Genomic DNA, 57,671 nt, shown 5'->3' on the forward strand with positions numbered 1-57,671 from the left:
GCCAGGAAGCCTGCGGGTTTCAGCCTTCTAACTTCCAACAGTTACAACTGTGAAAACCTTAAATGGCGAAGGAGGCGTCGACGCTCCTCAGTGTTACAACGTTATAACTGTCAGCCGTCCAGCTACTTAACCATCTAGACGTTCCAACCTCTAAAAGTTTAAACATCTGGCCGTTCGGCCGTTCTGAGATTCAAACCGGACACCGTTTCACCGCTTGTCCATTACGGTATTTCAGGGCTAGATTCAGGTTCGTGACGAACATTCTGGTATGCCATTCCCGCAAGGGCGGCGTGGGGAAGTCCACGATCGCGTACGAGCTGGCGTATGTGCTCGACGCTCCGCTGATTGACCTGGAGCATGACGGCGGATCCGTCACACGAAAGTGGGGGTACCGGCCCGAAGATCGCTCAAGGTCCCTGCTCCTCGACGCTATAGCCAACGGACGCACCCCACGACCACTGAAGGGCTTCAACAAGGCCAAACTCGTACCAGGTCATCCCGACCTGTACGACAGCCAGCCCAGCGAAGAGCAGATGGCACAGGCACTACTCCAGTGGGCTGACGACTGGAAGACCGACTGGATCGTCGTCGACACGCACCCCGGAGCCACCCCACACGGGCACGGCGCCTTGTCGGTCGCCAACGTGGTCATCGCCCCCACCCCGCTACGCACGTCGGACCTCGACGCCACAGAGCAGCTGGTCAACGAGATGTCGGACTACCCGGTCGTGATCGTTCCAACTTTCGTCCCGGTCTTTCCGCCGAAGGCGGAGATCGAAAGGCTGCGGAGCATCATCGACGGGACTCCCGTGCAGGTCGGGCCACTAGTCCCTCATGCGCTGGCCGTGGGAACTCGCAAGAAGCGCATGGCCATCACGTCCGAAGATCCGCCGGCCAAGGCCCTTCAGCCGGTAGCTGACGCGATGGTCGCGATCGCGGACTTCGTGAAGGAGTACACCAATGACTAGTGGTCTTGACGCCCTGGACGACAGACGCAACAAGGGATCCAAGCCTGGTGGAGGACGGAATATGCCCCCACCCAAGCACGGGCCGCGGAGCAAGCCGGTGTCGGTCACCGCACCCGCGACCGAGGTCGAGCGCACAGAGGAACCGCAGGTCACCATCGACGTAGCGACGGATCCAGCCCCGGTCGCCGCCGCGGCCGCACCCGCCGCTCCCCCGGCTCCGCAAGCGCCTGCACAGGCAGCGCCCTCCAAACCGAGCACTGCGACGTCCCGTCAGGATGACCTGACGGCGCGGACGATCTATCTCGACGATGACAACGACGACTTCCTCGAGGAGGCCAAGCGCTCCGGCCGCAGGGAGAAGCCGCGGGTGGACGCCACCCGATCCGCCGTGGTGCGACTTGCTTTGGCCAGGCTGCGTGACCAGATGACTCCTGAGCAGGTCGTCCGCGAACTCGCTGCTAGGGCAGCCCCGCATGTTGGGACAGGCCGCCGCCGGCTCTAAGTCGCCGGGGGCTCGAGTTCGGTCCCCAATCACCGAGTGCCCCGCAATCTCGTCAGGACTACCGGACGGGGAGCGGGGCACTTGTCATTTCGCCATCTTGACATCACACCTTCTTGCAGTTCTAACGTTATAATGGTTCACTGCCTAGCCATCTTGCGGTTATAACATCATAATGGTACAGCGTCTCGATGGGTTCTCAGTTACGATCGTCGAGACTGCGAGTTGAACACCTGCACCCATGGCACCTACGCCTACGGGCCTTTCGAGAGCACTGCAGGAACTCCCGGCGACGGGAACGGCACGTCACCAGCACATTCGCGCGAGATCGCACGAGAAACCCATCGGACGACGTCAGCAGCCCGGCGCCTACGCCTAACGCCACGCACGCGCACCACACCACAGCCACCGCCCCGCCCAGGTCGACCCGATTCCCATCCCGCTCTCAGACAAGAGTGGGGACGAGAAGGAAGGTCCCGGCGGGCCGAGAAATGAGAGAGGACCGCGAACGATGTTGCGACCCAAGCCCGACGGAAGATCCGACTACCCCCGACCGGCGCCCACCACAGACGACAGGGGAGCGGTCTTCTGGAGCGCGGTGGCCATCACCACTGTCATCTGCATTGCGTCGTTCGTCCTGAGTTTCGTCGCTCTGGCGGATCTCCTGATGCAAACAGGCCAGCCCAAGAACCTGAGCTACCTGTTCCCGGTCATGATCGACGGCACGATCCTCATGTCCACCATCGCCCTGGTCCACCTTTCCGGCGACGATGACCGAAAGAAGGACCGCACATTCTTCTGGTTCGTGCTCGTCATCGGAGCCAGCGTGAGCATCGCCGGAAACGCCTTGCACGCCTACATCAGTCACGCGCCCGGATTCGATCCTCGTCTCGCCGCTGTCATCTCGGCAATCCCGCCGATCGCTCTGCTCGCTGCGTCCCACGGCATGACCATTCTCGCCCGCCGGCCGAAGGCGATCGCCGCAGCGGTGGGTCAGCCTGCGGCTTCGCCGCGGCCCGCTGAGTCACCCCGGGCCGTGGCCATCGCTGCCACCGCGCCCGACATCAGCGAAGTGGAAGCGCCGGAGCCCGTGGGGGAGGGGAGTATCCAGCCCGAATCGGCGCATTCTGACGTCCCCGCCTCCTGGGTCGATGATGAGCTCACCGCAGCCATCGCTACCAGATCTGCAGAGTCTGGCGATACTCCACTGACCTTCATGAACGACGACGAGCGACGCGAGTACGCCGTGCGGCAGTACGCCAGTGGCATCAAGCCGCCCGTCATCGCGAAGGACCTCGGATACGCCCCATCGACCGTCTACCGATGGATCTCAGAAGCCCGAAAGACCCGACCGCTCGTACCCCAGGCAGTCAGCTAGGCCGCAGCGAATGTCCGACACGCCCACTCCACAACGAATGTCCGACACTGATTGGGTGCGGCGGTAGGGTCCGATCTTGATAACAGCTGGCCGGGTGGAAGGAGCTGAACAGTGACCGTGGTCAAGGAAGAACGCCCCTATAGGCGACTCGATCCCGAGAGCGCCCTCACCGTCTCACCGAAGCGCAGCGTGCGCCTGCCGGAGACCGTTGATCGGCAGCTCGCTGTACTGGCGGAACAGACAGGGAAGACGCCTTCTTTCCTGATCCGAGAAGCAGTAGCCGCGTACATCTCCGACGAAGAGAGGCGAGCCAGCTAGGCCCTGAAACCAAGTCCAGAAAAGACTTGAGCCCCCGGCGGTAACCGAGGGCTCAAGTTGAGGAAGACCAACCCGAATCACGCGAGACCCGAATCGACCGTCCCACCCAACAGGGGACAAAACATTGTCTGGTCGACATTCTAACAGGGCGCCGCGTGATCCGGTCTACACGTCACGCCCAAATCACCGGCGTGGCGAGTCCGGTCATCCTCCTTACCCAGAGGAGACACACCATGTCCGCCACGACCCACCCAATCACCCCTCTCCACGAGCAGTGGAGGCACGCTTTCTCCCGCTACGGCCTACGCCAGGACCGCACACGACTGACCCACACGGCCGCGCACATCGCCTGGACGATCTTCGGCTACTCCAACCCTGAGACCGGCATGACCAGGCCCCTGTCCTACGCCGAGCTGCGCGAGGCAGCGTGGGCCTCACGCACCTCACTCGTCGCCGCGCTGCGCGCACTCGAGGACGACGGCTGGATCAAGCGGTTCGGCGCCCACGAGCAGCTCAACTCCTACGTCCTCACCGTCCCCGCGCAGGTTGTGGATAACTTCGTGACCAGTGGCTCCGCCGACGACGCACCCGGTCTGGAATCTGCACCGACCCCGACAGCACAGAAGGCAGTCAGCAGCCAGTCGATCGCGGATTCTGCGCCCAGCCCGGTGCAGAATTTGGACCACGAGAAAAGCTTCTCTTCTCCTTCAAATATCTCTCTCGTTGAATCATCGACGGGGGAAGGTCCGACTGCCCGCGTCCCGCTGCCGCGGGACTGGCAGCCGAACCACACCCACGTCGTCACCGCCGCAAGCAAGGGCATCGACCTCGAGGACGCCCATGTCTCGTTTGCGGCCGAGTACTCCGGTAAGACCAGGACCAGCCCCGACGGCTGGGACAAGGCATTCGGATTCTGGCTCAAGAGCGGGTACGAGACGTATCTCGCCGCCGAGCTGGCCCGCACACAGCTCCCCAAGCCCGCCCCAGCAGCCGCGTCACGGCACCGGCGCGAGGATTCGCGGGTTAGGACCGTCATCGGCGTTCTTCGCTCCGTGGGAGTCGAAATCGGAGCAAGTGTTAGGGATCGAGCGGGGGAGCTGCTCACCGCTGGAGTGCCTGTCAACGAGATTTCCAGCATCATCGAGGACGAGCTGTCGAAATCCCTGCTCAGCGCATAGGAGGTATCCCGTGTCTGATCTGGCTGACAACGCTCGAGCATGGGTGACCGAGCAACTGCGGTTCCCTCAACGAGCACCACAGACCACCGCGGTGCTCGACTGGACCGAAGTCTCCACCGCAACCCAATCCGCGATAGCCGGCCTCTCCCGCAGTGATCAACCCATCGACCCGGACTCACTGACCGCGCACCCAACCCTGTGGCAGAAAATCACCGGCCACCACAACGGATTGACCCACGCCCAGCGCGACGAGATCCAACGCGCCCGCAGAGCCTTGAACTGGCCACTACACGAGGAAGGACCCGAGGCCCGCCTAAGCGCCATCGCTGAGGCCACAGCAGCCCGAATCACCCGGAACCCCGCGTGGTGGCACCCCATGCTCGACACCCACCGCTCGGTGCTCGGACTTCACATCGAGGTCCAGGCCCTCGCCGTAGGAGCCCACGAACTGATGACCCTGCGAGACCAGATCCCGGCCATGCCAGTCGCCAGCGATCCCACGCTGGCCCGCGCCCGCACGGAGTGGGAACACCGCCAGGTCATCTTCGCGCAGGCCGAGGCCGCGCTCATCGACCGGGTGGCCGCACTGCGCGCCTACGAAGATGCACTCGGCCACGTCGAGACCAGCCTCGACAACCTCGACACCGTCACCCGGTTGGCTGCAGATCGCCATGACGTCGAACGCCTCGAACGCCTAACACTCGGCGCGGAATACGCATCCGAGTACCTCAACCGCCAACCCATTGAAGTCGAGGACGTCCGCGCGGCGTTCGACGTGCGTGTCGCCTACCTCGACAGCCTCATCCCCGAGCCCCACCATCTCCGCGCCTAACACCCGCCGCGGGATCAAGCAGGAACGAACAGAACCCGGCGCAACAGGGGGGATGGCGCGCCGGGTTCTGTTCTGCTTCAAGGGCTGTGCCCCCAGCAGCGGCGCACACAGGGGGGATGGCGCGCCGCGCAACCAACACGCTAGTTGAATTCTGATCTATCTCGGGGCGCTCAGTGGCGCATGTCACGAGCTCGACAGAGGTCGCTCTCGAGGGGCTGGTCGTGAAGAACAGGTGCTGCCGCGCCGCCGCTGCGCGACGCCTTGCCCCCGAATGTGATGGGTGACCCGAGGCGGGGGCGACGAACAATCGGGAATGGCTGAGGCCTGGCGACCAGGCGAAGATCTACCGGGGTGGTGGGGGAGAGGGAAACGAGTGAACTCCTACGATTCCGCAGAGCAGGGATCGGACGACCTAACCGCGAACGGATAGCGACCGTCCAGGGCCCGGGTGCGCAGCACCTGGCCCGCACCGAGGGGGAGGGACTGATATGACGGACCATCACGCACAGGAGCCGGAAGCAGATCCGGAAATCGACTATGTCGAAATGGATTTGGACCCGGAAGCGCATCTACTGTGCGCGGCCCTATGGTCTCGCGACGAGGAGACTCTGCGATTCCTGTTCACACACATGCGGGAAGACGACTTCGAGAACCCCTTCTACAAGCCGATCTTCGCAGTGATCGGCGACGCACTCACAGCCGGTCAGCCGCACGACCCCACGATCGTCGCGGCCAGCTTCACCCAGGCGGGGCGGGAAAAGGTCCCTTCCGCAGTTCACAATGCCCTGCGCACTGTCCTGACGCTGGGGAGCTCGACCGGCTCGGTGGGGCACTATGCGGCCAGCGTCGTAGCCGCCAGCTACCGCCGCAGCTACTTCCGCCTCGCGGCCGCCGTGCAGCTCGCGGCCGAAGAGGCATCCGAGGGCGAGCTGTTCCCGATCCTGGTCGCGCACGGAACGCGGCAGCGCGAAGAACTCCACCGGCTCAACACCATCCGCAACGGCCCGGCCAAGGACCGCCGCGAGGATTAGTCGCGGGAAATGGGGGGGCCTCAGTGACGCCACCACCGACGGGACGAGCAGCAATGATCCATCAGACCGAGGCCGCCCGCCGCATCTACTTCGCTACGCGGGCGGCCTTTTCCCTGTCCACGTAGTTGTAGATTCCCTTCACGCTGAGGTCGTACATGCTCTGCAGCTCGGCAATCTTGTACTTGCCAGACTGGTGCCGATCGAACAGCTCGCTCTGCTTCTCGGGGGAGAGTTTGAGCACGCGACCCCGGTACTTTCCCTCAGCCTTTGCCTTGGCGACGCCGCCCGAGGTCCGCAAGCGGATCAGCCCGGAATCGAACTCGGCGAACGTTCTGCCGAGCATGTCGAACACCTTCCGCCCGACCGGGTCCCCGATGTCGTACGTATGTCCGTCGAACGACAGCTGCACGCCCCGGTCCTCGAGTTCGGTGACCGTGTGGCTCAGATCGGCCACCGACCAGGCGAGACGCTCCAGCTTCGTGACGACCAGGATGTCGCCGGCCGACAACCCAGCGAGCGCGGCAGGCAACCCCACGCGTTCACGATCCGTGCCGGTCAACCCGTGATCGACGAAGATCCGGTCCGCCGGCACCCCGAGCTCGACGAGTGCCGCACGCTGTTCGCGTTCGTCATCGCCCTCGGCGGCGCATCGCGCGTATCCAGCGAACATGCCTACAGGATATCCAAATAGCCAGGTTTTCAAATACAACACTCGAAGGGAGGGTGTCCGGCTCGACGAGAAGGGGGCCGCCACCGCCTCGGCTGAGGTGATGGCGGCCCCTGCGAGGCGCGCCTTTTACCGGACGATGACCCAGCTACTGACGCCCTTGTTGAGATTCGGGGTCTTCGCGCTGACCAGCGAGACACCGGATCCGGTGAACAGTTCGATGCTGGTCGGCCGGCCGTCGACCTGCACCCAGCGAGTCTGCGAATTCAGGCCGGTCAGCGCCTCGACCTCCACCGAAGTGACGCAGCCCGGGTTAGCGAGCTGGCCCTGCGGCAGGAAGTGGAACGTGAGGAACCCGGGCCGGGCCGGGCTGGTCTCGAGGTGCATGGGAATCGTGCCCGAGCACGCACCGCTGTTCGAGAACGTCCAGATATCCGGCCCCATGCTGACCCACTGCAAGGGCACGTCGGCCGATGCCGCCGGGGCCGCGCCCACAGCAAGGCCAGTCGCGATACCGACCGCTGCGGCCGCGGTACCGATCGTGCGGGCGGTGTTCATGGTGAATGGCATTGGCCGATTCCTCCCCTGTGAGAACGTCCCCCCTGGACGTTTCAGCGACCTACCATACAGAGAGCTCTCGTCGGGCCGCCAAATGGCGAGATTTCCCCGGACGCGTGAAGTAGCCACGGCCACAACGAGATCACGGCGCCGCAGCGTGCACAGGGCTCCGGCATCTCGCACTCGTCGCGACGGAACCTCAGTTGAACTCGAGCGAAGCGGTCTGATTCCATCCGCCATGAACTGCTAAGCGATCCTGATCCTTATTGGGATCGGGTGACCGGGCGCCATGTTTCCGTCGCCTGCCCGGTGGTCGGAGTCGAGGTAGCCAGTAGTCAGGTGTCACACCCGACCCAACATGAGATCGGTCGGTCATCATGGTGAGGTGACATCTGAATCGGACGACTTCGTGGCCGCTGAGCTGCCGGACGGACCGCCGTGGCCGGTGGATTTCCTGGCGGACCTGCATGCCGGGCTGTATCCGGATGATCCCGACCTTCTGGCCCGCGTCTATGCGGATCCCGACGCGGTTCAGGTTCTCGAGGCGTTAGAGCGCGTCGCTGACGAGTTGCGCCGATACGGCAGGGTGTCCCGCGGCGAAGAGTAAACACCTTGGTCAGTAGTGGGTGGACGGCATGGAGAATGCGAGCGCGAAGACAACGCCGTAGAACACCACGATCAGCACGAAAAACACCACCCACAGGAGCAGGGAGATCTTGCCGAGCGACTTGGCCCGGTCGGAGGCGTACTTCGCACCGGCGAAGTCTCCAGACGCCCACAACGGGTAGACGCGGGAAGAGTGGTTGAACGCGGCGAAGGCCAGCGGCCAGAAGAAGATCAGGGCGGCCGCGGCCCAGCCCGCGTTGGTGGCGGGCAGCGTCGGCGTGGCGACGTAGTCAGGGGCGGTGACGCCAGTGGCGGAGTAGGTGGTCGCCTGGTTCGGGTACATCGAGTCTCCTTGGGGTGGTGCCGATTCCGCGGTTTCGCGGTCTTAAAGGTTGGATGCACCCGGGGTCGTGAAAGGTTCCCGCCCAGGCGAGAATTCGCGATCACGGCGACGGAAACGACTGTGGCCCCCGCAGGTGCGGGGGCCACAGTCGGCGACAACGCGGTGCCTGGGGTCAGGCGGCGTCCTGGTCGGCCTTCTCGAAGATCAGATACTGCGCGGAAATCTGCTGGTCGACGTCCTTCTTATTGTCGAGCCCGGATGCCTCACCGACGTAGCGGCCGTTGACGACCATGCAGTAGTCCGCCGTTCCCTGGACGGTGTCCTTGGTGACGCACGTGGCGTCAGACAGGCCCTGCGGGGAGGGAGCGGTGGTGAAGCCCTGGGAGGTGAGGTCGTTGGTGAACTCCTCGGCGATCTTCTGGGCGCCGGCGTCGTCCTTGGCGCGGTAGACGGTCGTCTTGGCGACCGCGTTGTGCTCGGATCCGGTCTCGCTCAGAACCTTGTAGGTCAGCGGCGGGTTTGTCGAGCGGTGCGACATGCCGCGCGGGCCGTAGGCGGCCAAGTCGTCGCCGAGCTGGGTCTGGGCGTCTTCCTCGGGGATCGCGTAGATGAGGACCTTGTCCTGGTCGACCATCGGGAATTCAGCGGACTTCCCGCCGTTCTGTTCCTTGGTCGGCTGAGCGGGGAACTTGTCGATCAGCGCCCCCTGCAGGCCCACCGCCTTCGCGACGGCCTTGGCGGTCCAGTCCTTCTGGTCGGCCGGGGCCTTCGCCCAGGTGTAGAGCAGGTAGTCGCCGTGCGGGGTGAGCGCGTTGACCGACACCTCCGGTCCGGCCTTGAAGCTGTTCCCTCGGGTCGAGACCAGGGTGTTGGGCAGCACGTCGATGGTCTCCGCGGTTGCGATCCCGGCGCCGTCATCGACGGTGGTGAGCTCGGTCTGTATCTCGCGGGCGGCCTTGGCGGCGGCCTCGGGGTTGTTGAACCGCATCACCGCGTTGACCACGGACCGGGATTCGTCGGTGACGTTGGGGGTGTTGGTGGCGGCAGTGGTGACGTAGCCGTAGAGCATCTGGTTGTTGTGGGCGATATCGCCGGCGTTGCCGCTGATAACGACGCCGAGGTTCTTGCCGCTACGCATCACCATCGTCGGCATCTTTGTCGATGTCAGTTCCGGGTCGATCTCAAACGGGACGACGGTGAACTCCGCCAGGCGCTGGCCCTCGACCTCGATGATGTTGTCCTTGGTGGCCCGCTCGAATTCGGGGGCCGGGCTGGTCGGATAGCTGCCGGTGTCGAGGGCGGCCGCGTCGACCGCCGGCGCGGCGTCGCCACCGGACTTGGCTGTCGGCTCACCGTCACCGGTGCTGCTGCATCCGGCGAGCAGCACGCCCGCACACAGCACGGCCGCGGCCCGCGGCACCCACTTCGTCGTTCGCACCATCATGGTCCTTTCGTCGTCTCCCCCCGCTCGCATGCCGGGCAATGCCCGGGTTGCGGCGGTGATGTCACATGGTGTGATGCGCCGACACCCGGTGAAGGTTCCCACCGCCCACGCAAACGTGTTCCACCTCACATCGAGGCGGGTGGGTGGTTGACCTGCACGACACGGCATCAGCGGGGCCGCGTTAGGGTCTGACCGCAGCGGCGATAGGTCCGGAGCTACGGGGGAGGGGGATCGTGGACGACGCAACACCGCAGGCCAACGCCTCAGGCGACTCGAGCCCACGGCAACGCGCCGAGGTCCTTCTGTCCTCGATCACCGGGAAGATCCTGCGCCCGTTCGGGTATGACGCGCTCAGCGATCTCGCCGTGCAGCGGGCTTCCGCCGACGACCAGACCCGGTCGGTCGTGGTCGTCGGGGAGGTCAAGCGCGGCAAGAGCTCACTGGTCAACGCGTTGGTGGGGTGGCGGGACGCGTCCCCGGTCGGGGTGGACGTGACGACCTCGACAACGATCGCGCTCGGTGAGGCCACGGACGAGGCGCCCGGCGGCACCGCGCAGCTGCTGTTCCCGGACCGCACCGAACAGATCCGCCACGACGAGCTCGCCGACTGGGTGTCCTGCGAAGGCGTTCACGTGATCGACCCGCGTATCGAGGAGCTGCCGACCCGGGCGATCGTCCCCGTGGCCGGCAGCCGCCTCGGCGGTGTCGCGGTGATCGACACCCCCGGTGTCGGCGGCCTCGACCCCGCCTACGCGGCGCTGGCGACGGCGTCCGCCTCGCAGGCGTGCGTGCTGGTGATCGTGTGCGACGCGAGCACCCCGATCACCGCCCCGGAGATGGCGTTCATCCGCGAAACCGGATCCGCCATGGAGGCGCTCATCGTCGTGGTCACCAAGACCGACAAGAACGTGCGCCGCTGGAAACCGATCGTCGAGGAGAACCGGGCCCTGCTGCGCACACACCTCGGCCGCGAGGTGCCGGTGCTCGGGGTCTCGAGCCTGCGGGCGGTCGTCGCCGCCGAGATGCCCGCCGGCCCGGAACGTGACCGCACCGAGGACCGCTCCGGGATCACCGCGCTTCGGGCGATGATCCACGCGAAACTAGATGTTGCCGAGGACCTTCCGGCCGCGAACGGGTTGCGCACCGCGGCCCAGGGACTGCGGACCCTCGAAGCGGACCTGGCCACGCAGATCGACGCGATCACCAACAGCGCCCAGGTCATCCCGGATCTGACCGCGCAGCTCGAGGAACTGCAGAACCTCAAGGATCACTCCCAGCAGTGGGAGCAGTACCTGGCGCGGGATCTGACGCTGATCCGGCAGAACGCCACCGACGAGCTCGACCGCCGCCTCGATGCGATCCGAGAAACGTGGACCTCCCGAATCAACAAGAACGGGATGGCCGTGCTGCGGAAGAATCCGCAGCACTTCACCGCGGAAATGGAAAAGGAATTCCAGGCCGCGATGGCAGGGTCGCTGACGGTGTTCCTCGAACAGCTCTACACCCAGATCGTCAAGCCCCGCTTCGACTCCGAAGTCGTGTGGGACGAGATCTACCAGCAGGTCGTCGCGACCCTGTCGAACCGCAAACTCGAAACCCACCAGGTCGCCGGCAAACGCCAAGGGCTGCTCGACCCGTCGATGCTGACGATGGGTGTGATGGGCTCGTCCATGCTCGGCGGCCTGATCGGTGTCACCACCGTGATCGGTGTCGGCGCGGTCGTCGGTGTCGCCTGGGTGGGATTCAACTTGGGGTTCAAGGCGATGCGTGCGGGGAAGACGAACCTGCTTGCCTGGCAGCGCGAGACCATCGCCACCACCAAGACCACCACCGGGCGCATGCTCGAATCGACTCTCGCGCTGGCCCGCCCGGAGATCGTCATCCGCTACCGCGACCACCTCAAGACCTCGATCGAGCACCTGCAGAAGCAGATCAAGGACGCCGAGGACATCGCCCGCACCGACAAGGCGACCCGGGAGAAGAAGCTCGGGCGGCTCGAAGGCAACCGGAAGGTAGTCAGCGGCAACATCGCCCGCGCCGAAGAGCTGATCACCGAACTGACCGCGACGCCGGCCGCATCCGGTGGTGGCGCCCGGTGACCACGTTCACGCCGCCACCGGATCCGGTCCGCGCAGCCCTCGACCGTGCCCTGCACGCCCTCGCCGCGCTCGGTCCCGAGCTGGCAGGGCACGCCAACCGCATCGGGGCGATCCTGTGGTCGCCGCCGCGGATCGTGATCGTCGGCCGCCTCAAGGCCGGCAAGTCCACACTGGTCAACGCGCTGATCGGGGCGCCGGTCGCAGAGACCGCCGCGCTCGAGGCCACCAACGTCGTGGCCGTCTACCAAGACGGGGCACCGGCCCGGGCCGAGGTCGTCCTGCTCGACGGCACCCGGCGCCCGGTCGAGACCGTCCGAGGACAGATCACCGCACTGAGCACCCCGCCCGAGGAGATCGGGTACCTGCACCGGTGGCTGCCCTCGGCCGCGATCCGCGACTACACCCTCGTCGACACCCCCGGACTGGCGACGCTGACCGCGGAGAACGAGGCCCGCACCCGCCGAGTGCTGATCGACGGGTTCGCTCAGACCCGCACTGCGTCCGTCGACGCCGACGCCGCTGTGTTTCTTTTCGACTCGACGCCGCGGGCCGACGAGATGGCGTTCTTGGCCCAGCTCGGGTTCACCCCGCTCACCACGCTCGGGGTGCTCTCGCGGGCAGATGGATTCGGTGAAGGTGCCCTCGGGTTGCGCAATCCGCTCGAGCACGCCGCCGAGCACGCGGCCACCCTGGCTGCCCAGTTGCGTGGCACCGTGATGACGGTGCTGCCGATCGCCGGTCTGCTCGCCGAAACCTCCCACACCGGCGCGCTGACCGAGAACGATGCCCGCGCGCTGGCCGCATTGGACGGGATCGAGGCGTTCGATCTGATCGACCTGCTCGACTCCGACGGCCCGGCCGCGGTGCCGCCGCAAGTCCGTGGTCGCCTCGTCGATCTCCTCGGCGAGTACGGGATGATCCACGGCCGCACCATCGCCGCCCGTGGCGCCGCCGCCCTGAACGAGTGGCTCGTCGCGAACTCCGGTGTGCCGCAGTTACGTGGTGTCCTCGCACACCACCTGGGCGCCTTCGCCGGGATTCACCGCGCGAGCCGCATCATCGGCGAACTCGACCAGCTCGCCTACACCCACCCCGCGCGCGACCAGATCCGAGGGATCGCGGACCAGCTGCGATCAGATCCCGCCCTGCACACCGTGGTCCTGTTCGAGCACCTCAAGGCGATGCTCGACGCAGACCCTGCCTCCCCGGTCACCGCCGAGCTGCGGCGTCTGGTCGAACACCCCGCCGCGGCCGGCAAACTCGGCCTACCACCGGATGCCGCCGTCGACGCCCTCCGCGCCCAGGCACAGCAGAAACTCTCCTGGGCGCACATGCAGGCGCTTTCGACGATGACCGCAGCCGAAGACGCCGCACTGGTCGTCCTCATCCGCACCTACAACCTGCTCGCCCGCTGACGATGCGTGAGTCGATCAGATTGCGCTCGAGGCTCTTCCTCGACTAAAGAGATGAAGGGATGTCGATGACCAAGAAGGTGGTTGCGCTGGTCGCGCTCGCTACTGCAGCAACGCTTACTGCTGGCTGCTCGTCGGACACGACACCGAGCAGCGCGCTACCCGAGGGGGTTTCACGGGTCGTGAACGGATTCGAGTGCTACGCCCCTGACTTGCAGGCAGTTACGACCCTGGTCGTTCTGAGCGGGGAAGATCACGATAATCCACTATTGACCGGTGTGGTGGTTGTCTCGGCTGCATCGGTGAAGACTCCAGGCCCGCTTCCCGACGGCGCCAAGGGGTCCGACTATGTGACCGCCGTTCGCTTTTACGAGGAAGGCCCAGAAGACCCTCCAATGCAGGTGGCGACCTTCGCAGTCGCCAGCCCCACCTACGGAGACAGCTGGTACGCCTACACGATCAACGACGTCGCCCGGAAGTACTTCGCGAAAGCTGCTGGGAAAGGCCGCGAGGATACCCAGGCGGCGGCGATCGCATGCCTCGACAGGTAGCGGTGACGATCAACGATCGGATCCGGATCCGGCAGCAGACCGTTGTTGACGGCCTCCAGTGCGCCCAGTCCCGTCGAGCGCAGGTTGTCCTGTTCGCTCAAGGTCGTCAGAACGGCCGACCGCGGACGCGCCAGTGCCCCCCCGAAAATCCTCCCGGCGCAGCCGGGAACCTTTTGCTGTCGGCGTGCATCTAACTGTTCGACCCGCCGTTTTTGTGTCACTTGGAAGGACCGATCAACTATGCGCCTGTGCCGTGTGTGCCAGTGCCCATCCCTGACCTCAACTCGGGGTGACGTGAAGGGCGGCTGCTGATGTCGTCGCGTGAGTGGGTGCTCGGCATCGACTTCGGCACCTCGAACACCGCGGCCGCGCACACCGGGCCGGTGTCCGGGTCGGTCGAGGCGCTGCAGCTCAGCCACAACCGGACCACGATGTCGTCGGCGGTATTCGTCGAGTCACCGGATCGGATCGAGGTCGGTGACGTGGCCACCGACCGGGCCGAAACGAACCCGGCCGCGTTCATGCCGTCCCCGAAGCGAGTCGTCGCCCAAGGCATCGTCAACGTCAACGGCTACGACCTCCCGGCGTCGGTCCCGGTCGCGGCGGTGCTCGAATCGGTGATGGACCGCGCCACAAGCGCGCACGGCGGGATGGCGCCGTCGGAGCTGGTGCTCACCCACCCGGAAGCCTGGTCGCCACGCGAAATCCAGGTGCTGCTCGACGCCGCCGCCAAACTCGGTCTCGATGCCTCGAAGATCAAGACCGTCTCCGAGCCGCGGGCCGCGGCGCACTACTACTCGCGGGTCAAGACCCTCGCTCCCGGCACGAGGATCGCGGTGTTCGACTTCGGTGGCGGCACACTCGACATCGCCGTCCTCGAGGCCAACGAACACGGCACCTTCGACGTTGTCGCCGCGCGCGGCGACAATGGCCTCGGCGGCAAGAACTTCGACGCGTTCATCCGCCGATGGGTCGACCAGCAGCTCGAGGACCGCGACCCCGACCTGCTCAACTACCTGCGGACGCAGGCGCCGATGGATGTCCGCTACGCCCTCGACGATTCGATCCGCCGCGCCAAGGAACTGCTGTCCGAGGCTCCGTCGGCGACGATCACCGTCGCCGCAAACGGGCGGGCCGAGAAGTTCCAGATCACCCGCGAGGAGTTCGAGGAACTGATCGCCCCCGCACTCGACAAGGCGGTCAACCTGACCCGGGCAACGCTCACCGACGCCCACGTCAGCGACCCCAGCCAACTCGAGGCGCTGTATCTGACCGGTGGCAGCAGCAGGATCCCGGTAGTGCACGAGCGGCTCAAAGAACTCGGCCCGATCGCCACCCTCGACGACCCGAAGACCGTCGTCGCCCAAGGCGCCCTTGCTGCCGCGGCACCGATCGTCCGCGGCCTGGGCGCCGCCCCCACCCCGGCGCCTGCCGCTGCGCAGTATCCGATGTCGCCGCCCCCCGCCGCACCGTCGCGGCCCGCTGGGCAGCCGTGGGCGCCGCAGCACAGCGCGCCGGACCTGGCGCACGCCGGGTGGCAGCCCGCGGCGGCTGCGGACGGCAGTGCAGGGAGCAAGAAGAAGTGGGGGCTGATCGCGGCCGCGTCCGTCGTCGTTCTCGCCGTCGCCGCCACCGCCGGTGTCCTCGCGCTCAAGGGCGGCGGCGACACCCCACCAGAGACGACCGCCGCGGGCGGCGCCCAAAATGCCGCCGCCGCGCAGGAAGCCGACGCCGCGGCTTCGTCGGGTGGCAGCGGGGCGAGTGCGCCGCCGTCGACGAAGGATGCCGTGGTCGCGGCGCTCCCACCGGCGCTGCGCAGCGAACTCGATACCTGCAAGAGCGTCGGGGAAACCGAGAACGGTGGCATGAAACTGCAGTGCCCGATCAAGAAGGGCAGCACGCTCGCTGCCGGCACCTTCACGGGCGACTACGCGTCGGTCATCGTCTCGGTCGACACCCGCGAGGCGAAGAAGTCGGTCATCGGTCTCCGACAGGGATTCCAGAACAACACCGCCGTCGCCGACAACGAGCTCGTCGAGAACACCTCCCGCACCGCCGCCGCCCACATCGACGGCCCGTTCTCGGAGAACAACTACTCCCTCACCTACGCCAACGGTTCCACCGGCGTGATGGCATCCGCGACCACTCTGCAAGGCCTCGACGGCGCCAAGACGTTCCTGGCGCGGGCCGGCCTGATCAACTAGCGGACTCCGTCGCACTCGGGGGCTGAGCAGTCCACGAGTGCCCGCCCGAGAGAGGGACGGCCAAACCTGCACAGGTTCGGCCGTCCCTCTCTTTCTCGGTTCACTCCCGGCGCGTGCGGTATATCCGGTGGCGCCCATATGTCGTGTGAGCTGGTCTTTCATCGGTTGTGGGCCTGCGCGGGAAAGTTTTTGGAACTCGGTGGGAACCTTTCCGGCTGCTCGCCGCATCCAACTATCAACAAGCGAAACAGACACCGACAACAAACCTGGAGGACGAGACGATGAGCAAGGACGACCAGTACACCGAGGCTGATCTCGCCGAGTACGAGGCCGAGCTCACCGACATCGTCGCCGACCCCACCTTGGCAGCCGAGGAGAGGCTGGACGCGCTCTCCGACGCCGTCACCGAGGAAATCAACGAGATCGTCAACTCCACCACCACATCCACCACCGCCACCGCACCCGAGGAGACCACCGTGACCGACCTGAACCAGAAGCTCGACGACATCGACGCCACCCTCGACGACCTCAGCAGCATCGGCGGAGACACCACCGCTCCCGCAGGATCCGATGTGGTCGGTGACCCCGAGACCGCGTCCTACAGCACCACCACGACGACCTCCGAGACCACCGAGGTCGAGGGCGTGCCGGCCCAGCCGGCGCCGGCCACTGAGCCCACGCCCGAGGTAAACGCGACGATCGGCGTCAACGGCAACGTCGACTACTACTCGCCCCGCGACGTCGACCGGGACGGCAACGTCGACGTCATCCACTCCCGCGTCGACGGCGTCGACACCATCACCCACGTCGACGAGGACGGCGCCATCACCCTCGTCGAGCAGGACACCGACTTCAACGGCACCTACGAGAGCGCCACCGCCGCCCGCTCGGACGGCACCCTCCGGACCGCCGAGGACACCGACGACGACGGCGACGTCGACCTGGCCACCTACCACGACCAGGCCACCGGTGCGCCGGTCCGGCAGGACGTTGTCGACGGCGCCCGGATCACCGACAGCAAGTTCGACACCGATGGCGACGGCCAGCCGGACGTGCACCTGGTCGACAGCGACGGCAACGGACGCTTCGACGCCGTGGCCGTCGACACCGACGCCGACGGCGTCGTCAACGCCACCCTCGTCGACACCAACGGCGACGGCGCGTTCGACCTGGTCAGCTCCGACGACGACAACGACGGCACCCAGGAGTCGTACATGACCTCGAACGAAAACGGGGTCGGGTCGCTCGGCGACATCAGCACCTACGAGTCGCTGATCCCCGCCGACGACAGCTACCACACCCAGGCCGGCGCCGACAGCTACGAGCCGCCCGCCGCCGAGGTCCCCAGCGACATCGTCTAACCCACCCAAACCCCGTGTCAGCGAATCATCCACACTCCCGGGAGGATCCGACGATGGACGACCTCGAGCACGATCTGGCCTCCGCCGCCTGGTCCGGCGGCGAGCCCACCGCGGTGATCGACGAACCTACCGATCTCGACGAGCCCATCGCGGCCGGACCCGACCTGGTATCCGAGAGCGACGAGTACCCCGACCCGGCAACCCCCGACGACGGTGGAGTGGCGGGCACGGTGCTCGACGATCTCCCGGACCTCACCGAGCCCGACCCGCAACCCCAGACCGCAGGCGAACCGGTGGCCGCGGATCCCGCACTCGGGGATGACGACGGCATCCACGGAAACCCGGTCGCATGGACGCTCAACTGGTTCTACCAGCAGATCGACGGATACTGCGGGCCGTCCGCGGTCGCCCAGGTCGTCGCCCAGTACACGGGCGCGACCATCACCGACCCGCAGCAACTGGTCGACCGCGCCGTCGAACTCGGGTTGATGGGCGACCCCGCCGAGGGCATGTCCCTGCCGAACATCGAAGCCCTGCTCGAAGATCAGGGTGTCCCCGCCACGCTGACCGAGAGTTCCCTCGACGACCTCCGCCGGCGTCTCGACGGCGGATACGGGGTCATTGCGATGGTCGATGCAGGGGAAATTTGGCGCCCCGACCAGGAGATCGGCGAGGACAACACCCCCGATCACGTCCTCGTCGTCGCAGGGATCGACGACACCCGGGGCGTGGTCATCCTTTCCGACCCCGGCGTACCGTCCGGCAACCAACTCGAAATCCCGATCGACCAATTCGAGGAAGCGTGGGCCGACTCCGGCCACCAGATGCTGGTCACCGACGCCCCCGACGACGGACTGCTCGACGAGCAGAAGCCCGCCGCGGCGCCACCGATCGATCGGTCCGCCATCATCAAACTGTGATCGCCGCAGCGGCGAGAACAGGCAAAATGGTCACTACAGCCGCCATGGCACTCCAGCGGCTGACACACGAGAAACAACGAGGTGCGTGATGGACCACGACGAGCCCCTCTTCGCGGAATTGGGGGTGATGGGCACGATGCCCGCACTGCCTGACGACGTGTGGGAGCGTGCCCTGTCGACCGCGCTCGACCCGACCACCGCGGCAGTCGACCCCGATCTCGTGCCAGAAATGGACGATGACCCGGTCGTTCCCGAGGACGACGAGATCATCCTCTACGACGATGCCGACGACGTGCTCCTCGACAGCCCGGACGACCTGTCGGGCCCTCTCGACACCGACGACGACTTCGCGGTCGGCAGCGCTGGCGATGCGGCCCCCGACCTCGGAGCCGACGACCTCGAGACCGGCGCGTTCGAGCCCACCGTCGACGACGGCGACTTCGACAGCGACGGCGGGCTGGACCTGGGCGGCGACCTGTACTGAACCGGCCGGCGCTCAGACCATTCCACCGGGGCAGAAACCGACTTGGCGGAATGGTCACTGAAGGATGCCGCAGTGATGCCAGGTAGCATTCCCCGCGGCGGACAGGGGGATCCGCAAGAAATGCCGGGGGGAAGTAGATGGACGATGTGGAACTGGTGGCGGCCTGCCGTAACGGTGACCAGCACGCCTTCGCCGAACTCGTCGGCCGCTACCGCACCAACGCATGGCACGTGTGCCTGCAGATCACCGGCAACACCCACGACGCCGAAGACGCACTCCAAGACACCCTGACCGCGGCCTGGCAAAACCTGCCGAAGTTTCGCGGCGACGCCCGCTTCAGCACCTGGCTACACCGCATTGCAGCCAACGCCGCCCTCACACTCGTGCGCCGCCGCAAACCAACCGATACCCTCGACGACCCAGACGAGGACGGCAACACAATCGACCTCGTCGACGACACCGCCGCCTTCGACGATCGCCTCGCCGTCGTCGACGCCGTCCAATACGCGCTCAGCCAGCTCCCGGAAGACTTCCGCGTCGCGATCGTCCTCTCCGAGTTCGGCGATCTCCCGTACGCGGACATCGCCGAACACCAGCAGGTCAGCGTCGCCACCGTGAAAACCCGAATCCACCGGGCCCGCAAACAACTCGCGCACACCCTCGCACCTCTCGCACACGACTGATCGACCGAGATTTACCGCGATGTCGCAGGGCCGTCATCACGGCGGCGACGGCGCCGCCTTCGCGAACATCACCGTGCTTGGCTCCCATAGGCATGAGCAGCGCTGTCTCGCCTACGTATTCCCGTGGCCGCCGTCGTGCGTGCGAGCGCACCGCTGCACAACTCTGGACTCGTCCTAACGCGGCGTCGGCGTTGGCTGATCTCTCCGGCCTCGTCGACGCCGCGTCCAGCCACATCGCCCTACACCTGCGTGGGAAGCAGTTTCAATCTTTCTCCCTCGATGCGGGAACCTTTGTGCCCCAGCGTGAATCAAACTCTATGACACCAACGAACAGTTCTCTTCCGTCTGTTCCGCGGGGGACGCAGCGCAAACTGTCGGGCTTAGCTGCCCCAAGGCGGAACCCCGCGAGGTGTCGATTCGATCCGAACCCGGCTCAAACACCGATCGTCTGAAAGGACACCTAGCATGAACACCAAGCGCATCTTCCAGGTCGCGATCACCGCTACTGCGGCCGCAGGTATCGCCCTCGTTGGCGCCGGGGTCGCCAACGCCGTATTTCTGACGCCCCCCGCGTCCAAGGCTGCGTGCGAAGCGGTCCTGGTGGGCTTCAAGTACCCGCCGTCGGTCACACCCACCTACGCGAACCCTGACGACGTTCCCATGACCGCGGGGTTCTGGACCTACAGGTGCGAGAAGCTGAGCGACGGACGTTACAGCGTCGTCAAGAATCTCGCGTCGAACTGACGCTTCGAAGGCCTCCCATGTGTCGACGCTAACCGCCGCTGATCAGCGGAATCGCATGATTGACCAGCGGCGTGTCGGGTGCCCGGTTCCAGGTCGGCCCCACGCGGGGACGATCTCGCGAAGCTCTGACCGGACTGTCGGGTGTCGTCGACGGCTACGTGCCGGTCGAGCGGTCAGGGTGTCGCGGCGCATCGGTACGGTGCGCCGCGACCAGCGACCCTGGGTGTGGCCCACGGCCAGTTCATCACGGAGTCAGACGAAGTCGAGATTGCCGGGAACCTTTTCTAGGCCTTGCCGCATCCAACTATCAGTAACCCGGCGAGAACGACTTGCCACCCTACGAAAGGACCGTCACGCGATGAACACCCCGATCGACCCGCTGGGCATCGACCTGAGCGACCTCCTCGAGCAGCCGGGCACCACGACCGTGTCGTCGCAATCGCTCGACGCCGGAATCTCGACTTACGGCGGCATCCAGGCCAACTCGGGAGTCGAGATCTCCCTCGACCCGACCGGCGGCATCAGCGCTGTGGTCGAGGGCGGCATCGCCGCGGACGGCGGGTTCGACGCATACGGCAGCTATGACTCCGTCGACATCGCCACGAATAGCGACACCGGAACGACCGACGTGTCAATGGAATCCGTCGATGGCATCATCTCGGCAGACGCCGGCATCGAGGCAGGCGGAGGGATCGGCGTGAGCCTCAGCCCGGGTTACGGCGGGATCCCCGAACTCGAGATCGTCGCCGAGTCCGGCCTCGACGCATACAGCGACAACAGCATGGACGGAAGCTACGACACCACCGAGGTCCACCACCAGGACAGCAGCCTCGACCTCGGCTGACCCACGAGAGGGGCACAAGCCGACCAGGATTCGAAGAGTCGCCAGCCCGACCGTTAGACTGACCGCGCTGGTGACCTCCCCCGGACACCAGCCCCGTGCATGCTCTCTACGGAGGCCTGCACGCTCCATGTGCCCCGGCAATCCCCCCCGGATGCCGGGGCACATTCGTATCCAAAGCGGGTGGCCGGACCAACCGATGACGTTCCCAGATGGCCCGGCCTGCTCCTGCGGCCGACTGACTCTCACGGTGGTGGCCGCAGGTCCTGAAAAGTCTCACGGCCACGGCCACGGCCACGGCTCCAGGGATGAAGCGTGCCGGCTATCTCGCTGGCGCTGGTTGATCAACAGAACCGTGGTCGAGGAAGTGGGGGAGTGTCCGGCCATCGAAGCTCACGCCTATCGGCCGCGCTGCCGGGCTCGACGGGCAATCAGTACATCTCGGTTGGCTTCACCTCGATAGATTTCGGCAGTGACCTCGTCGTCGATCGCCGGGCGCCCGTGCAGCCGGTCCGATGCGATCCGCAGAAGCAGCAGGTCGACGGCAATGCGCACCAGCTCAGCTCGACTGGTTCCCACCTGCACGGCAAGGAGATCGAGCGAATCGCGGAGCTCGTCTTCCATGTGAAAGTTCAAGCTGGTCTCGATCAAGCGCGCCGTCCGTGCCGACCTCTCGGACAGCATCTCCGGAGTCACGATCCCGGGATCACGCAAGAGTGCGCGGATGGCAACCCGCACCACCGCACCCGTCCGGCGTTGGCCCAGCGACGACCCGACCTCTCGGAGCTGCTGCGCAGACTCCGCGGTGAACTTGACTGGGATCGGCCGGCCGATGGGAACTCGGCCCATACGTGTTTGTCGATCACTCACGCACGAAGCATCGCATCGAGATCGTGTCGACCGGAAACGGTGATCTCTGGAACATCGGCCTCATTTCCCTGGCGGCGCGGCGCGACCTGCGGGAGCCGTGACCGCGATGGCTCCACGGCGTGAAGAACGTTTCCAGCACTCGCGCGGCCGACTCCCAAACGCGGAAGGCGCCAGCTCGGCGCTCCGGTGTACGCGCGGCCACCGCGGTCAGGCCAGCCACCATCGGGACGACCACCAGCAGGATGGTCGAGATGAGCACCACCGAAATCACTACGGATATCTGCACCTCCTTGAACGTGTGCGACGACTGTAGGAGACCGATTTCCGATAGCTGGCATCTCCTGATTGACGATTGCGAACCAAACCTTGCACAGTCGGTTCCCCGCGACTGGTCCTGGCCCAGCCGTCAACACTGAGCCCTTCGGATCTATCGCCGCAGACTGTTGCGTACCATCCTCAACCAAGCGACCTGTACTCGTCGTACGGACTGGACTCACCAACGAGCAAGACGCGCGGCCGCAGTGGGAGTTCGCACAGATCTGGCGACTCACCATCGATTACCGTCTACCTATTTACTGCGAGAAAGGTCGATTATGCGGCGTTCTGGTTCGTGGGTCGGGAGCCTCTCCGTGTTGGTGGCAGCGTCAGCACTCGCTGGTTGCTCCAGTGGATCTACAGACGACTCGAGTTTTCAGTGGACTGCCGTCATCAACGGCAACTCGGACGAGATCATTAGCACCGCCGCATGCCAGTTTGCTGACCACACTCTGACCGTAGGGGACCCCGTGATCGTGTACGGGGCAGACGGAACCATCCTCGGGAAGAGCAATCTGGTGGCAGACAATGTCGACCCGAACCAGGGCCCTTACTGTGCATTCCGTGTCGAGATGGACGGCATCAAGGCGGGAGAGGCTGCCTACAAGGTAGCGATCGGTGAATATGATCCAGTCATCGCTTCGGAAGATGAAATGCGTCGCGATCCTGCGCTCTTCAGTGCGCGTTCATCGCTCGAACGACTATGGAACAACCCTCCGATAGAGGTTTCGGCGCCGATGACTGGTTCGGACGGAGGATAGCGCTCGCGCATCGCAAGGAACACCATTCCCGTTCTCAGCGTGGGTGAACCTGTAACACATCGCAGAGATGCGCGGATTCCGATTCAGAGTGCGCAACGCCATGCCACCCGCTGGACATTGAAGGTGCGGCCAGTCTGAGGGGAAGCCTCCATGTCGTTCCAAGCCCCGGCCCCGCCGCCGCCCTCGTCGTGGTGGAGTGGAGGCTGGTCACAATGGGGCTGGCCGGGATAAGGACCCTGAGTTCGTGCCGCTCTCATCCGAGACGAGATCGTCACCGACACTGAGATTCTCGGGCGAGTCAGGACCGCACCATTCAAGTCGGCCACTTCCCCTGTCGGCTCGCTTAGTTACTCTCCGCGCATGACGAAGTGCAAGCACTGCGGCAACCCGCTTTACCTGACCCTCGGCGGCAAGTGCCGCATGTGTCGTCGTCAGCCGGGGTTCTTCCGCTCGATTGCCGGCACGACCACCCTCACTCAGAGTGGGGCCGAGCGTGGCGTCCGCCGCAAGAATATGGGCGAGATTCGGCGACTCAAGGCTGAGATCGATAAGGTCGAGTGGGACGCAGCACGTGACATTGCAGCTCTCTACCAAACACCGGTTACAGACGGGCTGCACGGAATGACATGGCAGGCAGCCGAACTCCTGGCCTGCCAATGGATGAAAAAGAACGGCCACTGGGGCGCCAAGGTGACGCCCCCCGGCGCTGATGGCGGGATCGACGTCGAATCAATGACCTCCATCGCCCAGGTCAAGCACCACGCTTCGCCAGTCGGACTCGGTGAGATGCAGCGCCTGTACGGGATCGCACAGTCCACCGGCAAGAATGCCCTGTTCTTCGCCGCGTCGGGATACTCAGCCAAGGCGCTGGACTGGGCCAAGAAGCACAGGATCGAGTGCTATACATATCCACCTGTGAAGCGAGTGAAGGGTTAGAAGGACGCGCGCCATCGACTACTTTTCCGCCGATAATGCGGTGACCCCTACGAGGCAGCGATCGATCAGCGGGCAGACCTCTGAACGCTCGGCCACGGAAGGGGCATTCGGGTGTTCGGCCGCAGACCGGTCGCCTTCGCTGTAATTCGGTGAGCCGACAGTGGTTCAACCGGTACCGATCGGTGTCCGGGTCTTCTGCTAGACATCTCGGTGTGAAGAGGATCTGCATCGCGGCCGTAGTGGCCGCTCCCTTGGTGACCCTGGTCGTTCCTGCTGTGGCGGCGGCCGACCCTGCGCCGACGCTCCCGTCCGGGTACGTCACCGAGGTCGTCGACGGCGACACGATCCGGGTGCTCGACGCGGTCCGCGGCGAGGTGACCGTCCGAGTCCTCGGTATCGACACTCCGGAGACGAAGAAGCCCGGCCACACCGTCGGATGTTGGGGGCCGGAGGCGACGAACTTCGCGCGTGCCTCGCTGCAGGGCCAGTTCGTGAACCTCATCGGCGATCCGACGCAGGACGTAGTCGACCATTACGGCCGCACTCTTGCGTACGTGGTGCGGCCGGACGGGTTCAACTACAGCGTCGAAGCCGGGCGTGCGGGCGCCGCGAAGTCGTACGTGTTCGCCGACCATCCTGTCGCCCGGTACGGCGAGATCACCGCTGCCGAGGGGCAGGCCCGCACCGCGGGTGTTGGGTTGTGGGGTGCACCGTGCTTCGGTGCCACCGACTCCGTTCCCCTCGCTCCGGCTCCTGCGCCGACGCCGGTCGCACAGGCTCCCACTGGCGTCTACTTCAAGAACTGCCGTGCCGCATGGGATTCCGGTGTAGCACCGCTCTACCGCGGTGACGCCGGCTACCGCGATGCCCTCGACGGGGACAGCGACGGCAAGGCGTGCGAGGTACGCCCGAAGTAGCCACGCCCCGTTCTCCACCCTCCCCGGCGGTGCAGACCGCGAGAGCCACCGTTAAAACACTGCAAGGAGAATTCTCATGGTCAAGGCATTGCGAGCGGTCCCTCTCATCGTGGCCCTCGCGGCGTTCGGAGCCGCTGGATGCTCGTCAGATGACGCTGCGGCAACCTCGGATCCGACCTCGCTCGATGCTGTAGCAACCTCGGATCCGACCTCACTGGACGCTGCGGCGGCGGTGTGCCAGATGATCGTCGATCTGGGTGTCGGGGCGAATTGCACAGAGTCCGAGCCTGAGGGGCTCGGCATCGGTGCCGATGAGAAGTACGAGTTCGAGCTGCCGTCGGTGCCCGGCGAAAGCGGCCAAGTTCTGGTGTTCTCGGACAGCAAGATCTATGACAAAACCGTCGCTGCGTACGACGAGGTTGCATCGCTCGCCGGCCCGCACCGATACGGATCATCGAACGCCCTGGTGTTCGTCCAGATCAATGAGGGGCTCTCGGCTGCAGAGGGGCAGAAGGTCGAGCAGTTGGTCTCCGGCCTGTAGGCGGACAGTCGACGCACGGCATGGCGCTGGCCTGTTCCTCGGCGGCGATGGCCAGCCGGTTGACCGGTCCGAGTGGAGCCGAGCGCAACCGCGAAGGAGAAGCAGATGGAGGCGGGGTTGACCAGACAGAACGCGGACGACGATCGGACTCCTGAGGCGGAGGAAGCGGTTGCCGCGGGCCATCCGCGCTCGGTCGGGGAGATGCCCGCCGCACAAGCGGCCCGCCGGAAGCGTCACCAGTCGTGGACGGAGGAGATGAAACACCACTACGCGACAGCGAAAGCGCAGGCAAAACGCGAAGCGAGGGCCGCCGACGCAGCGAAGTGGACCGCATTGGAGGTTGGCGGGTACCAGCGGGACGTGTGCGGAGTGGACCTACGGTTGTGGGTCAGCGAGGACGGGAACTGGTCGATCACCTCCAAGATGGACCTCGACCAGTCGATCGCCGTTGGTAGCGCAGGGACCGTCGAGCAGGCGCAGGCCGATGCCGCGGACGCCGCGATGGATCAGGTTTCTGTGATGACCTCGGCATTAAGCCCGCGGCCACGGAAGCGGAAGAAGATCGAACCGAACGCCTCGGAGAACCTCCGAGAGACCGTGCAGGGCCTCCGCTTAGCTATCTCTGATCTCCTCCCGACCAAGCCCGCCGCCATCCGCCGGCCGAAGCGCGAGAGCAGCCAGCAATAGACGTCCAGCAGCACCACGCGGGCGGCACCCCGAGGATTGCGCTTGAAAGCGCCCAACTTGGTGTCCTGCTTGACGGATGAGTCAACGGCACTCAACTACCACGCGGCCGCCCTCAGGAGCCGTGACGTACGCCGTGCCGTTCTCGTCAACGTCCAGCACGTAGCCAGCCACGACAGCCCTCGTGGCATTGACGCCGACTTCTAAGGTTGCGTCCCCATGTAGCACCCAATCAGTTGCCGCGTACGCGACCGGATTTCGAACCTGAGCGACAGGGGACGGCAGGCCGACCATGAAAGCCATCTCCGGAGCGGGAGCGAGGTCGAATCAAACCAGATTGACTTCCCTCTTCTTGCGGACCTGCTTCTCCTCGGAGGCGAACGCCGCGCACATCGCTGGGATGAGTAATTCCCGCCCCAACCCTGATCCCGGGAATTCATACGTGATCGAGTTCGACTCTGGCCGGTCCAAGATCGCACTAACGCGGAATTGGCTCTGCTCCGGGACGGTGGGGTCAGCGGCGGCCGCGAGATGCCCGAACCGAGCCTGTGAAGATGGTGCTGACGACGTGATGCACCGTAGATGACAGTGAAGGGCCGCCGATGACGCTGACACTTGAACCGATCCTGCGCAGCGCCGGCATCGACCCTGGTGAAGCCCTGGTGATCCGGCACGCCTACGTACGTGAGCATGAGGACACCGGCCAGTCCGGCATTCACGCCGATTCCACCGACGATGAGATCTTGCGGTACACGAGCCAGCAGTCCGCCAAGTCGCAGATCTTCCCCACCGTCCCGCCCCGGTTCTGGATCGTCTTCGTCCGCGAGGGCGGCGACCGGGCCCGCCTCTGGTCGGTGGTGGAGAACCGCGGCGAAACCGAGAACGATGGACAGAGGCGCACATTCGACCTGGTCGTCACGGATCAGTTGGAGGATCTGCGGGCTCGGCTCGTCATCGGTTGGCGGTCGCCGCGTACCTGGCGGCTGACTGGCGCCACGGCCGCCGGTTACCCGGTGAAGGAAATCGCCGACGCGCAGCCGGTGCCATTCCCGGGCTTCGACCGACTTGTGCTGGACCACGTGCAGCTTCAAGCAGTGATGCGCGAGCACCGCTATGCATCGTGGCGCACCGCGCTGTCGTCGGTGGTGGGTGTCTATCTGATCACCGACACCCGCGACGGTCGCCACTACGTCGGCAAGGCCGACGGGGCGGAGAGTATCCGCCAGCGGTGGAACGCGTACGCGACCAATGGCCACGGTGGCAACGTCGAGCTGCGAAGGATCGACCCGGCCGGCTTCCGGTTCTCGCTCCTGCGGGTGTTCGACCCGGCGACGCCAACACGGGAGATCGACGAAGCGGAAAGCCATTTCAAGTTTGCGCTAGACACGCGGCGGCACGGGCTGAACCGGAACTGACTGCCGCATGGATACGAGGATGTGAGTCTGCCCGACGTGTCCTGTTTGGGGATGCCGGTGGCTGGTCTGATCCGCAACGGGTCACAGTCCGCTGGACTCCGCCAACCTCGTTGCATCTTCGGCGACTACTACCGGTACCCCAGCTCACCCGACGGGGGGGCGCTGAGCTCGCTCGCCGGGGGACGATTATCCCTCCTAGGGGTGATGACCAGGGATGCCGCGATGCCGGAGACTGGTGGCAGCAACGAACTGCTCCCCCAATCCTGCATCCTTCCGGAGGTATCCCCATGTCGAAGAACACGATCCGTTTCGCCATCGCCGCGCTCGCTGCCGGCTCCGCCCTCGCGCTGGGCGCAGGCACGGCGGCCGCAGCTCCTGTCGTGGTGGACGGGGGCATCTCGGGCGGCGGTTCTCAGGCAGGCGTCGCAGGATACGGTGGCGAGCTCGCGCCCGGCGTCGTCGGCGTCGGGGGTAACGGCGGGGTCGACGTGCCGGGCGTGATCACGGTCTACCCGGGCGTCGGCGCAGCCCCCGGCAGCCCCGGGAACGACTTCGTGGTCCAGAACGTCTTCGAGTTGGGTGGCACGCAAATTGGCCCGGTGCATCCCGTGATCATCCCGTGAGCGCGGCCCCATCCCGTCGACGGAATGGGGCCGGTGCGCCGCGACAGGAGAATCGCGCAAGCTTCCTTTGCCGTTTGCTACGGGAACCCATGGGTGTCCTGTATGACGATCCTCAACCAGCACACCCAAAACCGGTTCCGGACTCGAACTCACGCAGGGGAGAGGCAGGCAGGCGGTGTTCTGTTTACCCGTCCTGCATGTCGATCCCGGATAGGCGGCCCATGCCGCACTATGGTTCCCTCGTGACCGGAATCTTGGTGGGGTATGCCAGATGCTCGACAGCGGGGCAGGATCTGCGAGCGCAGCGCTCAGCGCTCAAACGTCTCGGCGTCGACCCGGACCGGATCTACACCGACAAGGGGTACACCGGCCGCAACCGGGACCGGCCCGGACTCCGGGAAGCGTTGGCCGCGTGCCGAGCTGGCGACCAACTGGCCGTCACAAAATTGGATCGCTTAGGAAGGTCAGCGGTGGACCTCCGCGCCATCGCCGACGAACTCGAGAAGAAGGAAGTGCTGCTGAACATCGGCGGCTCGATCCACGACCCGACGAACCCGACCGGCAAGCTATTCTTCGGACTGCTCTCATTGATGGCCGAATTCGAGTCCGACTTGATCCGAAGCCGCACTCGCGAGGGCATGGCCGAAGCGAAGAAGGCCGGACGACTCAAGGGGAAGCAGCCGAAACTGACTCCGCTGCAACGCAAGAAGCTCCTGGCCGACTACGAGACGGGCCACTACAGCGGGGCGCAGCTGATGGAGATCAGCGGCCTGTCCCGGTCCGCGATGTACGCGACATTACGTCGAGCCAGGGAGGAAGCCGCATGACAACCTCTCTCCCTTGACAACAGAAATTCGGGCTCTGTGGTGATCGGCTCCGGTGGCCCGGTGGGTCATATCCGTCTCAGTTCTAAGATGTGGAACACCCCGCGGCGTCCGTATGACGCCCCTTCGCCGGGCACTTTTGCGGGCGGGTCTTACCGGAATCCGCAGGTAAGGCGCTAGCTGCCGAAACCTACCGTCGCCCGATCGCGGCGCGGGTGTGCGGTGGGGGTTGCCCGATTGAGATGGCTGGCGCACGGCTAGGGTCCCGGTAGTAATCGCCGAATTTTGGGCGGATTTGAAGGCTCGCCGCGAGCCTGCTGGCGGAAACCGTGGGCCGTGGTCAATACCGCTGCGCACCATAGGCTGACATCACCTAGCGACAAATCTACCCTGACCAGCATTTACGCTGCATTTTCCGCCGATACTACGGCGACCCCTAGTTGTCGGTGCCCGCCCCTACACTTCGCGTATGGGCGAGAGGGGAGTGTCTCAGGAGTCGATCGTCGACGCCGCGGAGATGATCGCGGAGAAGCTCGACGTGCTCCTCGAACGCGCCACCGACGCCGTGCTCGGGGCACCTCGGGCGGGATCTCAGCAATGGCGGCAGGACTGGGACTCACGCGAATCGGCCGCCGGCCGCGCTGCCGCCGAGCAGCGAGCGAGAGTGAAAGCGGAGATCGCGGCCCTCGCCCTCTGCCACACTGCGCCCGCGCGACAGGTTCCTCGTCCGCGCAGGGGCGGCTCTGTCGTAGGCCCGGCGAGTCAACAACTCGCGATTTGGTAGAGACGGTAGGCGTAGCCGTTGCGGAACCTCACCACCCGAACAGTTCGGTCGCCCGGTGGTCTACTTCGACGACCGATGGTCGGCGGGCTGCGATGTCGGCCCATGTCCTCGGCTGGTCAACAATCGGGTTAGCGGTCCTTATCGGAAGTCATAATCCTCATCCATACCGCTAGAAAGCCAAATTTCCTCAGCGCCAGCGAAGCTGGACTCGGGGTGGGAGTCGTCCTCGTCCCCCCATGACGACCCGTCGGCTAGGTGGTCCTCACCCTCCATGCACCGGCACGGAAACACCTGCTGCGCGACTACTTGTCCATTGACGACCTCATTAACAATACGATCGTGTGCTGGTCCAGTTGGCATGTTGTGATGATACGAACTTCTGGACACTTAGAGTGTCAAGCTCCCAACTACGCTGGTAAACCGCCTTAACCAGGAAGAGGCCAAACTTCCGTGCGTCTCAGGTGCCCCTACTGTCGCCCAGAGGCCGCCAGGTATGGTGTGAGCGTTCAGTCCTTTCGTATGGGTCTCACCTTCGTAAGAGTTCTGGGCACTGCCCCTGCTGGTGTTCACGCACAGGCAGGGGCTTTCTCATGCGCCCATGTCGCTGAGGACGTATCCCAGCTCCACACCGGGGAGTGCATCGAAAGTTGTTCCCGTAGTAGGATTTCGACCACCTATTTTGGGATCAACTTATGAGACGGTGTGAGCTGGGACGAAGCAGCCCCGCTGCCCGTCGGCGGGCGACCGTCTCACAATCAAACAACTGGGACATGAATGGCGTCTCGGGCACCACTCAGCGGCTCAATGTGCGCAAGCAGTCGGCGGTGGATAGCGCCGGACTCTCAGAGCCGGTGCTGGGCGGCGGCACGTATCCGACAGGCCATTTGGTTTCGTCGGTGTATTTCAGATCTCGGAGGACTGCCGCTGCGTCAACCTCCCCGCCGAGGGTTGTACCGCCCTCAAGGTGGGTGTTCGTGAGGTCGGCCTCGACCAAGTTTGCGCCCGTTAGGTCGGAGCCCCCTAGGTTCGCGCTCTCTAGGGTTGCGCCAAGCAGAACGACGCCTTTCATGTCCACATTCCGAACGGTCGCCCACTGTAGGTTCGCAAGCATCAGGTCCGCGTATCTCAGATGCGCGCCGGTGAAGTTGGCGAAAGACAGGTCTGCCGCACCCATTGATGCACAGGAGAGGTCGGCACCGTCGAGCTGTGCGAAGAACAGCTTGGATCCCGATAGATCGGCGCCCGCGAATGCACCGTGGAGGCGCACATTGCTGAGGCAGGACCTGTTGAGATCCGGAGGATTCGGGCCGTCCTTTGACGTGTCTCGTCGTCCGATGACGGTTACGGCTGCCTGAACGTCCTCCGCGATCGGCTGTGGAATTGGGCCTGCGATGTGCGGCCAGGGGTTATCGGTAGGGGTGATTGTCGGTGTCGCGCACTCGGGTGCGTTCACAGGCGGTGTCATGGTTCGGACATACGCGCCCAAGACTTCGATGATCGTCGGTTGATCCTGCGGCGAGTCTCGAGCTAACCGTTCCAGGGCGTAGATTCCGCCGAGTCGTACCGACATGCTTTCGTTTCCCAGGCTTTCGACCGACCGACTGAACCGATCGGTGATCTGTCCTTGCTCGGATAGGCCGTACTGGTTCTCGGTCGAACGAAGCGATTGAGCGCTGAACCATAGGGCCGCAACCGCGGCAATGGCAGTGGCGATCGATCCGACCTTCGGCCAGCCGGACCACTCAAAGAATCCGGCGACAATACGCACTGCGCGGCCGGTTCGCGACGATTCCGGCCGCATCGGCTGAGCAGCCTCGGGTGGCTGCGGTCCATGAGACTCGGCATCACTACTTGCCATAACATCACCCGATACAGAATGTTAGTACGGCAACCAGGTCGAACGTGCTCGAAGTCCGCATCAGGGGTTGGCGCCCTTTGTCCGACCGCTGTCCGTGCACGATCCGGCGAGGGCAGTGTGGCGTAGACCGCAACACAATTCGAGCTACCTCGTCGAAGACTGTCAGGTTGAAGTCCTCAGCCCTTCTTGACACCTGTCATCCCGGGTCAATGACGCCACCTTGACGGATCCGGAGCATGGGCGGAATTCCAAGCGTCACACGAGATCGAGCATGAACACCGTCCCAAAGCCAAGGTTGTGGGACGATCGCGGGTGCCGGGCTGGGCCGTGAGAGATATCCCAGATGATCGAGCACCTCATCACGGAAGGATTGCCCCCACCTCAGTTGACTCGTGAGATGGGGGCTGCCCTCAGCACCGTCTTATCGGTGACAACTCGAGAACGGTCGCTTCAGCTCTTGTCATGTTCAGAGAGCCTCGAAATTCGGATCCGGGGATTGATCTCCGGTCAGCTGTCCGATCCGTCCCGTGTGGTCCACGATCCAACGGGCCGGCTTCTTTGAATGAGTCACCAACTCAGTCATGACCCAACCGTCCGAATTAGGGTCGGCCCGGTATTTGGTCGGTTCAGCGGCGGGATGCTTGACATCGGCAAAGAACGCTCGGGCTTCCCGCTCTCCCATCGGCGGCAAATGTGGGTTGCGGTCCTTGTTCGCCGTCGGCCACACCACGCCCGCATCGGCTAGCTGGTCTCGCGTGATCATCTCCTCCATGAGGATCCGGTCGAGAAGGTCTTGCTGAGAGGGTTCCAGTGCGACGAGCTGGGTTAGAACGCTCAGAAGCTCGCTGAGCTCGTTGGACCACTCACTCGGCCAGATCGTGACGTTGATCGCGTCGAGAGCTGACTTGCGCTTGCTCGGTGCTTTCTCGCCTGTGACTGAATGCCCCGGCTTGGCGGCATGCCGGTACCCGAACCAGGAGTCGATCACGTTCCGTCCACCCACGGTGTATCCGCGTACAGCCGGTGAGACGTTTCCCCACTGTCCCTTGCCGATATGCAGGGTCTGAGCATCCTCGTCGTACCGGATCGTTTCGGGCATGACTTTGCCGACAGACTCGTCATAGCTGGGGCGAATGTTGGACGCGAGTGATTCACGGACGTCCTTGCATCCCTCGGGGTGCGCTCCGCCTGCGCCGTACGTATGTAGCCATACCACCTGCCTTCCAAGTTCGACGGCTTCGGCCCACAGCTCGGGGTCCATGGTGATCGGTACCCGGATTCCCGGGGTATTCAGTTCGTCGTCGAACTGTTCCGTGTAGGCAGGGTGGGAAACCACGCCGGCAACGTAGTAAGTGACGTCTTCCCCGTTGACATCGATGCCGAGTTTCTCGCGAAGCTCGTGGAGAAGCCCGGGTGCGAGGTTGGCGGTGCCATCAGGGTGAAGCATCGGCAGAACTCGGCCGCCTTCGCTTCCCTTGAAGAAGTTCATATCGGGCACTAGCGCAGAAAAGCTGACACCGGGGCCTTTGCCCGGGTGGATCGAGTGCGGCTCGAAACAGTACACCTGACCACGAATTCTTCCGTGCCACAAGCTAACTGACTGCTGGTGCAGCAACCTACTGTCAGCGATCAAGTACTGACGATCAAACGATCTGTATCCGACCCGAACGATCTTCGGATCAGGGATCATCACGACGTCGCGGAACTTGTTCTGCGTCTCGGACTCAGTGTCCATGCCCGGCAACGGCTTCTTGATCTTGTCGAGATTCGCATCGCGACTCTCTTTGAACAGGGCTGACTTCTTCTCAGCGTCGTCCTCGTAGACAACGGCTCGGAGGCGTTCTTCGATGATGCTTCGGTTCGGTCCGTAGACCCAGGTTCGGTTCGGCATCACACCCGGCGACACCCACGGGATCAGATCGCTAAGGGCAGGATGTTCGTCCCACACGCCGGCCGCAGCAGGTGTGAACGGTGCGGTCCAATCCGTGCGCGCGAGACGCCACCGTTCATCTGTGAACGCGAGTTCGTTGAGCTGTTTGTACTTCTCTTCGCGTGTCCCGTGAATGCTGATGTACCGGATCTCTGCAGGCACGTCTTCAAGTGTTCCTGCCGTGCGCGCGAACAACGCGATCACGACGGGAGTCTCGATATTGAAGATGGTGTTCTTGGCCGGGGGCCTCTTACCTTCCGGGGATACATTGATGATCCACCCGTGGGATGCCTTGCGCCGCAGGTAGTCGCGCATTCCCCTGAACCCAGGTCCGGTGAGATATCCGGCCGCGGTGATGTAGCAGACGACGCCGTTGCCGCCGTCACGAACAGAGGGACGGTCGGTGGATTCGAACACCTTCCACGTCGACCATCGCCAGAACCAGACGTACAGGTTGTTCAGGTGCCACTCGTGAAGCCCATTGCCTGGATGCCGAAACGCGTCGATCGGGGTTTTGTGGGTGTTCGCGTCCATGCCATTGGCGATCCATCCGCCCAGTTCAACTGGGGTATCTCGGAGATAGGGAGGGTTGCCGATGCTGACTTGAACGTTCAGTTCACGCTTCATCTTGTTGGCCTTGAGGCGTTGCTGGGCGATCAGCCTCATCGTGTACGAGAGTTGGCTATCGCTGCCGCTGTCAGGGTCCTCGAGGGTGTCGGCGACGTACATGTTCATGCCGCCTTCAGGCAGCGAGGCGCCGGCTGTCTTCATCGCTTCGCTCAGGCGCAGTTCCGCCACTGAAAACGGTCCGGACTGCAATTCGATGCCGTACAGGCGTGAGGCCATGTTGGAAACTGCCTCCGGCCGTGCGCCCTTCCCATACTCAGCTTCGGCGGCGGCTCCGACGTGTCTCAGGACACCCAGCGGGTAGGTGCCTGTGCCCATCGAACTGTCAACCACAGTGACATGTGGGTTGCGGAATCCGTCGCGCTTGCCGAAGTGCTGTTTGAGTACGTCGTCAGTGAGGCGGGTCATGAAATCTACTACCTCGACCGGGGTGTAGTACGAGCCCGTCTTCTTTCGCTTCTCAGGGTCGTAGACGCTCAGGAAGTGCTCGTACAGGTGGAGGTAGACGTCTTCTTTGCCGCCCGCGACCTTGTCCCACTGGACCGCAGAAAGAGTTCGAGCGATCATCTCGATCGCGGTGCCGGCGGGTGTCTTGTTGATGTGTTCGGTGAGCAGGTTCAGCGCCATGCCCATGAGGGTGTGGTGGTTTTCGAGCTTTTTAGACACTTCGTTCAGCGTGGATGAGCCGACATCGATGCCGTCGCTGACTGCCAGCATGAGTGCGAACACCACGGTTTGCGCGAATCCGTCGGCGAACTCTTCGTCCTTGGCATGGGGGAAAAGCATTGCGCGCCAGTCTTTTGCCAATCCAAGGAAGGGCTGGACTTCTTTGTCGGCGCCGGCCTTGACCGCTCGACGCTCAGCGGTCATCGCCAACTTGACCTCTTCGCGCAGCATTCGTGCGAGCGGTGCAAGGGTGTCGACCAGCTTCGCGACGGAGGTGATGGGGACTGGCTTCCAACGCAGGAAGCCTGAAAGGATCAGTTCCAGGCTGCCTGGCGCCGTCAGTCGGCCTCGCGTGTTCACTAGCGAGGGTGTGTGCAGTCGGATCGGCTGGTCGACGAGTTCACCGTATCGCCACAAGCGCCACTCGATACCGTTGGTGTGCAGCAGGTTAGGAAGCTCCTTCAGTCGCTGCCACTGCCTGTAGTTGTGAGTGCTCTTGCCGTAGGTGCTCGGGTCGAGGGATACGTCGGGGGCCTTCAACTCGATGAACCCGGTCAGTACCCCGTCAACGATGACCCCGAAGTCCGGCCGGACGACCCCGTCCAAAGACACCTCGTCATGGGTGGTTATCCGCATTCCGGCTGCGTTGCCGAAGTCAGTGATGAACTGTGCGACAGGGCCTGACAGCTGGGCTTCTCTTTCTCCTGGTCCCGACAACTTTGTCTTTGTGTCGGAACCAAATTTGGCTACTAGGTCGGCAAGAACCGTCGAGTCGACTGCCATCATTTCCCCATCTTCAATCTGTTCGGGAGGTAGGTCCGCCTCGCCGTTAGGTGATTCTGCCTGGCGCCAGGGCTGCCGCGCGGGCTTGCCCCGCGGCTTACATGGAGGAAGGCAAGGTAGAAGCTAGCCAGTGACGTTGGCGCGGGGTCCGTCAGGGCTTCGGCTAGGTCGGGTATTCCCACGTCAAGCGGGCTGGATGAGATCGAGTGGCCTGTGTGGATGGGCTGCCGTGGTGCCGTAGGGCTCCACGATCCGGAACACGACCATCACCTTCTCCCCACAGTCCGGCCACACCAACGCCGCTGCCGTGGATCCGCGGGAGTGCATAGGCATCGTGGAGGGGGGAGAGATGACCTCGACCAGGTGAACACCTGACATAAGAGCCGTTACCGGCGGCAAAACCGTGACGGACCGGTTCGGGTAGCCCCAGTAGAGTGGGCCGGTGTCGTGCCCGGAAATCGCCGATCTTGTCCGACGGGGCGGCTACGGTCCGGTGCATGCACGACAACGACAGCGTCGATTCCCTGGTGGCGGCGGTCCGGGACCTTGATCCGCAACCACGCGAACGCCGGTGGGTGAGCGCGACCTTCTGCGTCCTCGATGCCGTCCATAGCATCGGTGCGCACTACGACAATCACGTCGTTCCGGTCGTCGAGCGGGTCGCCGCAGACTTCGGGATCGACTCGCCGGCGGTCCCGATGTCGGTCCCGGAGTCCGACGACCCCATGCCGCTCGATGCCTTCCTCGACCGCTACCCCAGCACCGACGCGCTGCTGGCGACGACGAAGAACCGGCAGAACACCTCAACTCGCGGCGGGATCCGCAAGGCCGACGCCACCCTGCGGTACGCGGCGATCCTGCGCGACTACGGTGTCCAGACGATTCAGGACGCCCGCGCCGTGCTGACGGACCTCCCGCGGCTCGACGCGGTCGAGACAGCACTGCGGGCGGTGCCCGGCGAGGGCAGCTCCGGTGTCCGCCGCGGCTACCTGTGGATGCTGATCGGGGACCAGCAGACCGTCAAACCCGACCGGATGGTGCTGCGCTGGCTCGCCCGCCACGGCGCGGCGGTCACCGCCGATACGGCCCGCACCCTGCTCGAGGATATCGCGCGACAGCTGAGCGCAACCACGGGTCGGCAGGTCTCGCCCTGGGAGGTCGACCACGCCGTCTGGCGTGCAGCGCGGGCCGAGTCGGGGGCGGTAGCGCCTGCCGGCACGAGTTGAGCCGATGTTCGGGGGAGTGGCGGGCGGGCGCGAATCGGCAACCGGCCGGGATGATCGTTCAGTACCCACCCTTGTGCTGGGGACAGAAGGTTGATGCTGCTGCCGAGACGATGGTGAGCGCTTGCCGGTAGGTAATGGTTCCAGCGTCTGCGTACTGCTCGGCGAGGCCGAGTTTCGCCGTCTGCTTGTCGAGTCCTTGGTTCGTAGCGATGGTGAGTGATTCACAGGCGGTCTTGCCCAACTCGATGACGCCTTCGCGCGAGCCGTACTGGATTCCTTCTCGGTCGATGGCGACCATGTACGCGGATTCGGCTGCCTGGGTGCTGATCTCGGATTCGGTGAACCCGGTGGCTTCTCGCATCGCTGCGTTCTGTCCTTCGGTCGCAGCAGGGGGCTTGTCCTGGGTGTCCGGCCAGCCGAGCAGGATTGCGACCGCGATCGCGGCTGCGACGAGACCACCAATCACCGTGACGCGTGCGGCCGTGACACGTTCGCGCTTAGGCTCTTCCGGGGTCATCGCCGCACGCTTCCGCGGTTCCGCGTCCTTTTTGGCCTGGTTGCGCCGCTCTGCCTCGCGTAGATCACGCGCACTCCATGCCGCTGCAGCGGTCGGTACGTTGCGTGCACAGTCACGGCAATAGCCACCAATCACGCTGACGACGCGGCCGCAGCCTTCACATCCCATGCAAGTTCCTGTCCTGTCGCACCGTCCCACCGGCTACTGGACGGGCCGAGTGCTTGACGAACGCGTTGTGGGTATCGATTCGGACATCCTGCCGCGCAGGCAAAGTGTTACGTGGTCGGTGTCGTAACTTCCCCCGCCCAGCGGAATCCGACAGTTGACTGCCACGTCACCCGCGCCGGCGGCGACCTCGAGCTCAACGGCCGCGCTCGACCCCTGAACGGCGGAGCACCGCTACCGGATGCTCCCGGGTGGAGGCCGCCGACCTGGGGAGATGTCATAGTCGCTCCTATCGGCCGTCACCTGGGACGTCTCACCCGAATCCCGCACCACCCCCGGGGGACTACACCCGTCGACACGAACGAGCCGGACGGGTCCCTCCTGACCCGACCACCGATAGGTTGTGCACATGCCCCTAGCGAACGCGATCTCGCAGACGGAGAGCGCTGCAGATCGACAGCTACGCCACCTTCGCGAGCGAGCATTCCTCACGAACGCAGTGTGCAGCGAAGTCCAGGCATCCGACGGCGACTACGCCTCGCAACAGGTGAGAACAGCGGTCTGCATGTTCCAGCGGTGGATCACTGACGAGTTCGGCTTGCCGGATGGCGAGCACATCCGATTCGGCCACGGCCTTGACGAACTCGACGATGACACCGGAGCCGCGGACACGATCCGGGAGATCCACGCCGGCGCCGCCGTGTGTCAGGACGTTCAACTGTTCTGGTGGGCCGACTCCTCCATGGAAACGGCTCGCGACGCAAAAAACGTGGGTGAGTCCCTTGCCGCATACTTCTCGACCCGCTCCGTCAGCGAGCGCTGACCTCCGACGTGCCTCCTGGTCGGCTCGCCTCCGGCGGGAGTGATCAGAAGCGAAACCGCGGGACCTGACCAGGCGAGACGCCGTGGTCCCTGCAGTTGGCGGTGAAACCGGCCGGTCGGAGGGTGGCCGTAGGGTGCCGGTCGTGGACAGCACCGAGATCACCGTCGCGACCTGGAACACCGCCTGGGCGCCGACCGCCGGACGGCGGGCACGGCGTCGACGCCGGCGACGACTGGGGCTACGGCCTGCCGCGGGACCGCCGCAAGGTGCTGTTGCGCTCCAGCTGGCCGCTCACCGATGTCGACCGGTTCACCACCGGTGGGGGAGCCGGGCGGGTGGTGACTGCGCTGACTGCCGTACCTGCCGGGCCGATCCGGATCCTGGCCGTCTGCATTCCGTGGACCAGCGCGCACGTGAGTACCGGACGGCGAGACGCCACGGTGTGGTCCGAGCACCTCGGCTGTCTCGACCAGCTCGAGGAGCACGGTTTGACCAGGGGGTCCCGACGGTGGTCGCCGGGGACTTCAACCAGCGTGTCCCGCGGGTCCGGCAACCCGAGCGGGTGGCCGACCGGCTTGCCGAGGTGATGGGCCGGTGGACGATCCACACGGCCGGCCACGTTGAGCACGGTCCGCTGATCGACCACGTCGCCTCCGACCTGACATGCGCCGGATTGCGGACCTGGCCAGGGCATTCCGCCGACCTCACGCTCAGCGATCATCCCGGGGTGGTGTGCCGGCTGGTGTAGGCAGGGAGGTCGGTCTGCCACCAGGGGAGATGTCATATCAGCTGCTATCGGCACCCGGCCTCCCCGTCAGTTGTCAGCGATCCCGTTCTGTAGTTGCTGGATTTCTTCCGATAGTTTCTTTGCGCGTCTACTGCCATTACAAATGTTCGCTAGTAGAATTGATGCGCTGATAATGCCTAGGGTAAAGATGGCGAGGTTGCCGGCGCAGGAGGCTGCCGAAAGCAGAATTGCAGCGACATTGGACGCTAACATGACCGCGCCGAGTACGTAATACTGGATCTTCCACTGCGCGCCAGCGTCTTTCCCCACGCGGTCCCTGTTGTATCCCGGTAGCGAGGGAATGTCATCCGGGAGGTAGATCTCGAGCTTGGCCATGAACTCGACGAGCGCGAAGATGTAGAGGTCCTGCGCAAGGATCAATAATGCCGTAGCGAGTGACAGTGCAGGGATCGCCCACACTATCCAGGTGACGTCAGCATGTTCGCTTGCTAGGCCGAGAAGTGCGCCGTCAAGGGTAAGGAAACCAGCAACTATTGCGACCTTCGCCGTCATCCGGGCAGTGGTCTCAGTGCTCGCTGCCGCAAATCTCGCATCGATGCTCAGGCCGTCCATGATCTAAGGATTAGGCACGACTCTCAATCGTGGAGGGTTTTCATCCTCACCGACACCGGTTCGTGCCTGCCACATCATCGGCCCTCGGGTCAAGAACGTGGACCTGGACCATCAGCTCGCCGACCAGACTCCACTGCTGCGACGGAATCGCCTGGGCGACTTCGGCGGCCTGCGGCCACGGCGGCCCCCACCCACCGGGTGGGGCCGGGACCTGCCACCGTGGCCGCCCACCCGAGCGTATCGAGCAGGTCCTGCAACACGCGGGTGCCGGCATTGTGCTCGCGGGTGCTCAGCGAGTCCATGAGGTCGGCGGCCACCACGGCCATCGGCACCGCGCCGCCGGTGCGGGCGGTATGCGGGTCGGAGATCACCCGCAGCGTCACGTCACCACCCAGGTCGGGGACCAGGCCGAAGGCGTCGACGACCGCCTCGACGTGCGTGTCGAGGAGGTAGCCGTCGAAACCACCGTGGTGGCCGGTCGTCAGCTCGAACCTCGCCGCCATCTGCGGGTCCGTGTCGAGCGCGGAGGCGCCACCGGCGACCAGCAACGATCTGGCCATCTCGGTGCCCCACCCGCGCATCCGAAGGATGCGGGTCGAGCGGCGACGAGCGAGGTAGGCGACCTCCTCGGCGGTCGAGCGATGCAACCGCTCTATCAACCGAGCCTGGTGCGCTCCCGGGATCCAGTCCACCGAGAGGCCGGACAGCAGCGTCAACGCTGCCCACGCCGCCTGCTCACTCCAGGGACGGCCCCGACGGCGGCTCATCTGCGCGCACCGGTGCACCGACGCCGCATCGAGCAGCAGCGCTCGACCCACCCGGCGAGTCACCACGACATCACCGGCCTGCGCGAGCCGCTCGACCTGCCGCTGGCTCACCCCCAGCGCGGTGGCCGCATCCACCGCCGACATCTCACGCATAAATATATGGTCGTATTAGAGACCATATATTTGCAAGGCTGGGTCTTAGTCGGCGCCCCGCGTCACGAGGCGCCGGTTCAGTTGTGTCGAAAAAGCCCCTTGAGCAGGATCTTTGTTCCCAAATCCGGTATGATGAACAAGGCGCGCACTTCGGCGTATCGCCATTGCTGAGGGGACGAGGGTGGCAGCTCGGATTGGGGATCAGATGACCGGCATAGAGGAACGCGAGCGGCGCACCGTCGAAGAGGCGATCGAGTTCGCGACCGCAGGCGTCCGCTTGTCCGGCGGCACCGTCACCGAGGCAGACAAGTCCGCCGCACGGCGCGTGCTGATCGGCACCAGCACCGCACAGGAAGAGCTGGCCGACTACCTTCGGGAGCTGCGGGGCTAACCGAGTGCCATCACGAACTTCAAAGTTTCGTTCCTGGGATGACTACTACATCCCAGGAACGACTGTTCTGCAGAACAAACTACTGGTCAATGCGGCGCAGCCGTACGGAATCACCGACCCGGACATGCTGCGTAAAGCCGAGGAACGCGCGAGCCTGATCCGCATGGCCGAGCTGGCCCGCGATCCGCTTCCCGGCCTTTTCGACTACGCCCATATGAAGGACATTCACCGGACACTGTTCCAGGACGTATATGACTGGGCTGGGCAGGAACGCACCGGCCCCGATCGCCAGATGACGAAAAGCGGACCCGACGTTGTGAACTTCGCACCGGGCGACCCGAGAGCGCCGATGGTGAACTACGGCTACTACCCGGCACAGGGCATCGCGGAGGCCGCGAACGCCCAATTCCGACGATTGGCGGCCGAGGACCTTCTACGCGGTCACGGTCGCCAAGAGTTTATCGCCAGGCTTGCCGACCACTGGGGCGAGATCAACACCATCCACAGCTTCCGGGAGGGAAACACCCGGACACAGTTTGTGTTCTTCTCTGAACTGGCAGCACAGGCCGGGTACAAGCTCGACACGGCGCAATTCGCCGAGGGGGCCCCGTTGCGGCAGGAGTTTGTCGGCGCCAGGTTCTACAACCAAGCCACCACCCGCACAGATCGGCTGGTCACAGTGCTGGACAAGGCAATCAGCGAGATTGGCCGGCCGGGGTCGACCGTCGCGAACGCGGGCTATGACCTCGATGCCCTGCGCGCAGCCACATTCGGACACCCGCGCCGACTCCGGTCGCTGCGCCGTGGCGAAGCCACGCCCACCAGGGAATCAGAGGAGACACACAACCCCGCGGCGCTGCGCAACCGCGAAAGCGGATACGAGGTCTGAGCCTCAGAGGAGGACGTCCCGGCAGCCATGTGTCGGCAGGTCACGGCACACTGACGGCATGCAGACCCCGCCCCCCGTGACCCCGCTCGATCCGGCTGGCACTATCGCCGCGCTCAGCGCCACCAGTCATACGCTCGATGACCTGTCGACGCTGCCAGCCGAGGCGGGTCTGTATGGTGGGCAGATCCCGAGGTGTTCCCGCAGCTCCCTGGCCCCACGCACCCCACCAGCGCCGAAGTGCGGCTGCTCTACGTCGGTCTCGCCACGAACCTACGGAGGCGGATCAACAGCAACCACCTGCGCCGCAGTGGATCATCCACCCTGCGGCGAACCCTCGCCGGGCTGCTGCTCGACACCGAGGGCTACCGGACGCGACGCACCGACCGCGTCGTGATCGTCGATGAGGACGAGATTCGCCTGACGGCATGGATGCACTCCAATCTGTGGGTGTCGTGGTGCCTGCACCCGACACCGGCCGCGGTCGAGGCGGCCGTGATCGGCCAATGGGCGCCGCCGCTCAACGTGTCCCACGCCAGTGGGCCCGCCCGCGTCATCATCGAGGCCGCACGCGCGGCCTATGCCTCCAGCGCCTGACCATCCGACGAGTGCGCCTGGAGATAAGGGTCCGGCCTTGCGTCAGGCATAACCTGACATAAGGTGGGTTATCGGTAATGGTTATCAGGATTGCGCAAACGGGTATCTATCGCCAGCCTGGCGCCTGACGCTTTGATGGCAGAATCGAATCTATGTTCGATCATTGGCGGGCAGCGTTCGCTCCGGCGCCGTACCGCGTCGTAGATCCGCCGGTGCCTGTCATCGTCAATGTCTCACTTGCGATCGGCCAGTCCGGTGGGCGGCCGGCGAACAACCTCCCTCTCCGCGTTCGCGCTGAGGGGCTCAGCGTTGACGTCGAGGTGCTCGGTCATGTGCACGGCTGGGCCAGGACCAGCCGTGGAAGCTGGCTATGTAAGGTTCGATTCGCGATACCGACGGGCAACAACCGCGGCTACCTCGAGGTCGACCAGTGGTGTCCCGCGGCCGCAGTCCGACCGAGTCGCTGACCGAAGGTAAGCGTTGTTCGGCGTCTTGCCCGAGAGCCGGCAATAGTGTTGTCGAGATGAGCAGCGATGGAGGGACTCCTAGAACGGTGAAGGTCCCACGCGGAGTTTGGTTCTGGGGCCCGGCGGGGACGCTCGTCGCAGTGTTGTTGTTGTGGGCTGGGACGCAAGTTTCGAGAGCCAGTGGCCAGGACGTGGACTGGTACACCGGCTTTGGTCAATGGTTGGGTGCGCTGGGGAGCCTGCTCGCTGCCGGTGCGGCGTTGTGGATCGCAACGACTGACCGACGTCGTACCGACCTCCAGCGAAAGGCAGACCAAGATGCGCAGGATGGCGATCTCGCTAGGGAAGCTGGCCTCGTGCGGGTTGCGATCTTTCCCCCACGAGCGGAAAGGTCTCTGAAGCCTTCCGATGAGGCCCCAGGGATCAGCGTGAGGAACTGGAGAAGGTCACCGTTGTTCGATCTGCGCCTGGAAAGCATAGTCGTCCAGGGTGAAACAATTCTGGCGCCAGGAATTGGCTACTTCAAATTTCCGCTTAAGGAGGCGAGCTGGGGCGAATTCGGTGTCGAGACTCTGGCGCGCAAAGTAATTGACTCTGGAGACCTCCTGAGCATTTTCCCCGAGGCCGCCACTGTGGAAGGCCGCGCCACACACGGTCCTCCCGAACTGCGTAAACAGAAGGCAGAGCATGTGGTTCTTCGGTATACCGACGACACCGGGCGACGGTGGGAGGTCGACAGTGTCAGCCACATAGCCCGCAGGGTGTGCTGATCCGATCCGCGCCACGCAGTACAGAGTGGGTAGTTACAGCTCGGGCCCCGCATCGCGGCCGGGCGGATCGAGTTCAGGACCTGAGGTTTCCGGTCCGTCCACGGACTCGCTGGCGCGACTGACCTTGCCGAGCCGCTTGGGGAACGCCGCGCCGGCCGCGCGTAGACCTCCGAGGACTGCCGAATCGACGCTAGGTGCACTCGCATCCCCGGCCGCGGCGAGGGTGTCCGGTGCCTGCCACGTCAGCTGCAGGTCGCTCCCAGCGGTCCGTTCGTGGCGTTCGATGTGGTCAGCGCCGCGGTCGACGGCCTTGGTGCGATACAGGTCGTACCGGGTGACCGAGGGGGATTCCTCGCTGACTTCGCGGGCGTTGACCTCGGTGACGGACTTTCCGTGCAGCGGCTTGCCGTCATGGTTCCGAAGGTCGGTGAACAGACCGTCGACGGCGGCGCGAGGTATCCAGCGGCCTCCCATCTGTGCACCGGGGTTGCCTGGGTCGGCTGCGGCCGCCAGGAATCCTTGACGCCATCGGGAGACGATGCGCTCGGCCGCGACTTCCTGCGGCGCTTCCACGTCCACGATCTGAATGCTGTAGCCAGCCGCCGTCAGCCGGTCGACGAGTTCCTGCGCCCACGGCTTCCAGGCCATCGTGCCGTCGATGATCAGGTTGTCTCCGCGGCCGATCACGTCTCTCGCGGCGGTCGCGAACAGCTCGGTCGATTCGTGATGGACGAGCGCGGACAGCTCGTTCGGGTAGAAGTAGCCCTGCTGGTCCGACACTCGGAGGTTCTCAGGCAGCATCTCTTGGAGCGAGCCATCGGTGATGGCGGCCTCGAGTAGATACCCCTTGAACACGTCGGAATCGAGTTCGCGCCAGTGGGTTCGGTCGCCGCCGCTGAACAGGCTCTCGTGCGCACTGGACTTGCCGGCGCCCGGTGGGCCGGCCATTAGGATCGCCGACCGATTGGCTTGCACGTCGGGCTGGGACCTGAGCCAGCGCCGAAGAATCTCGTCGTGCAGCCGCACCCTTGTGGGCGTCGGGACCGCTTCTCCGTCGACCTTCTGGAAGTACCGGCGATCGTTGATCGTCGCGTGGGGTGCGTTCGGCGTCAGTGGGCCGCCGTCTTCCGACAGCGAGGCGAGCCAGGCGCGGCGGGCCTCGATTTGCTCAGGAGTCACGGGTCAGTCGGCCAGAGCGTTGAGCACGGCGTCGTAGTCCTCATCTGCGAGGAGCCCGTCCCTGAGGGCGCGGCCAACCTGGTTATTGAACCCGCCCTCCCTGATCGGCCGGACGTCATTGGCGTAGGGGAAGGGGTTGGGAGCGCCCGGCTTCTCGTATGCCCACTCGATCAGCTCGCGACGGACCGTGGCGCTGTCGATCTCCCCCGCCGCGTATCGGGCGGCGATCTCGTACGCGGTCCCACCGTGCGTGCCGGGCCGAACGTCCGGGGCCTCAAAGCGCGCACGCTTGAGGAGGTCGCTGATCGTCGGCTGGCTCACGTTCTCGACCTCAGCAAGAGCGACCTGGGTCAGTCCCGACTCGTAGAGCTGGCGCAGGTGCCGCAGGTAGTTGATCCGCGCCACCTTCTCGCGGGCCTTGTCGCGCGCGAGCTCGCGGTAGAGCTGCTGCTGATCGCGATCCATATCCATGATGGTCGTCATCTTCTCCCCCTTGCTATATAGGAAAGCTTATACCCGCAGGTAAGAAAGGTAAAGAGTCGCCCCCGAGGGCATGTTGAGTACGCGAGGGAAGGCTCCGCGGATCAGATCTCGTAGCCCGCGCCGCGGTCGTGTGTAATCGCCGGGGCGGGCTGCGTATGAGCCGGCGTCTCGCTGCCGGCCCCGCTGGAGTTGCCAAGCATCCGACCCACCGGCCGCGCGTGCCCAGCGGTCGCCGCCTGCAACGCGCTGGTGTGGGCGCCCCAGCCGCTCGTGCTGACCGTTTGCTGGCCGACCTTCTCTACCGTCGCCGACCAGGACCGGTCACCGTCCGTGCTGTAAGTCCACTGGTCCGTGCGGCGGTAGCCGTGATTGACGAGTGCCTGGTCGGCCGTATCGAGGTTCCACTGAGTCGGCGGAGCCATCAGGTTGAACTTCCACGGCTGCTGAGTGTCAGTCTCGGCGGCGCTGAGGCGGACGTAGTTCGATTCCTGGGCATCCTCAGAGACCGTGGCCTTAATGGGCTGTGCCATGTGACTTCTTCCCTCCCCTGACTTCTCGTCCCCTGGACGATCATGTCGAGACGCCTCCCCGACGTCCGCGAAACACCCTAGCGGCCGACCCGGACGGCCCGCATCACCTAGCGAGCCGCCACGCGGTGGTGGCCGGTGCGCTAGGCCCGCCCGACTACTCCAGAGTGGGCCGCCGCTGGCGAACCGTCTCGAGGACGCTCAGTCGCTCCTGCTCCGTCAGCAGCGACGTCAATGGCGAGAGGTTCCTCATCTCCGCACCGATCTCATCGGGCGCAAGAACGACGCTGCGAATGAGGTCGAGGTCATCGCTCTGGATCAGCTGCTCCCACCGGGCGACGCAGTCCAACATGGTCTTTCCCTGGACGTGGCCGCGGATCTTCCGCAGCGAGTTGCGCACCTGGGCGGTGTCCACCGACAGGTGTTCGCGCTCGATCTTCTCCAGCACGACGGTCTGGATGAGCTTCTGTCGAACCGCCTTGCGCGTTGTATCCGGCATCCCAGCTCCCCTCAATTCTCACCCAACGCTCTGTTCCCTGCTCGCGACTGTAGGAGCACCGCACGCCGGTTCCCATTCGCCGGCCGATTCGAACTTTCGGTCTTGTAGATAGATAGGTATCTAGATATAATCTGACTGACGTGGAGTTGTTCCACGGTTTCAACGTTCAAACTCTGCAGGAGGGTCATGGCCGACCAGGAACTTCACCGCGCGGCGTTCGACGCCGCCGAGCGCCGCGGCTCGATCGCGGAGGCTGCAGCCGAACTCGGGTGCAGCGAGTCGACGGTCCGCAGGATGGCGGACCAGTACCGCCGCGACGCCGACGAACGCGCCGCCCGCGAGCAGTACAGCCTTTTCGAAGTGTGAGCGTGAGCAGAGAAGTTCCCGAGAGCGGGATTCACATGATCCAGGTCAAGCAGGTAATCGAACGCGAGGACGTGACACTCCCCCGGGCGCTGCCCGTCGCGGTGCATTGCCCGATGAGCGAGCGGCACCGCGCGGCGCTGGCGGCGGTCGCACGCGACTACCGCGCCCGCACCGACCCGCACGCCGAAGTCGACGGGATCGAGGGCAACATCACCCTCGACGACGGAGACCTGGTGTGGCACTACGGCGGTGGCTGCGACCTGATGTTCTCCGTCGTGCACGTGCCCGCTGGAGTGTTCGTGCGCGCAATGGAGAAGACGTCAGACCGTTGGACTACGGTCGCCACTTGGCCGATCGACTTGGGTGACCACACTGGAACCGCCCGCACAATCTGGCTATTGATCACTCTGATCGTTGCCTAGCCTGACCAGTAAGGAGACCGTGATGGGACAAGGAGGACGGCGTGAGTGAGGACTCCGGCTCATTGGCCAAGGGTGTACATGAGGCCAACGAGCGTTTGAAGGCGCTTGGGCGCACCCTCCAGGCATTGGCCGAGGCGTATGGCCAGTTGCCTGACGATCAACTCAGTGCAGCCGACCGGGCAGCACGAATCGAGGTGATCGACGCCCTTTCGGACGTGCAACTGGCCCTCAATGATGCGGCGGAACCGTTCGAGTCCGCACTCTCGAACGCGGACCGCATGGCTGGCAACGTACCGCCGCGACGCCTGCCAGCGCCCGGCGCGGTCGATCGCCTGTCGCCGTACGAGAGTCACCTCGCGGCGTGGGTGGCGCTGTCGCTATTGCACGACCTCGACGAGATCGTCGGCCGCGACCGCGCCGCCGAGCATGAGGCCGACAAGCAGCAGCTGAGAGGTGAAATCATGCGGCGGCGCGGCCTCACGACCGCAATGCTGCCCAAGTTGGACCTGTGGGAAATCCAGCTCGACGAAGCATTGCCTGCCCTGGAATCGACCCCCGGACCATACGCACTGGCCGCCCTCACAATGGCGGACGAGCATCCGGACCTGGTGTTCAGCGTGGCCAAGTTGACCGAACATCAGCGCCTTGCCCGACCATATCTGCCGGGTGCTGAATGAAGGCGTGCCGTGGCCTCGAGCCGCGTAGTCACCAACCGATACCCCTAACACCCGCCTGACAGGAGGCCGCCGAGATGTTTGCGCTGGTCGCTTTCGCGGTCTTCAATCTCTTGTCGCTGTTCGGTGCGTACTACTGCGCGAGCCGCTCGTATCGCCGCCACCGCCGCGCCGGGAGGGCTGTGGTGGCCGGTTTCGGTGGCCTTTTCATCGTTCCGCTGCTGCTGATGCTGTGCGTTGCGGTGGCGCGTCCGCGGCCGGTGAACACCTACCGCTGAGCATGGTGAGAAATGGCATAATCGCAGGTCAAGCATAGTTTTTGTGGTTGCCTGTAGTAGGATGTTCCTCGGAATACGTTCCCGTCTTGGGGGGAACTACGCCCGATTCGGGCGCAGTCGAGGGAGGTCGTGTGGCAGGCGAGAACGTCGATCAGGGCGCGTTCGATTTCAACGAGGGAGGCAGCAATGGATCCGCTGGACGGGGAGCAGATCGAGGGGATCGACCTGATGATCGCCGACGAGACGCGTCGGATTCTGACCGAGTGGCTGGCGGTGGGCGCGGAAGCGACAGTGGAGGACGCGCAGCAGCTGATCGACCGGGAGGCGCTGAGGCTTCAGCAGCTGACCGAGGACGCGAGCCCGGCGTTCGAGACGCAGGCGATCGAGGAGTGGCAGCAGCGGAATCCGGGCGAGAGGCCGAACTACGACTCGACGATGGTCGCGAAGGCGACCGCGTGGCGAGCGGCGCGGGAGATGGTGCTGACAGAGGAGCTCTACACGCAGGTGACCCCGGAGATCGCAGCACGCCGAGCGGAATTCGATCAGTGGGCGCAGAACGAGATCGAACAGAGCTGGGAGACCGCCCGTCAGGCGCACGACCCGGACCGGTGGAAGACGCTGAACGTGCGGCCGCGGCCGGTCGCGACACGGATCGTCGAGCGGGTGTGGCTGGAGAAGCCCGGATGGTTCCGGAGCCTGGCGCAGGCGCTGGTGGCGCAGCGGATCGAGGACAACCAGCAGGTGCCTATGACCGCGTTCGATCCGGTCGCGGACGAGCTGGAGGCGATGATCGCCGCCGAGATGCAGGCCAACCCGCCAGCAGACCCGAACATGCCGTTCTAGACGCTCAGGACCAGTGGGCGCGCGCCCGCACCGCGCTCGACGACGTCGAGCGGCGCGGCAAGAACCTCGCCAGGAAGCTGGAGGCGGCGCAGCGCGCCCTCGATACAGCCGCGACCCGCGGGCTGACCGGCGGTGTTGAGGCGAACCGCGAGAACGTCGCGACCGTCTCCGCAGCATTGGCCCGGGTACGCGACGAGTGGCGCACCGCCGCGCCCCGCGAGGGCGAGCTGCGAAACCAGGTGCAGGCACTCGGCATTGACCCGCGCGCGATCCCGCGAGAGGTCGTTCAGCAGGTGGCCGGCGCCGACCGGCACCCCGAAGCCGGATGGCGCAGCCACCCGATCAGCCCCGCCCAGGTCCGCAAGCTCGAAGAACTCTCCCGCGAGGTGGAGAAGCCGTTCCCGGTCGACATCACCATCACCAAGGGTGAAGCGCACGACCTGATTTCGAGCATCCTCGCTGGAAACTTCAAAGAGGTGCAGTTCAGGGACCGGCCACGCGGCCCTCTGTTGGTCGCGGCGGCCGCCGCACCGGACGCACCTCCAGCCGCCGAGGCTGAGGCACCACAGCTCGCCCCGGATCATCCCGCTGCCGACCTCGTGGCCACGCCTGTTGCAGATCCCGCCGCCGAGGTCGAGGCCCGCATCATGCGGGCGCTCGCGGCGCCGGACACCGCCGCGGACCAGCACGCCCAATCCAAGGCCAACAACGCGACCCAGTTCCTCGCCTGGGCCGAAGGACATTTCAAGAGCAAGGCACAGGTCGCACTGGCCGACCTGATGACCGATCGCCAATCGCTCACCGACGAGATGTTCACGGCGTGCCGGGTGATCCTGCTCGACCCGAGCCGCTGGCACGAACTGGGACGACGTGGGGCCGAAGCGTACTGGGAAGCACGCCGCACCGAGCCGGTGCAGAACCCGACCACCACCGCGATCACCGACACGGTGATCGCCGCCCGCGACGCCGATGAACGCGAAGTCGGCGAGCCGTACCTCGAGACCGCACAGCACGCCGCAGCCGAGTTTCTCGGCGCCACCCCCGAACTCGAGGTCGACGGGGGCGACGAGCTGAGCCTCGAGGATGCGGAACTGCTCGAGGTCGATGCACGTGCCGAGCAGCTCGACGCAGTGCAAGAAGCCCTCGACCTGGGCATGATCCCCGAGGTCGACGACTGGACCCGACGCGCACGGGACCTGTTCGATCCGGCGACCCCGCTCGACCTGCCGGACCCGGACGCAGACCCCGGCTTCGCGGCGGCGCTGGCCCGCGTCAAGGGCGTCAGGGCGCGCGAGGCGCTGTACCAGCAGTGGTGGGACGGAGCTGGCGCTGCGCGGGCCGAGGCAACAGCCGAGGATCGAGCCAACCTCTACGCGGCGGCCGCTGTCGACCCAAGGGTGGTCGAAGCCGTCGGCGGTCGCCACGCCGAAACCCTGACGTATCACCTCCCATTCGTTGAGGTCACCCGCGAGGTGATCGCCGAGCTAGGCGAGTCCGGATCACCTACCCGCCAGGCGGCAGCGCAGCTGATCCTGAAGCACAACTCGTCACGGTTCCCCGACCACGTTGGCGAGGCCGCCGCACAGGCATGGGAGCAGGCACACCGTAGCGATCTGACCTGGAGCGAGTCCACGGCCGCCGACTGGGGGCAGTGGATGACGGCGCATCTGCTCCGGGAGCCGCTGGTCGCGGTGTGGCTCGATCGGTCGGGCGGAATCGCCATGCCCGAGTGGGTCGACACGGGCATCCAGACCGCGTTCGAGGTCATGGCCGCGGAGCGCCCCGACCTGGTCGAGGCCACCTCGGACATTCCTCACGAACGTCTTGCGGCCGAGATCCGGCACACCATCTATCCGCGCCTGGCCGACGAGATGCATGCCGGCCAGCAAAGCTGGGCGCATGAGGTCTTCGAGTGGCGCAACGACTTCCGATCCGGTCTGAGTACCAAGACTCGACCGAACACCAGGATCAACCACAACTCCCGCGGCTGGCACTACGACACCAGTGGGGAAGGCAAGGGCCTCACCTGCGGCCGAGACCACCGGATCGCACTCGGACAACTCCTCGACGGGGCCGGCCTCCCGGTCCCCGAGTGGATCGAACGCACCTACCGCCCTGCAGCGGATGCCTACGAGCGAGTGACCTCCACCGCCGCCCTTTACGCGAAAGGCCACGAGCTCTACCACCTGGCCGCCCACAGCGACCCGCTCTGGGAGCGTGGAAGCGACTTCAACGCGATAGGTTCCGCGATCGTTCGGGAGGCCCGTGCCTCGATCGTCGCCGACCTGCGTCGAACGATGGCCGACGATGTCGCCCAGCTCGAATCGGTGGGCTACGACCTGGACTGGGTGATGCAGTTCGAGACCGATCCCCAGAGCCTCAACGAGCTGCGCCACGGCAAGGGGCAGCCCACGTTCGACACCGACGACGTCACGATCTTCGTCAACGGGCATGTGTTCGTCGGCGACTACGACGGAACCAACATTGAGATCGTTCGACGGTTCTCGTTCAACGACGATGCGCCCATCACCCTCGACGGCCAGGCATACGCAGGCATCACCACCTGGCGCCAAGCCATCGACGAGGCCCGCACGATCCTGCCCCGCAAGCGAGCGGCCGACGCGGGCTACTGGCCTGTGCGCAACCTCGCCTCGGACAGTGCCGTGGCGCCGGTCGAGACACCCGGCGTCGAGGGAGGACCCGAGGCCGACGGACCGGCTGGCCTCGACGAGGAGGGCGAAAAGCCGGGCCCCGCAACACCGGTCCGCCCGGCCTACACCGAGACCGGTGCAATCGTCTACGAGCCGGTCCCCGCCGCACTGCTCGAGCAGGACGACACCGACGCAGAGGCCGAGGCACACGAACCGTCAGCGCGACCGGACGCCGTGCGGGAGTCGGTGCTCTACGTCCCGGAGCACGAGCACGGCGAACCGATCACCAGTCCGCTGTGGCGGACCGGCGGCCTGGTCAAGGCCCGCAAGGAGAGCGGCGGCGAGGTGTGGGTCTCCCCCGCCACCGCCGACCGCTACGCCGGGTGGTCCCCGTCGCAACCGGAACCCCCAACGACGGCCCCGGCCGTCGAGACCGACCTCGACCTCCCGGCCGCCGCGGCCGAACCTGAGCTGGACGAGCCGGAGCCGCAGCTCGCGGCCGCGCCGTCGGTACCCGGCACCGACTTCCAGCTCGGCACCGAGGTCCTGGTGCCGTCCGGGGCGAAGGCAAGGGTCCGCGCCAACATCGACGCGGCCCGCCTGGTCCTCGACCTCGACGGGCAGCAACGGCCGGCGACTGAGGCAGAGCAGGCGATCCTGGCGCAGTGGTCCGGCTGGGGCGCAGTCCCGGAGGTGTTCGACACCCGCACCCGCTTCCGCGAGGTGTGGCACACCGAGCAGGACGAGCTGCGGGGACTGCTCAGCGAGCGAGGCTACGCGCAGGCCCGCGAGACGACCCTCAACGCCCACTACACCGACCCGGCGATCGTGCACGAGCTATGGCGCGCCGTGCGCCGGGCCGGAATGCCCGACGGCGCACTCATGCTCGAACCGGGCTGCGGCTCAGGCCACTTCGTCGGCACCGCCCCCGACTCGGTGAAGATGGTCGGCGTCGAGATCGAGCCGATCAGCGCCCAGATCGCCCACCACCTGTACCCGTCGGCGAGCATCCGTAACCACGGGTTCGAGCGGAGCTTCGCCCCGGACGAGACCTTCACCGGTGCGATCGGCAATGTCCCGTTCGGTAAGGAGGGCGTCTACGACCCCATCCACAACGCCGGCGGGCATTCGCTGCACAACCACTTCATCATCAAGTCGCTCGCGCTGACCGCGCCGGGCGGCTATGTCGCGGTGGTGACCTCCGCGTACACCTCCGACGCCAAGCGGGCCGACGCCCGCAAGGCGATCGCAGAGCTTGGCGACCTAGTCGGCGCGGTGCGCCTGCCCACCGGTGCATTCGACCGGCAGGCCAAGACGCACGTGGTCACCGACGTGCTCGTGTTCCGGCGGCGCCCCGACGGCCACAAGCCCACCGCCGAGACCGACCAATGGGCCAGCCCCGTCGAAGAGGTCACGGTCAAGAACCACCAGACCGGACAGCCCACGTCGTACTGGCTCAACGACTACTTCAACCGCCGCCACGAAAACGTGCTCGGTGCACTGAGTGTCGGCAACGGAGCCAACGGCGGCTCCAACCTGATCGTCTCGCCACACGAGGGCGCACCCCTGTCCGCCCAGCTACGCGAGCAGCTCGACCCGATCATCGACCAGGCCACCGAGCGCGGCCTGACGTTCGTCGCCGTGGCACCGGCGCCGGCCGTCGCCGCGGAGTACGCGGTCGCCGGCCTGCACAACGGCGAGACCCTCGACCGCATCGACGTCGAGCCGGGCGTCATGAGGTTCAACGAAGTCAGCGGCGGATTCGAGCAGTTCAGAATCGGTCGAGGCTGGGCCACGGTCACCTGCAGGGGCAAGGACAAGATCGAGCAGTGGAAGGCGATGACCGCACTCGGCGAGACCCTGATGGATCTCACCGAAGCCAGTCGCTCCCCGCGCTCGACCCGAGCTGACCGCGACGAACTGCGCGGCCGCCTCAACCGCCTCTACGACGACTACCTGCGGCGCTGGGGACCGCTGAACCGGTTCACGCTCTCCGATCCGGCGCCGCGCACCGACGAGCAGATCGCCGAACGTCTCGACAAGGCAATCGAGAAGTGGCGGATCAAGGTTGGGCAGCAGGAGGCCGCCGACGAGGGTCTCGACCCGGAAGATGCCACCCCGTACCAGGGCAGCATCCCGCCGGACCTGCTGGAGATGATGCAGGAGAAGGCTGCGGAGCAGCCCCAGCCGCGCAAGAACCAGACCCACCTCACCGGCGCGATCGCCCGTGACCCGCGAGTGGGCATGGTCCTGGGGATCGAAGAGTTCTCGTCCCGGTTCGACGGCACCGACGCCGTGGCGAAGAAGTCCCCGATCTTCACCGAGGACACCACCGCCGCGAAGGTGCTCGCCGAGCGAGCCGACAGCGTCGACGAGGCGATCGCGATCAGCTTCGACGAGCTCGGGCACGTCTCACCCGAGCGGATGGCCGAACTCCTGGGCCGCTCCGTCGAGGAGACGATCGAGCAGGCGATGGGTCGCATCTACCCGTCGCTCCACCACGAAAGTGAATGGGAGATCGCCGAAGTCGCCCTCGCCGGCCACACCCGCGAGAAGCTGGCCCGGGCGCGGATGGTCGCCGCCGACAACCCGGCCCGCTACTCGGCCGTGGTCGAGGCACTCGAGGCGGTCATCCCGCCGGACCTCGACCCCGCAGAGATCGGGGTCCGTCCCGGTGCGACATGGATCCCGGTCGAGACCTACCGCCAGTTCCTGATCGAGGAGTTCGGGCTCAACCCCGACCGGCTCACGGTCGAACTCGACAAGGTCAGCGGCAACTGGAACATCGCCACCGAGCAGCACAATCAGCACGCCTCGCCGGCCCGCGGCTACGTCGACAAGTACGGCACCGGACGGCTTTCCGGTGTGGAGATGTTCAACCTGGTCGCCAACAACAAGGCCATCCAGGTCCCCAAGACGCAGGATGAGATGCTATCGGCACCGAAGCCGCGGTTCCATCCGAAGCTCTCCCAGCAGGCCCGGGCCGCGGCGGACGAGCTGCAGGAGCGTTTCGAGCAGTGGCTGTGGTCCGACGGGGACCGGTACCTGACGCTGGCAAAGACCTACAACGAGCTGCACAACTCGTACGCGCAGCCGCGCCACGACGCCAGCCACAAGCAGTACCCCGGACTCAACCCGAAGATCACGCCATACAGCTACCAGGGCAGCGCCGTTCACCGGTTCCTGCACGACGAGACGATCCTGCTCGACCACGTCGTCGGATCTGGGAAGACCTACACGATCACGATCTCGTGCATGGAGGCCAAGCGGCTCGGCCAGGTCCGCCAACCCTGGGTGGTGGTACCGAACCACCTGCTCTCCCAATGGTCCATCGAGGCCCGGGACGCATACCCGAACGCGAAGATCCTCGTCGCGTCCGAACTCGACGGCGTCGAGGACCGGCAGCGATTCATCGGTCAGACCGCCGTCGGTGACTGGGACATGGTGATCGTCCCCCAGAGCGTGTTCGGGCTGATCGGCATGAAGCGAGAGGCCCAGATCGAGTACCTCGAGAACGAGATCTCCGAGCTACACCAAGCACTCGAGGCAGCAAACAACAGCGGATCCGAGTTCTCGGTCAAGCAGATCGAGAGGGCGCTCAAAACCGCGAAGAGCCGCATCGAGGGCATCGTGGGCGGCAAATCCAGCGACGCCGGTCTGTCCTTTGAACAGTCCGGGTGCGACTTCCTTTTCATCGACGAGGCCCACGACTACAAAAACCTCACACGGCCGTCGAACAGCGCGGACTTGGCTGTCGCAGACGGCTCTACCCGCGCATCGGATTTGGAGATGAAGGCGCGCTACCTGCGCAAGAATGCTCAGGACCGCAACACCGCTGAGGGCCGGCCCTATGCACCGGCCAAGGCGATGGCGTTTGCGACCGGCACCCCGATCAGCAACTCGCTGTCGGAAATCTGGGTCATGACCAAGTTCCTGCGCCCAGACCTGCTCACCAAGGCCGGTCTCGGTCGCATCGACAACTGGGCCGGCACATTCGCCAAGCCGGTCACCGCGGCCGAAATGAACATCACCGGCACCAAGCTGCGGATGGTCACCCGCATGGCCGAGTACGCCAACGTCCGGCAGCTCGTGGCGATGCTCAACCAGTTCCGCGACGTCGTGACCGCAGACCAGATCCCGGTCACCCTCCCCGAGATGGACGGCGGCGTACCTCAGACCCTGGAGTTCGACATGAGCCAGGACACCCTGGACTTCATGGCGGACCTGGACGAGCGGCTCGCGAACCTCAGCGGCAACACGATGCACCTGGACAACTCGCTCAAGATCGCCACCGACGGCCGCAATGTGACGATGCATCCACGTCTCGCGGGGCTACCTTCGCCGCCTCCGGAGCACTCGCGAGTCGAGCACGCCGCGGACGCGATCTGGCAGTGCTACGCCGACAACGCGGATCTCGCCATTCCGGCGGACAAGCACGGCCCGGACATGACCGGAGCATTCCAACTCGTGTTCTGCGACCGCGGCACCCCGAAGATCGCAGACGGCCCCCGCGCCAGCAACGTCTACACCGAGCTCCGCGACGCCCTGGTCCTGCGCGGCATGAAGCCCGAAGAGATCGCATTCATGCACGACCACAACTCCCCCAAGGCCAAAGCGAAACTGATCGAGGCGTGCCGAGACGGACGAGTGCGAGTGCTGCTGACGTCGACCAAGAAGGGCGGAACCGGGCTCAACGCGCAGCGGGCACTCAAGCAGCTCGTCAACCTCGACCCGGCGTGGACTGCCGCAGACATGGAACAGCGCATCGGCCGAATCATCCGCCAGGGCAACGTCCACAAGGTGGTCAACGTCGTCAACGTCGTCGCCCGCCGGTCGTACGACGCGATGATGTACCAGTACGTCGCACGCAAGTCCGGCTTCACCGCTCAGCTCCGCCGCGAGGACGTGCCCCAGAAGATGGAGGACGTCGGCGGCGACATGTCGCTGTCATGGGCGCAGACCAAGGCAGCCGCAACCGGTGACCCGGTGTTCGTCCAGCAGGTCGAGGCCGACCAGCGAGTCGGCACGCTCGAAGCGAAACGCACCTCGGTCACTAACTTCAACTCCGCCCGCCGAGCAACGATCCGCGCGTTGTCGAAGAACATCGACGCCGCGACCGCGCGGCTTCCCGAGCTCCGCGAGATCGGGGCGAAGCTCGACGGATGGGCTGCGATCGAGGACCGCGACAAACGAATGTGGGGATTCCCCGGCGCGATGGTGCCCGACGGACAGTCAGGCGACCTTGTCGCCGCGATGCGCGAGCGGTTGCTCGACGTGACGGAGGTGGCGAAGAGGGAACGCGCCGCGCTCCCTCTGGTCGTGCTCGCAGGTGTCCCCGTGACGATGGAGTACACCCACCTGTTTGACCAGTACATCCTCAACATCGGGGGCCAAGATCGCTACGTGGACGGCGTGAAGGTCGCCGACGCGATGCTCACCGAAAGCGCGGCACGCGGATTCATCCAGACGATCCGCAACGAGGCCGCCGGTGTCTCACGCCGGGTCGAGCCCCTCGAACGTCGACTCGAGACCGACCGCATCAAGCTCGAGGAGGCGAAGGCAGAACCCGAGCTCGTCTTCGATCAAGCGCACGACCTCGAGCAGGCCCGGCTCGACGCCGGAGAACTTCGGCTGGAGGTCAACTCCCGGGAGAACTCCCCCGAGGCGCTCAAGAAGGAACGGGAGAACACCGAACGTCGCAGGGCGGCAGGCCAATACCAGGGCTGGACGCTCGACCTCAACCCCACTGAGGGATGGGCGGAGTCGAAGGGCATGACCCGTGAAGCCCTGCGAGCCGAGGTGCCGCATCTCATGGCCGAGGCCCGGCGAGAATGGGCCGAGGGTGCCGAGCCGCGCGCCGAGAACGAACGCAAGAACCCGTGGAAGCCACTCGACGCCACCGAGCACGAATGGCGCTACGGATTCGACGCGAACGCAGGGATGCCCGGCGGCCGCATGTTCTGGCACGGCCG

Annotated in this window: 56 protein-coding genes (1 of these 56 running past the window's edge); 40 read left to right on the top strand and 16 right to left on the bottom strand. The window is 65.2% G+C overall.

Going from position 1 to position 57,671, the window contains the following annotated elements; translation table 11 throughout:
- The first annotated feature begins 251 nt into the window (after positions 1-251).
- The 7 genes from ACFXMV_RS21405 (at position 252) to ACFXMV_RS21435 (ending at position 6,204) form a co-directional block, all read left to right on the top strand.
- Positions 252-968, top strand: coding sequence for a ParA family protein (locus ACFXMV_RS21405; protein ID WP_378503535.1), 717 nt, complete (start codon positions 252-254; stop codon positions 966-968).
- Positions 969-1,029: 61 nt separating this feature from the next.
- On the top strand, positions 1,030-1,470 hold the full coding sequence (locus tag ACFXMV_RS21410; protein WP_378503536.1) for a hypothetical protein: 441 nt from the start codon (positions 1,030-1,032) through the stop codon (positions 1,468-1,470).
- 595 nt (positions 1,471-2,065) lie between these two features.
- On the top strand, positions 2,066-2,845 hold the full coding sequence (locus ACFXMV_RS21415; RefSeq protein ID WP_378503537.1) for a DUF2637 domain-containing protein: 780 nt from the start codon (positions 2,066-2,068) through the stop codon (positions 2,843-2,845).
- Between the two features lie 111 nt (positions 2,846-2,956).
- On the top strand, positions 2,957-3,163 hold the full coding sequence (locus ACFXMV_RS21420) for a CopG family ribbon-helix-helix protein (protein ID WP_378503538.1): 207 nt from the start codon (positions 2,957-2,959) through the stop codon (positions 3,161-3,163).
- Positions 3,164-3,396: 233 nt separating this feature from the next.
- On the top strand, positions 3,397-4,341 hold the full coding sequence (locus tag ACFXMV_RS21425; RefSeq protein ID WP_378503539.1) for a hypothetical protein: 945 nt from the start codon (positions 3,397-3,399) through the stop codon (positions 4,339-4,341).
- Between the two features lie 10 nt (positions 4,342-4,351).
- The gene (locus ACFXMV_RS21430) at positions 4,352-5,173 is read left to right on the top strand and encodes a hypothetical protein (RefSeq protein ID WP_378503540.1); all 822 of its coding nucleotides are present in this window, start codon (positions 4,352-4,354) and stop codon (positions 5,171-5,173) included.
- A gap of 488 nt (positions 5,174-5,661) precedes the next feature.
- On the top strand, positions 5,662-6,204 hold the full coding sequence (locus tag ACFXMV_RS21435; protein WP_378503541.1) for a DnaB-like helicase N-terminal domain-containing protein: 543 nt from the start codon (positions 5,662-5,664) through the stop codon (positions 6,202-6,204).
- Between the two features lie 85 nt (positions 6,205-6,289).
- Here ACFXMV_RS21435 and ACFXMV_RS21440 read toward each other — a convergent pair whose 3' ends face one another.
- Positions 6,290-6,874, bottom strand: coding sequence for a recombinase family protein (locus tag ACFXMV_RS21440; protein WP_378503542.1), 585 nt, complete (start codon positions 6,872-6,874; stop codon positions 6,290-6,292).
- A 126-nt stretch (positions 6,875-7,000) separates the two neighbouring features.
- On the bottom strand, positions 7,001-7,441 hold the full coding sequence (locus ACFXMV_RS21445) for a hypothetical protein (RefSeq protein ID WP_378503543.1): 441 nt from the start codon (positions 7,439-7,441) through the stop codon (positions 7,001-7,003).
- A gap of 373 nt (positions 7,442-7,814) precedes the next feature.
- Here ACFXMV_RS21445 and ACFXMV_RS21450 point away from each other — a divergent pair, with 373 nt between their 5' ends.
- Positions 7,815-8,036 (top strand): hypothetical protein, encoded by a 222-nt coding sequence (locus tag ACFXMV_RS21450; RefSeq protein WP_378503544.1) that lies wholly within the window; start codon positions 7,815-7,817, stop codon positions 8,034-8,036.
- A 9-nt stretch (positions 8,037-8,045) separates the two neighbouring features.
- On the opposite strand, the gene ACFXMV_RS21455 is transcribed toward ACFXMV_RS21450, so the two are convergent.
- Both ACFXMV_RS21455 and ACFXMV_RS21460 read right to left on the bottom strand, forming a co-directional pair.
- Positions 8,046-8,378 carry a CD225/dispanin family protein gene (locus ACFXMV_RS21455; protein WP_378503545.1) on the bottom strand — a complete coding sequence of 111 codons (333 nt, stop codon included), beginning with the start codon at positions 8,376-8,378 and terminating at the stop codon, positions 8,046-8,048.
- A gap of 172 nt (positions 8,379-8,550) precedes the next feature.
- A complete protein-coding gene (locus ACFXMV_RS21460) occupies positions 8,551-9,816 on the bottom strand; it encodes a hypothetical protein (protein WP_378503546.1) in 1,266 nt (421 codons plus the stop codon).
- Between the two features lie 239 nt (positions 9,817-10,055).
- On the opposite strand from ACFXMV_RS21460, the gene ACFXMV_RS21465 reads away from it, so the two are divergent.
- The 10 genes from ACFXMV_RS21465 (at position 10,056) to ACFXMV_RS21510 (ending at position 21,124) form a co-directional block, all read left to right on the top strand.
- Positions 10,056-11,921 carry a dynamin family protein gene (locus ACFXMV_RS21465; protein WP_378503547.1) on the top strand — a complete coding sequence of 622 codons (1,866 nt, stop codon included), beginning with the start codon at positions 10,056-10,058 and terminating at the stop codon, positions 11,919-11,921.
- Positions 11,918-13,336 carry a GTPase gene (locus ACFXMV_RS21470; protein WP_378503548.1) on the top strand — a complete coding sequence of 473 codons (1,419 nt, stop codon included), beginning with the start codon at positions 11,918-11,920 and terminating at the stop codon, positions 13,334-13,336. Before ACFXMV_RS21465 ends, ACFXMV_RS21470 begins: the two co-directional genes overlap by 4 nt.
- Before the next feature lie 65 nt (positions 13,337-13,401).
- Complete coding sequence (locus ACFXMV_RS21475) at positions 13,402-13,884, top strand: hypothetical protein (protein ID WP_378503549.1); 483 nt, start codon at positions 13,402-13,404, stop codon at positions 13,882-13,884.
- A 311-nt stretch (positions 13,885-14,195) separates the two neighbouring features.
- Positions 14,196-16,088, top strand: coding sequence for an Hsp70 family protein (locus tag ACFXMV_RS21480; protein ID WP_378503550.1), 1,893 nt, complete (start codon positions 14,196-14,198; stop codon positions 16,086-16,088).
- A 281-nt stretch (positions 16,089-16,369) separates the two neighbouring features.
- A complete protein-coding gene (locus ACFXMV_RS21485) occupies positions 16,370-17,449 on the top strand; it encodes a hypothetical protein (protein WP_378503551.1) in 1,080 nt (359 codons plus the stop codon).
- 53 nt (positions 17,450-17,502) lie between these two features.
- Positions 17,503-18,369 carry a C39 family peptidase gene (locus tag ACFXMV_RS21490; protein ID WP_378503552.1) on the top strand — a complete coding sequence of 289 codons (867 nt, stop codon included), beginning with the start codon at positions 17,503-17,505 and terminating at the stop codon, positions 18,367-18,369.
- 88 nt (positions 18,370-18,457) lie between these two features.
- Positions 18,458-18,853 carry a hypothetical protein gene (locus ACFXMV_RS21495; protein ID WP_378503553.1) on the top strand — a complete coding sequence of 132 codons (396 nt, stop codon included), beginning with the start codon at positions 18,458-18,460 and terminating at the stop codon, positions 18,851-18,853.
- A 137-nt stretch (positions 18,854-18,990) separates the two neighbouring features.
- Positions 18,991-19,536 carry an RNA polymerase sigma factor gene (locus ACFXMV_RS21500; RefSeq protein WP_378503554.1) on the top strand — a complete coding sequence of 182 codons (546 nt, stop codon included), beginning with the start codon at positions 18,991-18,993 and terminating at the stop codon, positions 19,534-19,536.
- 465 nt (positions 19,537-20,001) lie between these two features.
- Positions 20,002-20,280, top strand: a complete 279-nt coding sequence (locus ACFXMV_RS21505; protein ID WP_378503555.1) for a hypothetical protein — start codon at positions 20,002-20,004, stop codon at positions 20,278-20,280.
- Positions 20,281-20,638: 358 nt separating this feature from the next.
- Complete coding sequence (locus ACFXMV_RS21510) at positions 20,639-21,124, top strand: hypothetical protein (RefSeq protein ID WP_378503556.1); 486 nt, start codon at positions 20,639-20,641, stop codon at positions 21,122-21,124.
- A gap of 396 nt (positions 21,125-21,520) precedes the next feature.
- On the opposite strand, the gene ACFXMV_RS21515 is transcribed toward ACFXMV_RS21510, so the two are convergent.
- Both ACFXMV_RS21515 and ACFXMV_RS21520 read right to left on the bottom strand, forming a co-directional pair.
- The gene (locus tag ACFXMV_RS21515; RefSeq protein WP_378503557.1) at positions 21,521-21,991 is read right to left on the bottom strand and encodes a hypothetical protein; all 471 of its coding nucleotides are present in this window, start codon (positions 21,989-21,991) and stop codon (positions 21,521-21,523) included.
- Positions 21,984-22,253, bottom strand: a complete 270-nt coding sequence (locus ACFXMV_RS21520) for a hypothetical protein (RefSeq protein WP_378503558.1) — start codon at positions 22,251-22,253, stop codon at positions 21,984-21,986. The genes ACFXMV_RS21515 and ACFXMV_RS21520 overlap by 8 nt, the downstream gene beginning before the upstream one ends.
- Positions 22,254-22,620: 367 nt before the next feature.
- Here ACFXMV_RS21520 and ACFXMV_RS21525 point away from each other — a divergent pair, with 367 nt between their 5' ends.
- The 9 genes from ACFXMV_RS21525 to ACFXMV_RS21565 all read left to right on the top strand — a co-directional run bounded on the left by ACFXMV_RS21525 (position 22,621) and on the right by ACFXMV_RS21565 (position 29,791).
- The gene (locus ACFXMV_RS21525; RefSeq protein ID WP_378503559.1) at positions 22,621-23,067 is read left to right on the top strand and encodes a hypothetical protein; all 447 of its coding nucleotides are present in this window, start codon (positions 22,621-22,623) and stop codon (positions 23,065-23,067) included.
- A 360-nt stretch (positions 23,068-23,427) separates the two neighbouring features.
- Positions 23,428-24,003 (top strand): restriction endonuclease, encoded by a 576-nt coding sequence (locus ACFXMV_RS21530; protein ID WP_378503560.1) that lies wholly within the window; start codon positions 23,428-23,430, stop codon positions 24,001-24,003.
- A 239-nt stretch (positions 24,004-24,242) separates the two neighbouring features.
- The gene (locus ACFXMV_RS21535) at positions 24,243-24,920 is read left to right on the top strand and encodes a thermonuclease family protein (protein ID WP_378503561.1); all 678 of its coding nucleotides are present in this window, start codon (positions 24,243-24,245) and stop codon (positions 24,918-24,920) included.
- 76 nt (positions 24,921-24,996) lie between these two features.
- On the top strand, positions 24,997-25,461 hold the full coding sequence (locus tag ACFXMV_RS21540) for a hypothetical protein (protein ID WP_378503562.1): 465 nt from the start codon (positions 24,997-24,999) through the stop codon (positions 25,459-25,461).
- A 105-nt stretch (positions 25,462-25,566) separates the two neighbouring features.
- On the top strand, positions 25,567-26,148 hold the full coding sequence (locus tag ACFXMV_RS21545) for a hypothetical protein (RefSeq protein ID WP_378503563.1): 582 nt from the start codon (positions 25,567-25,569) through the stop codon (positions 26,146-26,148).
- A 599-nt stretch (positions 26,149-26,747) separates the two neighbouring features.
- Positions 26,748-27,560, top strand: a complete 813-nt coding sequence (locus tag ACFXMV_RS21550; RefSeq protein WP_378503564.1) for a GIY-YIG nuclease family protein — start codon at positions 26,748-26,750, stop codon at positions 27,558-27,560.
- Positions 27,561-27,847: 287 nt separating this feature from the next.
- On the top strand, positions 27,848-28,183 hold the full coding sequence (locus tag ACFXMV_RS21555; RefSeq protein WP_378503565.1) for a hypothetical protein: 336 nt from the start codon (positions 27,848-27,850) through the stop codon (positions 28,181-28,183).
- Between the two features lie 242 nt (positions 28,184-28,425).
- Positions 28,426-29,010, top strand: a complete 585-nt coding sequence (locus ACFXMV_RS21560) for a recombinase family protein (protein ID WP_378503566.1) — start codon at positions 28,426-28,428, stop codon at positions 29,008-29,010.
- Between the two features lie 466 nt (positions 29,011-29,476).
- Complete coding sequence (locus ACFXMV_RS21565; RefSeq protein ID WP_378503567.1) at positions 29,477-29,791, top strand: hypothetical protein; 315 nt, start codon at positions 29,477-29,479, stop codon at positions 29,789-29,791.
- Positions 29,792-30,584: 793 nt separating this feature from the next.
- On the opposite strand, the gene ACFXMV_RS21570 is transcribed toward ACFXMV_RS21565, so the two are convergent.
- Positions 30,585-31,649 (bottom strand): pentapeptide repeat-containing protein, encoded by a 1,065-nt coding sequence (locus tag ACFXMV_RS21570; protein ID WP_378503568.1) that lies wholly within the window; start codon positions 31,647-31,649, stop codon positions 30,585-30,587.
- Positions 31,650-32,115: 466 nt separating this feature from the next.
- A complete protein-coding gene (locus tag ACFXMV_RS21575; protein ID WP_378503569.1) occupies positions 32,116-35,658 on the bottom strand; it encodes a type ISP restriction/modification enzyme in 3,543 nt (1,180 codons plus the stop codon).
- A gap of 494 nt (positions 35,659-36,152) precedes the next feature.
- Here ACFXMV_RS21575 and ACFXMV_RS21580 point away from each other — a divergent pair, with 494 nt between their 5' ends.
- Entirely contained in the window at positions 36,153-36,881 is a 729-nt protein-coding gene (locus ACFXMV_RS21580; protein WP_378503570.1) for a hypothetical protein, read from the top strand.
- 58 nt (positions 36,882-36,939) lie between these two features.
- Here ACFXMV_RS21580 and ACFXMV_RS21585 read toward each other — a convergent pair whose 3' ends face one another.
- Positions 36,940-37,566 carry a DUF732 domain-containing protein gene (locus ACFXMV_RS21585; protein ID WP_378503571.1) on the bottom strand — a complete coding sequence of 209 codons (627 nt, stop codon included), beginning with the start codon at positions 37,564-37,566 and terminating at the stop codon, positions 36,940-36,942.
- A gap of 406 nt (positions 37,567-37,972) precedes the next feature.
- On the opposite strand from ACFXMV_RS21585, the gene ACFXMV_RS21590 reads away from it, so the two are divergent.
- Positions 37,973-38,386: a hypothetical protein gene (locus ACFXMV_RS21590; RefSeq protein ID WP_378503572.1), complete on the top strand. Its 414-nt coding sequence runs from the start codon at positions 37,973-37,975 to the stop codon at positions 38,384-38,386.
- 508 nt (positions 38,387-38,894) lie between these two features.
- Complete coding sequence (locus ACFXMV_RS21595) at positions 38,895-39,134, top strand: hypothetical protein (RefSeq protein ID WP_378503573.1); 240 nt, start codon at positions 38,895-38,897, stop codon at positions 39,132-39,134.
- A 66-nt stretch (positions 39,135-39,200) separates the two neighbouring features.
- On the opposite strand, the gene ACFXMV_RS21600 is transcribed toward ACFXMV_RS21595, so the two are convergent.
- Together ACFXMV_RS21600 and ACFXMV_RS21605 are read right to left on the bottom strand one after the other, a co-directional pair.
- On the bottom strand, positions 39,201-39,746 hold the full coding sequence (locus ACFXMV_RS21600) for a hypothetical protein (protein ID WP_378503574.1): 546 nt from the start codon (positions 39,744-39,746) through the stop codon (positions 39,201-39,203).
- 89 nt (positions 39,747-39,835) lie between these two features.
- Positions 39,836-40,666 carry a hypothetical protein gene (locus ACFXMV_RS21605; protein WP_378503575.1) on the bottom strand — a complete coding sequence of 277 codons (831 nt, stop codon included), beginning with the start codon at positions 40,664-40,666 and terminating at the stop codon, positions 39,836-39,838.
- Between the two features lie 205 nt (positions 40,667-40,871).
- Here ACFXMV_RS21605 and ACFXMV_RS21610 point away from each other — a divergent pair, with 205 nt between their 5' ends.
- The 4 genes from ACFXMV_RS21610 (at position 40,872) to ACFXMV_RS21625 (ending at position 43,777) form a co-directional block, all read left to right on the top strand.
- Entirely contained in the window at positions 40,872-41,057 is a 186-nt protein-coding gene (locus ACFXMV_RS21610) for a hypothetical protein (protein ID WP_378503576.1), read from the top strand.
- Between the two features lie 4 nt (positions 41,058-41,061).
- On the top strand, positions 41,062-41,946 hold the full coding sequence (locus ACFXMV_RS21615) for a Fic/DOC family protein (RefSeq protein WP_378503577.1): 885 nt from the start codon (positions 41,062-41,064) through the stop codon (positions 41,944-41,946).
- Between the two features lie 192 nt (positions 41,947-42,138).
- Positions 42,139-42,540, top strand: a complete 402-nt coding sequence (locus tag ACFXMV_RS21620; protein ID WP_378503578.1) for a GIY-YIG nuclease family protein — start codon at positions 42,139-42,141, stop codon at positions 42,538-42,540.
- 658 nt (positions 42,541-43,198) lie between these two features.
- Positions 43,199-43,777: a hypothetical protein gene (locus ACFXMV_RS21625; RefSeq protein WP_378503579.1), complete on the top strand. Its 579-nt coding sequence runs from the start codon at positions 43,199-43,201 to the stop codon at positions 43,775-43,777.
- 33 nt (positions 43,778-43,810) lie between these two features.
- Here ACFXMV_RS21625 and ACFXMV_RS21630 read toward each other — a convergent pair whose 3' ends face one another.
- The 4 genes from ACFXMV_RS21630 to ACFXMV_RS21645 form a co-directional block, all read right to left on the bottom strand.
- Complete coding sequence (locus ACFXMV_RS21630) at positions 43,811-44,956, bottom strand: zeta toxin family protein (RefSeq protein WP_378503580.1); 1,146 nt, start codon at positions 44,954-44,956, stop codon at positions 43,811-43,813.
- Positions 44,957-44,959: 3 nt separating this feature from the next.
- Complete coding sequence (locus tag ACFXMV_RS21635) at positions 44,960-45,439, bottom strand: hypothetical protein (protein WP_378503581.1); 480 nt, start codon at positions 45,437-45,439, stop codon at positions 44,960-44,962.
- Positions 45,440-45,540: 101 nt separating this feature from the next.
- Positions 45,541-45,969 (bottom strand): hypothetical protein, encoded by a 429-nt coding sequence (locus ACFXMV_RS21640; RefSeq protein WP_378503582.1) that lies wholly within the window; start codon positions 45,967-45,969, stop codon positions 45,541-45,543.
- Between the two features lie 154 nt (positions 45,970-46,123).
- Entirely contained in the window at positions 46,124-46,465 is a 342-nt protein-coding gene (locus tag ACFXMV_RS21645) for a hypothetical protein (RefSeq protein WP_378503583.1), read from the bottom strand.
- Between the two features lie 186 nt (positions 46,466-46,651).
- Here ACFXMV_RS21645 and ACFXMV_RS21650 point away from each other — a divergent pair, with 186 nt between their 5' ends.
- The 5 genes from ACFXMV_RS21650 to ACFXMV_RS21670 all read left to right on the top strand — a co-directional run bounded on the left by ACFXMV_RS21650 (position 46,652) and on the right by ACFXMV_RS21670 (position 49,048).
- A complete protein-coding gene (locus ACFXMV_RS21650; RefSeq protein WP_378502542.1) occupies positions 46,652-46,831 on the top strand; it encodes a helix-turn-helix domain-containing protein in 180 nt (59 codons plus the stop codon).
- Between the two features lie 35 nt (positions 46,832-46,866).
- Complete coding sequence (locus ACFXMV_RS21655; protein ID WP_378503584.1) at positions 46,867-47,253, top strand: hypothetical protein; 387 nt, start codon at positions 46,867-46,869, stop codon at positions 47,251-47,253.
- A 41-nt stretch (positions 47,254-47,294) separates the two neighbouring features.
- Positions 47,295-47,930 carry a hypothetical protein gene (locus ACFXMV_RS21660; protein WP_378503585.1) on the top strand — a complete coding sequence of 212 codons (636 nt, stop codon included), beginning with the start codon at positions 47,295-47,297 and terminating at the stop codon, positions 47,928-47,930.
- 74 nt (positions 47,931-48,004) lie between these two features.
- Positions 48,005-48,205 (top strand): hypothetical protein, encoded by a 201-nt coding sequence (locus ACFXMV_RS21665; RefSeq protein WP_378503586.1) that lies wholly within the window; start codon positions 48,005-48,007, stop codon positions 48,203-48,205.
- A 186-nt stretch (positions 48,206-48,391) separates the two neighbouring features.
- Positions 48,392-49,048: a hypothetical protein gene (locus tag ACFXMV_RS21670; RefSeq protein ID WP_378503587.1), complete on the top strand. Its 657-nt coding sequence runs from the start codon at positions 48,392-48,394 to the stop codon at positions 49,046-49,048.
- Here ACFXMV_RS21670 and ACFXMV_RS21675 read toward each other — a convergent pair.
- A complete protein-coding gene (locus tag ACFXMV_RS21675; protein WP_378503588.1) occupies positions 49,045-49,386 on the bottom strand; it encodes a hypothetical protein in 342 nt (113 codons plus the stop codon). The two genes, ACFXMV_RS21670 and ACFXMV_RS21675, sit on opposite strands and share 4 nt — an antisense overlap.
- Between ACFXMV_RS21675 and ACFXMV_RS21680 the strand changes: the two genes are divergently transcribed.
- A protein-coding gene (locus ACFXMV_RS21680; protein WP_378503589.1) for a helicase-related protein crosses the window boundary here: on the top strand, positions 49,342-57,671 show its 5' portion. The gene runs 430 nt beyond the window's last position; only the first 8,330 of its 8,760 coding nucleotides appear in the window; it begins with the start codon at positions 49,342-49,344; its stop codon lies beyond the right edge, outside the window. The two genes, ACFXMV_RS21675 and ACFXMV_RS21680, sit on opposite strands and share 45 nt — an antisense overlap.

The organism is Rhodococcus sp. NPDC059179 (genome assembly GCF_042754885.1).
Lineage (GTDB): Bacteria > Actinomycetota > Actinomycetes > Mycobacteriales > Mycobacteriaceae > Rhodococcus_G.

Excerpts from the sequence above, each read along its gene's own strand:
- ACFXMV_RS21410 (WP_378503536.1), top strand. The coding sequence starts at position 1,030 with ATGCCCCCACCCAAGCACGGGCCGCGGAGCAAGCCGGTGTCGGTCACC.
- ACFXMV_RS21425 (WP_378503539.1), top strand. The coding sequence starts at position 3,397 with ATGTCCGCCACGACCCACCCAATCACCCCTCTCCACGAGCAGTGGAGG.
- ACFXMV_RS21435 (WP_378503541.1), top strand. The coding sequence starts at position 5,662 with ATGACGGACCATCACGCACAGGAGCCGGAAGCAGATCCGGAAATCGAC.
- ACFXMV_RS21440 (WP_378503542.1), bottom strand. The coding sequence starts at position 6,874 with ATGTTCGCTGGATACGCGCGATGCGCCGCCGAGGGCGATGACGAACGC.
- ACFXMV_RS21445 (WP_378503543.1), bottom strand. The coding sequence starts at position 7,441 with ATGCCATTCACCATGAACACCGCCCGCACGATCGGTACCGCGGCCGCA.
- ACFXMV_RS21455 (WP_378503545.1), bottom strand. The coding sequence starts at position 8,378 with ATGTACCCGAACCAGGCGACCACCTACTCCGCCACTGGCGTCACCGCC.
- ACFXMV_RS21475 (WP_378503549.1), top strand. The coding sequence starts at position 13,402 with ATGACCAAGAAGGTGGTTGCGCTGGTCGCGCTCGCTACTGCAGCAACG.
- ACFXMV_RS21480 (WP_378503550.1), top strand. The coding sequence starts at position 14,196 with ATGTCGTCGCGTGAGTGGGTGCTCGGCATCGACTTCGGCACCTCGAAC.
- ACFXMV_RS21485 (WP_378503551.1), top strand. The coding sequence starts at position 16,370 with ATGAGCAAGGACGACCAGTACACCGAGGCTGATCTCGCCGAGTACGAG.
- ACFXMV_RS21490 (WP_378503552.1), top strand. The coding sequence starts at position 17,503 with ATGGACGACCTCGAGCACGATCTGGCCTCCGCCGCCTGGTCCGGCGGC.
- ACFXMV_RS21495 (WP_378503553.1), top strand. The coding sequence starts at position 18,458 with ATGGACCACGACGAGCCCCTCTTCGCGGAATTGGGGGTGATGGGCACG.
- ACFXMV_RS21500 (WP_378503554.1), top strand. The coding sequence starts at position 18,991 with ATGGACGATGTGGAACTGGTGGCGGCCTGCCGTAACGGTGACCAGCAC.
- ACFXMV_RS21505 (WP_378503555.1), top strand. The coding sequence starts at position 20,002 with ATGAACACCAAGCGCATCTTCCAGGTCGCGATCACCGCTACTGCGGCC.
- ACFXMV_RS21510 (WP_378503556.1), top strand. The coding sequence starts at position 20,639 with ATGAACACCCCGATCGACCCGCTGGGCATCGACCTGAGCGACCTCCTC.
- ACFXMV_RS21530 (WP_378503560.1), top strand. The coding sequence starts at position 23,428 with ATGACGAAGTGCAAGCACTGCGGCAACCCGCTTTACCTGACCCTCGGC.
- ACFXMV_RS21540 (WP_378503562.1), top strand. The coding sequence starts at position 24,997 with ATGGTCAAGGCATTGCGAGCGGTCCCTCTCATCGTGGCCCTCGCGGCG.
- ACFXMV_RS21545 (WP_378503563.1), top strand. The coding sequence starts at position 25,567 with ATGGAGGCGGGGTTGACCAGACAGAACGCGGACGACGATCGGACTCCT.
- ACFXMV_RS21550 (WP_378503564.1), top strand. The coding sequence starts at position 26,748 with ATGACGCTGACACTTGAACCGATCCTGCGCAGCGCCGGCATCGACCCT.
- ACFXMV_RS21555 (WP_378503565.1), top strand. The coding sequence starts at position 27,848 with ATGTCGAAGAACACGATCCGTTTCGCCATCGCCGCGCTCGCTGCCGGC.
- ACFXMV_RS21565 (WP_378503567.1), top strand. The coding sequence starts at position 29,477 with ATGGGCGAGAGGGGAGTGTCTCAGGAGTCGATCGTCGACGCCGCGGAG.
- ACFXMV_RS21570 (WP_378503568.1), bottom strand. The coding sequence starts at position 31,649 with ATGGCAAGTAGTGATGCCGAGTCTCATGGACCGCAGCCACCCGAGGCT.
- ACFXMV_RS21575 (WP_378503569.1), bottom strand. The coding sequence starts at position 35,658 with ATGATGGCAGTCGACTCGACGGTTCTTGCCGACCTAGTAGCCAAATTT.
- ACFXMV_RS21580 (WP_378503570.1), top strand. The coding sequence starts at position 36,153 with ATGCACGACAACGACAGCGTCGATTCCCTGGTGGCGGCGGTCCGGGAC.
- ACFXMV_RS21585 (WP_378503571.1), bottom strand. The coding sequence starts at position 37,566 with ATGGGATGTGAAGGCTGCGGCCGCGTCGTCAGCGTGATTGGTGGCTAT.
- ACFXMV_RS21590 (WP_378503572.1), top strand. The coding sequence starts at position 37,973 with ATGCCCCTAGCGAACGCGATCTCGCAGACGGAGAGCGCTGCAGATCGA.
- ACFXMV_RS21600 (WP_378503574.1), bottom strand. The coding sequence starts at position 39,746 with ATGGACGGCCTGAGCATCGATGCGAGATTTGCGGCAGCGAGCACTGAG.
- ACFXMV_RS21605 (WP_378503575.1), bottom strand. The coding sequence starts at position 40,666 with ATGCGTGAGATGTCGGCGGTGGATGCGGCCACCGCGCTGGGGGTGAGC.
- ACFXMV_RS21610 (WP_378503576.1), top strand. The coding sequence starts at position 40,872 with ATGACCGGCATAGAGGAACGCGAGCGGCGCACCGTCGAAGAGGCGATC.
- ACFXMV_RS21635 (WP_378503581.1), bottom strand. The coding sequence starts at position 45,439 with ATGACGACCATCATGGATATGGATCGCGATCAGCAGCAGCTCTACCGC.
- ACFXMV_RS21640 (WP_378503582.1), bottom strand. The coding sequence starts at position 45,969 with ATGGCACAGCCCATTAAGGCCACGGTCTCTGAGGATGCCCAGGAATCG.
- ACFXMV_RS21645 (WP_378503583.1), bottom strand. The coding sequence starts at position 46,465 with ATGCCGGATACAACGCGCAAGGCGGTTCGACAGAAGCTCATCCAGACC.
- ACFXMV_RS21650 (WP_378502542.1), top strand. The coding sequence starts at position 46,652 with ATGGCCGACCAGGAACTTCACCGCGCGGCGTTCGACGCCGCCGAGCGC.
- ACFXMV_RS21655 (WP_378503584.1), top strand. The coding sequence starts at position 46,867 with ATGATCCAGGTCAAGCAGGTAATCGAACGCGAGGACGTGACACTCCCC.
- ACFXMV_RS21665 (WP_378503586.1), top strand. The coding sequence starts at position 48,005 with ATGTTTGCGCTGGTCGCTTTCGCGGTCTTCAATCTCTTGTCGCTGTTC.
- ACFXMV_RS21670 (WP_378503587.1), top strand. The coding sequence starts at position 48,392 with ATGGATCCGCTGGACGGGGAGCAGATCGAGGGGATCGACCTGATGATC.